Raw genomic sequence first — 57,252 nt, forward strand, 5'->3', positions numbered from 1 at the left:
TCAACGCACGGCATGGTTTACCCCGACGCGGGACTTCAACGCGGATGATGTGATTTTTACCTTTGGCCGTATTTTTAACCGCGACCATCCGTGGCACAACGTCAACGGCAGCAGCTTCCCTTACTTCGACAGTCTGCAGTTTGCTGACAGCGTGGAGAGTGTGCGTAAGCTGGATAATCAGACCGTGGAGTTTCGCCTCAAGCGGCCGGACGCCTCGTTCCTCTGGCATCTGGCCACTCACTATGCGTCAATTACCTCTGCCGAATATGCCGCCCGCTTAACGCAAGACGACCGCCAGGAGCAGCTGGATCGCCAGCCGGTCGGTACCGGTCCGTTCCAGTTGTCCGAGTACCGCTCCGGGCAATATATCCGTCTGCAGCGTCACCCCGACTACTGGCGCGGCAAACCGTTGATGCCGCAGGTGGTGGTGGACCTCGGCTCCGGTGGTACCGGCCGACTGTCGAAACTGCTCACCGGGGAATGCGACGTGCTGGCCTGGCCCGCCGCCAGCCAGCTGACGATCCTGCGCGACGATCCGCGCCTGCGCCTGACGCTGCGCCCGGGAATGAACATTGCCTGGCTGGCCTTCAACACCGCCAAGCCGCCGCTGGACAACCCTGAGGTGCGGCATGCGCTGGCGCTGGCTATTAACAACCAGCGCCTGATGCAGTCCATCTACTACGGCACCGCAGAGACGGCGGCATCCATGCTACCGCGCGCCTCGTGGGCCTACGATAACGACGCTAAAATTACTGAGTACAATCCCCAGGAAGCCCGCGCCCGCCTGAAGGCCCTGGGGCTGGAAAATCTGACCCTCAAGCTGTGGGTGCCCACCAGCTCTCAGGCATGGAACCCCAGCCCGCTGAAAACGGCGGAGCTGATCCAGGCGGATATGGCGCAGATTGGCGTCAAGGTGATCATCATGCCGGTGGAGGGGCGCTTCCAGGAGGCGCGGCTGATGGACATGAACCATGACCTGACGCTCTCCGGCTGGGCGACGGACAGTAACGATCCGGACAGTTTTTTCCGGCCGCTGCTGAGCTGCGCGGCGATCGCCTCACAAACCAACTTTGCCCACTGGTGTAACCGGGAATTTGATGACGTGCTGCAAAAAGCGCTGCTTTCGCAACAGCTCTCCTCGCGGATGGACGCTTACAAAGAGGCACAGCGGATCCTCGCCCGCGAACTGCCGGTCCTGCCGCTGGCCTCCTCGCTGCGTTTGCAGGCCTATCGCTATGATATGAAAGGCCTCGTGCTGAGCCCCTTCGGTAATGCTTCGTTCGCTGGCGTATCGCGGGAGAAAACCGAAGAGGTGAAAAAACCATGATTATTTTTACCCTGCGTCGTCTGCTGTTGCTGCTGGTCACCCTCTTTTTTCTGACCTTTATCGGCTTCAGCCTGAGTTATTTCACCCCTCATGCGCCGCTACAGGGCGCCTCCCTGTGGAATGCGTGGCTGTTCTGGTTTCAAGGGGTGCTGCACTGGGATTTTGGCGTCTCCAGCATTAACGGCCAGTTGATTTCTGAGCAGCTGCGCGAGGTGTTCCCGGCGACCATGGAGCTGTGCATCCTCGCCTTCGGCTTTGCCCTGCTGATTGGCATTCCGGTGGGCATGATCGCTGGCGTAATGCGCAACAAATGGCCTGATACCCTGATCAGCGCCGTCGCGCTGGTCGGTTTCTCGATCCCGGTGTTCTGGCTGGCGCTGCTCCTGACCCTCTTCTTCTCGCTGACTCTTGGCTGGTTTCCGGTCTCTGGCCGCTTCGATCTGCTGTATGAGGTGAAAACCGTCACCGGTTTTGCGCTGATTGACGCCTGGATCTCGGACTCGCCATGGCGCCATGAGATGATCGTCAGCGCCGCACGGCATATGGTGCTGCCGGTGCTGACCCTGGCGGTGGCGCCCACCACCGAGGTGATCCGCCTGATGCGCATCAGCACCAGCGAGGTGTATGACACCAACTATGTCAAAGCGGCTGCCACCCGCGGCGTGTCGCGACGCAAAATTTTACTGCGCCATGTACTGCACAACGCCCTGCCGCCGGTGATCCCGCGCCTCGGCCTGCAGTTTTCCACCATGCTCACCCTGGCGATGATCACCGAGATGGTGTTCAGCTGGCCCGGACTGGGACGCTGGCTGATCAACGCGATCCGCCAGCAGGACTATGCGGCGATTTCCGCCGGCGTCATGGTGATTGGCGCACTGGTCATTATCGTCAACGTGATTTCCGATATCCTCGGTGCCATGGCTAACCCGCTGAAACATAAGGAATGGTATGCCCTACGATAGCGTTTATCTGGAAAAGCGTCCGCCCGGCGCGCTGCGCACCGTATGGCGTAAATTCTATGGTGACACCACGGCGATGATCGGCCTGTACGGCTGCGCGGGCCTGCTGCTGCTCTGCGTCTTCGGCGGCTGGTTCGCCCCCTATGGCATCGATCAGCAGTTCCTTGGCTATCAATTGCTGCCGCCGTCGTGGTCGCGCTATGGCGAAGTCTCCTTCTTCCTGGGAACCGATGACCTGGGCCGCGATGTGCTGAGCCGGCTGCTGAGCGGCGCGGCGCCGACCGTCGGCGGGGCCTTCGTCGTCACCCTCGGCGCGACGCTGTTTGGCCTGGTGCTGGGCGTGATTGCCGGGTCGACTCACGGCCTGCGCTCGGCGGTGATGAACCATATCCTCGATACCCTGCTCTCTATTCCCTCGCTGCTGCTGGCGATTATCGTCGTCGCCTTTGCCGGGCCGCACCTCAGCCATGCGATGTTCGCCGTCTGGCTGGCGCTGCTCCCGCGCATGGTACGTTCCGTCTACAGCCTGGTCCACGATGAGCTGGAGAAAGAGTACATCATCGCCGCCCGCCTCGACGGAGCCTCGACGCTGAACATTCTGCTGTTCGCCATTCTGCCCAATATTGCCTCTGGCCTGGTGACCGAGATCACCCGCGCCCTGTCGATGGCTATTCTGGATATTGCCGCGCTGGGCTTTCTTGATCTCGGCGCCCAGCTGCCTTCGCCGGAATGGGGAGCCATGCTGGGCGATGCGCTGGAGCTTATCTATGTCGCACCGTGGACTGTGATGCTGCCCGGGGCCGCGATTATGCTCAGCGTACTGCTGGTCAACCTGCTGGGCGACGGTATTCGCCGGGCGATCATTGCCGGGGTACAATAATGCCTTTACTCGATATTCGTCACTTAACTATCGAATTTAGAACCAACGAAGGTTGGGTGAAAGCCGTCGATCGCGTCAGTCTGACCCTGACTGAAGGCGAGATCCGCGGCCTGGTGGGCGAATCCGGCTCCGGGAAAAGCCTTATTGCCAAAGCTATCTGCGGGGTGACCAAAGACAACTGGCGGGTCACCGCCGACCGCATGCGTTTCGATGACATCGACCTGCTGCGACTGTCGAACCGCGAGCGGCGGAAACTGATCGGCCATAACGTGTCGATGATTTTTCAGGAGCCGCAGTCCTGTCTTGATCCCTCTGAGCGCATCGGCCAGCAGCTGATTCAGAGTATCCCCGGCTGGACCTATAAGGGCCGCTGGTGGCAACGGCTGGGCTGGCGTAAGCGCCGGGCCATCGAGCTGTTGCACCGCGTCGGCATTAAAGATCACAAAGATGCCATGCGCAGCTTCCCCTATCAGTTGACCGAAGGCGAGTGCCAGAAGGTGATGATTGCCATCGCCCTGGCCAACCAGCCGCGCCTACTGATCGCCGATGAACCGACCAACGCCATGGAGCCAACGACTCAGGCGCAGATTATCCGCCTGCTGACGCGGCTCAATCAGAACAACAACACCACCATTTTGCTGATCAGCCACGATCTGCAGATGCTCAGCAAATGGGCGGATAAAATCAACGTCATGTACTGCGGGCAGACGGTGGAGAGCGGGCCCAGCGAAGAGCTGGTCACCCTGCCGCATCACCCCTATACCCAGGCGTTAATCCGCGCGATCCCGGATTTTGGCAGCGCCATGCCGCATAAAAGCCGCCTCAACACCCTGCCAGGGGCGATCCCTCTGCTGGAGCAGCTGCCCATCGGCTGCCGTCTGGGGCCGCGCTGCCCTTACGCCCAGCGCGAGTGTATCGAAACGCCGCGTCTTACCGGGGCGCGCAACCATCTGTACGCCTGTCATTTCCCGCTGAACATGGAGAAAGAGTGAAATGGTCGAAACATTGCTGGAAGTTCGCCAACTCAGTAAGACCTTTCGCTACCGCACCGGCTGGTTTCACCGCCAGACGGTGGAGGCCGTCAAGCCGCTGAGTTTTACCCTGCGTGAAAGGCAGACGCTGGCGATTATCGGCGAGAACGGCTCCGGGAAATCCACCCTCGCCAAGATGCTGGCGGGCATGGTGGAACCCACCAGCGGCGAGCTGTTGATCGACGACCATCCGCTGACTTTCGGGGACTACTCCTACCGCAGCCAGAAGATTCGTATGATCTTTCAGGATCCGTCGACCTCACTGAACCCGCGCCAGCGCATCTCGCAGATCCTCGATTTTCCACTGCGGCTGAATACCGACCTCGACGCCGAGGCGCGGCAAAAGCAGATTATCGACACGCTGCGCATGGTCGGTCTGCTGCCGGACCACGTCAGCTATTACCCCCATATGTTGGCGCCCGGTCAGAAGCAGCGTCTCGGCCTCGCCAGGGCGCTGATCCTGCGCCCGAAGGTCATCGTCTGCGATGAGGCGTTGGCCTCGCTGGATATGTCGATGCGCTCCCAGCTCATCAATCTGATGCTGGAGCTGCAGGAGAAACAGGGCATCTCCTATATCTATGTCACTCAGCACCTGGGAATGATGAAGCACATCAGCGATCAAGTGCTGGTGATGCATAACGGCGAAGTGGTCGAGCGCGGCAGCACTGCCGATGTGCTGGCCTCACCGCTGCACGACCTGACCCGACGCCTGATCGCCGGCCACTTCGGTGAAGCTCTCACCGCCGACGCCTGGCGCAAAGACGGGAAATAGCCCCGTCTCACTTACCTCGCTGGTGACGTCATGCCGGCGCGTGGCCAGCGTTCCGCTTGAGGATAGCCACTGCGCTGGCGATGTCTGGCGCCAGCCAGCGATCCTCCTCCCAGCCAGGCACGCTTTGGCGCAGCAGATCGCGCGCCCGACGCGTACCCGCCGCCAGCGTCTGCGGCTCGTGAAAATCGAGCCCCTGGGCCGCGAGTAAATATTCGATACCCAGGATCTGATAGAGGTTGCCGAGCAGGCGCTGCAATTTCAGCGCAGCACTGGTACCCAGGCTTAAATGATCCTCCTGCAAAGCGGAGGTAACAAAATTATCCAGCACCGCCGGCTGCGCCAGCTGCTTATTTTCCGCGCACAACGATGCGGCGACGTACTGGGCAATCATCATGCCTGAATTCACCCCGGGTCGGGCGACCAGAAACGCTGGCAAGCCGCTCACCAGAGGATTCACCAGCCGGTCAAGACGTCGTTCGGCGATAGCGCCCAGCTCAGCCATGGCAATGGCCAGTAAATCGCAGGCCATTGCCACCGATTCGCCGTGGGGATGCGCCTGGGACACCACCCGCCACTGCTCAAGGGTGCCCAGGATTAGGGGATTATCGGTACAGGCGTTGAGTTCGATATTTATCTGCGTCTGCGCATGGCTAAACTGATCGCGGCAGGCGCCATGCACCTGAGGCATCGAGCGGAGACTCAGCGCATCCTGGGTGCGAAGACCTTCGCTTTCGGCCAGCAGACGGCTGCCCGCCAGCAGCTCACGCAGCCGCTGGCCGCTGGTCTGGATCCCGGGACTGGCTTTCAGCGCCAGGATCTCGGCATCAAACGCCACAAGCTGGCCGCGCAGCGCTTCAAAGCTCATCGCCCCGGTTACATCAGCCCAGTTCATTAAGCGCTCGGCGTCGTCTAAGGCCAGGCAGGCCAGGCCGGTCATGCACGGCGTACCGTTGACCAGACTGAGCCCCTCTTTCGCTCCCGGCGCGATGGGCTGCAGATTCAACTGCGACAGGACCTCTGCCGCAGACCACGTTCGCCCTTGCCATAGCACATCGCCGACTCCCATCAGGGCCAGGCCAATGTGCGCCATATGCGTTAAATAGCCAACCGACCCCTGAGAGGGCACCTGGGGGGTGACGCCATGTTGCAAAAACATCAGCAGTTGCTGCACTATCCCGGCGGAAATTCCGGATTTACCGTGGCTAAAATTGGCCACCGCGGCGCACATAATGGCCCGGGTTGGGGCGACCTCCAGCAGCGGTCCCACCCCGCAGGCGTGGCTGAGCAGCGTATTGCGCGACAGCTGATGCAACTGCGCTTCCGGCAGCGTAATGTTGCACAGCGCCCCCAGCCCGGTGTTGATCCCATAGGCCACCTGGCCAGCGTTAACGATATGCTGGACAATCGCCCGCCCCTGTTCGATGCGCGCCCAGGCGCTTTCGCTGAGGCTCAAGGTCGCCTCGCCCCGGGCGACGCATGCCACCTCCTGCCAGCGTATCGGCGCATCGCCCCACTGGATCATGTTCATACGACCTGTCCTGGCTGTTGATGGCTGGAGATAAATTGCTTAAAGCGCGCGGAACCCTGAGTGCCAAATAGCGCCTCAGGCGCACCGTCGCAGTCAATCGTCCCCTGGTGCATAAATACCACCCGGTTGGAGACATGGCGGGCGAATCCCAGCTCGTGGGTGACCACCAGCATCGTCCGCCCCTCTTCCGCCAGGCTGCGCATGACCTTTAACACCTCGCCGACCAGTTCGGGATCCAGCGCTGAGGTTGGTTCATCAAAGAGCATGACGTCTGGCTCCATCGCCAGCGCGCGGGCTATCGCCACGCGCTGCTGTTGGCCGCCGGAGAGCTGTGCCGGATAGAAATCCTTTCGGTTCAACATCCCCACCCGCTCCAGCAGCTGCTCCGCCTGTTCAATGCAGGTCCGTTTATCCCGTTTGAGCACATAATGCGGCCCCTCAATGACATTCTGCAGGACCGTCATATGCGACCACAGGTTAAAACTTTGAAAGACCATCCCCAGCCGCGAACGCAGGCGCTCTATCTGCCGGGGATTCGCCGCCAGCCGATGCCCGCGGGCGTGGTGCTTCATTTCAATCGTCTCGCCACCGACGCTGACCACCCCGGCATCGGGCGTTTCCAGCAGATTAATGCAGCGCAGCAGCGTACTTTTACCGGAGCCGCTGGCGCCGAGGATCGAAATGACATCGCCCTGCCGGGCCTGGATGGTGATCCCCTTCAGGACATCCAGGGAGCCAAAGGACTTATGAATATCGCTGACCGATAAGGTCACCGGACGTGAATCGAGCATCTTACTCTCCTTTGGTTATCGGCTTGAGCGATACGGTCGCCGGGTTTTGCCGGGTATGCGGCGTTAAGCGCCGTTCTAGCAGGGCGTACAGCTGCACAATAATGAAATTAAGCAGCAAATAGATGGCCGCCGCGCAGAGGAATACCTCCATCGTCCGGTAGGTACGCTGAATAATCTGTTGCGCCACCCCGGTGACGTCCCAGACGGTCACCAGGCTTGCCAGCGCCGTCGACTTGACCAGCAGAATGGCCTCCGTGGAGTAGGCTGGCAGTGCATAACGTAGCATCACCGGGGCAATGATCCGCCGCAGCAGCAGCCAGCGCGACATGCCGCAAGCCTGACCGGCTTCAATCTGACCCGGCGGTATCGCCAGCAACCCGCCGCGAAGAATTTCCGCGGTGTAGGCCGCTGTACAGAGCGCCAGCGCCAGAACGGCGCAGATAAAGGGTTCGCGCAGCAGCGGCCACAGGAAACTGTGACGGATCACCCCAAACTGACCCAGCCCGTAATAAATGAGAAACAGCTGGATCAGCAATGGCGAACCGCGAAAGATCAGGATATAGCCTTTGGCGAAACCGCTAGCCAGCGGCCAGTGGCTCATTCGCAGCGCTAAAACGCCGAGGGCCAGTACGCCGCCGAGGATAAAAGAGCAAATAAAGAGCCCCAGCGTCACCGGCAGCGCCGCGCCGAGCTTCAATAACGTCTCACCGAGGAAGGCAAAATCGATAAACATACGGGCTCCTTACGCCTGCGCGGCGCTGCGACGCAGCCAGGCGCGGTTGAGATGGCTCTCCGCCCGGGTAAACGCGCGGTTAGAGAGCAGCGTCAGGATCAGATAACAGCCGCCGCCGATCAGATAGAACAGGAAATAATCGCGGGTCGAGCCAGCGGCAATCTGGCTGGCGCGCATCAGCTCAACGATGCCGGTCACCGATACCAGCGCCGAATCTTTGAGGCTCATTTGCCACACGTTGGATAACCCAGGCAGCGAATAACGGATAATCTGCGGCAACAGAATGCGCTGCAGGATCCGCCAGCGCGGCATGCCGATAGCGGTAGCCGCCTCCACTTCACCGGGCATCAGCGCCAGGCGAGCAGCACGGTAGACTTCCGCCTGATACGAGGAGGAGATCAAACCAATCGCCAGGGCGCCAATCAGAAAGGGCGGAACCTCAATAAAACCGTCAGCGCCAAACAGTCGCCCCACCCATGAAATCATCCCTGAGCCGCCAAAATAGAACAGGTAGATCACCAGTAACTCAGGGATACCGCGGAATACTACCGACCAGGCGGCGCCAAACCAGCGCGCTGGCGCATGCCGGGACAGCTTTGCGGCGGCAATGACGCCGCCTACCCCGGCACCGACGGCCAGCGCGGCGAGCGACAGCAGCAACGTGGTCAGCGTGGCACTGAGGATCAGCGTCCCCCACCCGTTTTCACCAAAACTCAGAAGATTCAACATGAGAGCCTCACTCAGGGGGTAACGTCGCTTTTAAACCATTTCTCGCTCAGTTTTTTTACCGTCCCATCGGCCAGCGCCGCCTGAATGGCGCTATCCAGTTTCGCTTTGAGATCGGGATCGGTGAGGCGCACGCCCATCGCCTCACCGCCTCCCCAGATCGGCCCGCTCATCAGCGGACCGCTCAATGCCAGATTGTTATTCTCCGGTCGCGACAGGGTGGTGTTGGCAAAGGTAATATCATCAAACACCGCATCGATGCGCTCAGCCTGCAGGTCGAGGATCGCATCCGCTGAGTTGTTATATTCCCTGATGTCAGCGATATCCTTGAAATACTTATCAATAAACGGGGTGTACACGGTGCCGGAAGCGATGCCGATAGTTTTCCCTTTCAACGCCGCGCGCAGAGGCGCAATCGCCGCCTGAATCTCTTTCTCATCATCATGAAGCTTGACCGTCGGAGACGGAGGGAGCAGCGACCCTTTTACCGCAATGAAAGAGGCCGGCGTGGCAGCGTAGGCCTGGGTAAACGCCACGACCTTCGATCGCTCCGGGGTGACGACAATAGCGTCCATGATCACGTCATATTTTCCGGCGTTAAGTCCGGCAATCATGCCATCCCAGTTCTGTACCACCAGCTTGCATTCGATCTGCATCCGCTGGCATAAATTCGCCATGAGCTCAGGTTCGAAGCCGCTCAACTTCCCTCCGGGAAGCGTCAGGTTCCAGGGTTCATAGCCGCCTTCCGTAGCGATGGTGATTGATTTCCACTCTTTAGCGTATGTTGAGCCACCAGACAGCAGTAGCCCCGAAAACAGGGTGACCAGGCAGGCCTGGCGGAAAGTAATACGCTGTTGCATTTTCATTCTCCCGATCGCGTTTTGTCATGATGGCTCTGGTCACTGCGATAAGATAATTCGTAGATGACTGCTCATGTATATACAAGCATTGACAAACCCACACACGCGCTCGATGATGGATTTGTGAGCCCTGTTGTAAATAATTTGTAAGCATGTTGCGACACGCTTGTAACAAAAACCATCCACCCTCTGAATTCCGCCGAGCAGACCATGATCTTTTTTTTTGATATCGCCACCTTACCCATCACGCCGTGGAAGAACGGTGCCGGTGCCACCCGGGAAATTATCGCCGTTCCTTCCACAGACGCCCCCTTTCTCTGGCGAGCCAGCATCGCCACTTTGCAGGCGGATGGTCCTTTTTCCCCCTTCCCCGGCGTCGACCGGGTGATCACCCTGCTGGCGGGACAACCACTACGACTGTGCGGCGGGGACATCGACCATCCGCTGACGCTCTGGCAGCCGTGGGCGTTCCCCGGCGAATGGGCGCTGTCCAGCGTCGGGATCGTTGAGCCAGGGCTGGACTTCAATATCATGACCCAGCGCGGACGTGCCTCGGCGAGAGTAAAGGTGATAAACGACCAGCAACGCCCTGCCACTGAGGGAGTCGCTTATGTTCTTCAGGGCGAGTGGGATCTGGCCGGGCAGCGAAGTGTGGCCGGCAGCGGTCTCTGCTGGCGCGGTGAATCCCCTGGCGAGCTGCACCCCCTCAGTGCCAACGGGTGTCTGCTGCTGGCGGAGATCGCGCTCAAATAATCATCAGAAGAGAGAGTATACTGGAGCTATCGCGATACGCTTTTGCTCCGCACGCCGCGGGCGCGGCTGAAAAATATCGTGACACAAGGGGTCGTCAGTGGGATATAATTCCCGGCTAAATTTGAGTTATTTTGAAATAACAATGTTAACGTTATGATTGTTAAAGTAAAAATAAGCAATAACGATAAGGATTAAAGCTATGGGTTTTCTTTCCGGTAAGCGCATTTTGATCACTGGCGTCGCCAGCAAACTGTCCATCGCCTACGGTATTGCGCAAGCAATGCACCGCGAAGGCGCGGAACTGGCATTCACCTATCAGAATGAAAAACTGAAAGGTCGCGTAGAAGAATTTGCTGCCGCGCTGGGTTCTGACATTGTGCTGCCGTGCGACGTTGCTGAAGATGAGAGCATCACCGCGCTGTTCACCGAGCTGGAAAAAGTCTGGCCGAAATTCGATGGTTTCGTCCACTCTATCGGTTTTGCCCCGGCTGACCAGTTAGACGGCGACTACGTTGACGTTGTCACCCGCGACGGCTTTAAAATCGCGCACGACATCAGCGCCTACAGCTTCGTGGCGATGGCCAAAGCCTGCCGCAGCATGCTGAACCCGGGCTCTGCTCTGCTGACGCTCTCCTACCTGGGCGCAGAGCGCGCGATCCCGAACTACAACGTAATGGGTCTGGCCAAAGCCTCTCTGGAAGCTAACGTCCGCTATATGGCTAACGCCATGGGTCCGGAAGGCGTTCGCGTCAACGCCATCTCTGCCGGTCCGATCCGTACGCTGGCTGCTTCTGGCATTAAAGATTTCCGTAAAATGCTGGCGCACTGCGAAGCGGTCACCCCGATCCGTCGCACCGTCACCATTGAAGATGTGGGCAACAGCGCAGCCTTCCTGTGCTCTAACCTGTCCGCGGGTATCTCCGGTGAAGTCGTTCACGTTGACGGCGGGTTCAATATCGCCGCCATGAACGAGCTGGAACTGAAGTAAGTTCTTTCCCTCCTCACCCCGGTGAGGAGGGTTCTTCCTTCCCCCCATCCCTTACGCTCCCCCTGTTATTCCAATCGGCTATTTGTTAGCACGTATCAATATTTTCTCCTGCTTCCGGGTTACGCCAGGATAGTTCTGCATAAACGATCCGCGGAACGGCGGTTCGCCACATACCGAACAAGGAAAGCCCATGGAGCCACGCCGCGTGAATGGCAAAAACCACTGGTATCACGAAACCCAGTCAACAATCTGCCCGGTGGATGTTCTACCGCTTGTCCCTGAAGCCGCCCATGTTGAAGACCGCTTTTTGCTGGACCTGACGCTGCCGGAAGCCTGGCTACACATCCACGCAGGCTGGCTGCACCCCGCTCGCCAGCTGGCAGAGCGGTTGTTTCCCGACCAGGTGGCGGTGAGTCGCCTGCAGACCTTTACCGCCTACGATCGCCTGAGCACCGCGCTGACTGTCGCCCAGGTTTATGGTGTCCAGCGGTTGTGTAACCACTATGCCGCCCGCCTGGCTCCCCTCCCTGGCCCTGACTCTTCGCGCGAGAGCAACCGTCGCCTGGCGCAGATCACTCAGTATGCTCGTCAGCTCGCCAGTTCGCCCTCCGTCATTAACGCCCTCTCGCGCAGCCAGCTGGACGAAGTGGGTTTAACCAGCCGGGATATTATCCTGATCAACCAGATTATCGGTTTCGTGGGCTTCCAGGCCCGGGCGATTGCCGTCCTGCAGGCGGCGCTGGGCTATCCGGTGCGCTGGATCCCCGGCATGCCTCAGCAAGAGGAGGCCCCTGCCGAACTGTTCACCGCGCCACCAGGAGAGTGGCAGAGCGACCTTGAGGATCCCGATCTGCAGTATGCCGATGATGAGCGCCAGCGGCGCATCGCCGGCTGGCAGTCGCTGCCCGGTCTGGGTGAGCTGGCCCCACTGCTGGCCTGCGACCCACCGTTGTTCACGCCTCTGGAGACCTTGATCCGCCAGCTCAGCACGGATGATACCTTTGGCCCGCAGGTCGCCTTACTCGTGGCGCGCACCAATGGCAGCCCCACCTGTTTTGACGCCTGGCTCCCCCACTGGCAGGGTGAAGAGGAGTTCGCCAGCCATCTGCGGGAGGGCGACCAGGCCCTCCATCACTGGCTCCAGCAGCATCCTCAGTCCCGGTCTCTCGTGACCGCGGTGCAGCTGTTAACCCGCTCGCCGGACCGGTTTAGCGCCGCCCAGTTAACGCCCCTCGCGGAATATGGACTCTCTGCGGAACAAGCGATCGATCTGTTGACCTGGAGCGGGCTGTGCGGATGGATGAATCGTCTGAAAATCGCCCTCGGCAATGTGCGTCAGCAGACGTAAATTGCTGAAACAGCGCTTGCTGCGGCAGGCATATTCGCGTAAAAATGTCAGCCGCTCTTTTAGCCACGAAAATACCTAATTATGTTTCAGGATAACCCGCTGCTAGCGCAGCTTAAACAGCAACTGCATTCCCAGACGCCGCGCGCGGAAGGGGTCGTTAAGGGCACGGAAAAGGGCTTTGGCTTCCTCGAAGTGGACGCTCAGAAGAGCTACTTCATTCCGCCGCCGCAGATGAAAAAAGTGATGCATGGCGACCGTATCGTCGCGGTGATCCATTCTGAAAAAGATCGCGAAAGCGCCGAACCAGAAACCCTGGTTGAGCCGTTCCTGACCCGTTTCGTCGGTAAAGTCCAGAAGAAAGACGATCGCCTCGCTATCGTTCCTGACCATCCGCTGCTGAAAGATGCCATTCCCTGCCGCGCCGCCCGTGGCGTTGAGCATGATTTCAAACAGGGTGACTGGGCCGTCGCCGAGATGCGCCGTCATCCGTTAAAAGGCGACCGCGGGTTTTACGCGGAGCTGACCCAGTTCATCACCTTCAGCGACGATCACTTCGTCCCCTGGTGGGTAACCCTGGCGCGCCATAATCTCGAAAAAGAAGCGCCGGACGGCGTGGCCACGGAAATGCTCGATGAAGGGCTGACGCGCCGCGATTTAACCGCTCTCGACTTCGTCACTATCGACAGCGCCAGCACCGAAGATATGGACGATGCGTTGTATGCCGAATCCACTGCTGATGGCAAACTGCTGCTGACGGTCGCCATTGCTGACCCGACCGCCTGGATTGCCGAAGGTAGCAAGCTGGATAAGGCCGCAAAAGTGCGCGCCTTTACCAACTATCTGCCGGGCTTCAATATTCCGATGCTGCCCCGCGAGCTGTCAGACGACCTGTGCTCCCTGCGCGCTAACGAAGTGCGCCCGGTGCTGGCCTGCCAGATGACTCTGGCGGCCGATGGCACCATCGAAGACAACATCGAATTTTTTGCCGCCACCATCGAGTCGAAAGCCAAGCTGGCCTATGACGATGTCTCTGACTGGCTGGAAGGCCGCGGCAGCTGGCAGCCGGGCAGCGACGCGATCGCGCAGCAAATTACACTGTTGAAGGACGTGTGCCAGCGTCGTAGCGAATGGCGTCAGACCCATGCGCTGGTGTTCAAAGACCGTCCGGACTACCGTTTCGTTCTTGGCGAAAAAGGCGAAGTGCTGGATATCGTCGCGGAACCACGTCGCATTGCCAACCGTATTGTCGAAGAGTCGATGATCGCCGCCAACATCTGTGCCGCCCGCGTTCTGCGCGACAAGCTCGGCTTCGGCGTTTATAACGTCCATACCGGCTTCGACCCGGCGAATACCGAACAGCTGGCGGCGCTGCTGAAAACCCACGACGTGCACGTCGACCCGACGGAGGTGCTGACGCTGGAAGGGTTCTGCAAGCTGCGCCGGGAACTGGACGCCCAGCCGACCGGATTCCTCGACAGCCGCATCCGCCGCTTCCAGTCGTTTGCGGAAATCAGCACCGAGCCAGGCCCGCACTTTGGCCTCGGCCTTGAGGCCTATGCCACCTGGACCTCGCCGATCCGTAAATATGGCGACATGATCAACCACCGTCTGCTGAAGGCCATCATCAAAGGCGAGACCATTGCGCGCCCACAGGATGATGCCACCGTACAGATGGCGGAGCGCCGTCGTCTTAACCGGATGGCAGAGCGCGACGTCGCCGACTGGCTGTATGCCCGTTTCCTCAACGATAAAGCCGGGACCGATACTCGTTTTGCGGCGGAGATCATCGACATCAGCCGCGGCGGGATGCGCGTGCGCCTGGTGGACAATGGCGCGGTCGCCTTTATTCCGGCCCCCTTCCTCCACGCCGTTCGCGACGAACTGGTGTGCAGCCAGGAGAACGGCACCGTGCAGATCAAGGGCGAGGTGGTCTACAAAGTGACTGACGTTATCGATGTCACCATCGCCGAAGTCCGCATGGAAACCCGCAGCATTATTGCGCGTCCGGCAGTCTGACGCCTCTTCACAGCGGTTCCTCCGGGAACCGCTGCTTCTTTCCTCTCCATCCTGCTATTTCCGTCGCACCGATTAAGGTTGTGCGTTTTTTTCGCTTCTCTTTTTCATCCATTTTTAGCATCATTGATTTCATTCGTTTTTGTTACCAGGATAATGCCATGTCAGATGTGAATGCCCACCTGCTCGCCCAACGTATCGATACCGTGCTGGATATTCTGGTTGCCGGTGATTACCACTCTGCGATCCATAATCTGGAAATCCTCAAAGCGGAGCTGCTGGCACTGGCGGCGGACGACGCTGAGCAAAAAAACCAGCCCAAGGCTCCCTGGGAAATCTGATTATCGCCCATGCCGCAACCGGTGACTCATACCGGTTGCTCGCCATATAGCCCCCTAACAGTGATGTTGCTATGAACGCCCGACAACAAAGTATTTTGCAAGTGGTCATTGATAAAGGCCGGATGAGCGTCGCCGATCTGGCGAAGATGACCGGTGTCTCAGAGGTCACCATTCGCCAGGATCTGAATCTGCTGGAAAAGCAGAGCTATTTGCGCCGCACCCATGGCTATGCAGTCCCACTGGACAGTGAAGATGTTGAAACCCGCATGATGACCCATTTCGCCATTAAACGTGAACTGGCCAGCCGGGCGGCGGCGCTGGTGAGCGCCGGCGAAACGGTATTCATCGAAAACGGCAGCAGCAACGCCCTGCTGGCGCGCACCCTCGCCGAACGCGGCGATATCACCATCATAACCGTCAGCAGCTATATCGCCCATCTACTGAAAGAGACGCCGGGAGAGGTGATCCTGCTGGGCGGGATTTACCAGAAACGCAGTGAAAGCATGGTGGGCCCGCTGACCCGCCAGTTCATCCAGCAGGTGCATTTCAGCAAAGCCTTCATCGGGATCGATGGCTGGCAGGCAGAAACCGGCTTTACCGGTCGCGATATGATGCGTGCGGATGTGGTTAACGCCGTGCTGGAAAAGCACTGTGAAGCGATTATTCTCAGCGACAGCTCGAAATTCAGCGCGGTTCATCCCTATCCCCTCGGTCCCGCCGGGCGCTTTAACCGCGTTATTACCGACGATCGCCTGCCGGCCGCCTGCCGCGACCAGTTACTGCACAGCGGCCTGACCATCGATATCGTGCCATACGTCTGATCTTTACCCGCCCCGAGCCATGCCAATGCGCCATTCGGGGCGATATTACGCTCTGAGAGTATTCCGAGCCGCTAATTAAGATTTTTTACCTGACGATACATTTAAAAAAAAGTAAAATTATTATTAGCGATATAACAGGAAGTGACTATCACCTGCGTGATTTTCGTGACACCTGCGCACCCTAACTTCATGGAATTGCCCTAAAGCTGCTATTTCAGGCTATGCTTAAAGGAGCGTAGTATCCATGAATAGATTATTCAGGAGAAAAAAATGATGACTTCAACGAGCAAAAAAATGGCTGCCGTCGTTCTGGCTGTCACTGTAGCAATGTCTCTGAGCGCTTGTTCTAACATGTCTAAACGCGACCGTAACACCGCTATCGGTGCTGGCGCCGGCGCCATCGGTGGTGCGGTGTTAACTGACGGTAGCGCACTCGGAACCCTGGGTGGCGCGGCGGTCGGTGGTATTATTGGTCACCAGGTTGGCAAATAATATAATTACCTGACGAAATAAAAGAATAATTCACACGAATTGACTTACGCACGTTAAATCATTCAAGGCCGCGGCATTCACCGCGGCCTTGTTATTTCAGCATTACTTTAATTATTGCCGAAATAGCACTCAGCCACCGGCTAACTTAACCTTCATTCCTTTCGCCTCGAGCAGCGATTTGAGCAAATCCCGTTTGTCACCCTGGATCTCGATCACGCCATCTTTCACCGCACCGCCGCAGCCACATTTCTTTTTCAGCTCTGCAGCCAGGGCGTTCAGCGCGGCATCGTCAGCATCGATGCCGCTAATCAGGCACACGCCTTTGCCCTTGCGACCGCTGGTCTGGCGCTGAATACGAACAATACCATCGCCTTTAGGCCGCACCGGCGCCGGTTTCGCTTCGTCGATACGCCCGGTTTCCGTGGAGTAGACCAGGCGGCTATTGGAATCGCTCATTATGCCTCCTTTGACAACGAGACGTTGATTGCCCGCAGCGTTGCGGCAGGATCGGCCGACTGAGTGACCGGGCGACCAATAACCATATAATCCACCCCCGCCGCCTGGGCCTGCTCGGGGGTCATAATCCGCCGCTGATCCCCAGCCTCGCTCCCCTGCGGACGGATCCCCGGGGTCACCAGCTTAAACGCCTGCCCCAGCTCCTGTTTGAAGCGCACCGCCTCCTGAGCTGAGCACACGACCCCGTCAAGACCACAGCGTTGGGTCAGCGCTGCCAGCTTCGCCGCGTAATCAGCCGGGGATAAGGTAATGCCCAGATCCTGCAGGTCGCTGGCCTCCATGCTGGTGAGTACGGTGACAGCGATCAGCAGCGGAGCCTCTTTACCAAACGGCAGCAGCGCTTCACGCGCGGCGGTCATCATCCGCGCGCCGCCGGAGGCATGGACATTCACCATCCATACGCCGAGTTCGGCCGCCGCCGCCACCGCGCGGGCCGTGGTATTGGGGATATCGTGAAACTTAAGGTCAAGGAACACCTCAAACCCGCGCTGCTGCAGATCGCGAACAAACTGCGGGCCCAACAGGGTGAACATCTCTTTGCCCACCTTCAGGCGGCAGTCTCGCGGGTCGATGCGGTCGACAAATGCCAGCGCTTTATCGCGATTATCATAGTCGAGCGCAACCACAACGGGAGAGGATGTGACAGCGCGGGAAGATGTGATAGCTGTAGACGTCATGACCAGACCTTAGTGTTGATGGGCGCCAGGGCGGCGCAAAAAAGGTAAACGGGCAGCATTCTACCTGTGATGCTAACAAAATAACAGACTGCTGTAGTAGCGCTGGCCGGACGATGGCGCTGCCGGGGCCGCGCCTGGAGAGGAGAAAAACGATGAGTATGTTGTAACTAATGGAGGGATTTTTTTTGACTTTATTGGCCGTCGAGACCGCGAATGGGTTTGATGGTGGCCCACGAGCGGCAGGATGGGCAGTGCCAGTAGAGCGTATGAGCAGTAAAGCCGCATTTCTGGCAGCGATAGCGCGGTTTGCTGCGCACCTGCTCGCCGACCATGTTTCTTAGCACCCCGAGGCTTTCTTTCGCGCGCCCTTCTTCCGCTTCGTTGAGATGGTAGTCCATCAGCTTATGGAAGACGCGCATGGTCGGGTGACGTTCCAGCTGCCGGGTAACGTAGTTTTGCGCGGCTTCGACCCCTTCCCGTTGCTCGAGGATCTGCGCCAGCATCAGTTCAGCGGTGGCCCCGGTGTTCTCATCCACACAACGGCGCAGGAAAACCTCCCACTCTTCGGCTTTACCCAGTTGCTGGTAGCAGGTCTGCAGCATCTCCAGCGTCTCACCGACCAGCTCTTTATCCTGATCAATAACCCGCTCAAGGCTCTCTACCGCTTTGGCGTAATCACCCTTTTCCATCCACACCCGGCCCATCATTATTGAGACCCGGGCGCTGTTGCGGTCTGCTGCGGCGCCTTTCTTCAGCAGCGCCATCGCTTTATCCAGATCGTTGGCCGCCATCTGCTGCAGGGCCAGCTCACACCAGAAATTGGCGATTTCGCCACGATGTTTCTCTTTACCCAGCTTCACCAGCCGTTCAGCGACTTCGATCGCTGACTGCCAGTCGCTGGTCGCCTGGTAGATCTGCAGCAGCTGCTGCAGAGCGCTCAGGCGGAAATCGGTCTCATCCACCAGCTGTTTGAACATATCTTCCGCACGATCGTACAACCCGGCGGCCATATAGTCGCGCCCCAGCTGCTGGACGGCCAGCAGGCGCTGATCGTAGGTTAACGATGCGCTTTCCATCAGGCTCTGATGAATACGGATCGCGCGGTCAACCTCGCCGCGCGAGCGGAACAGGTTACCGAGCGTCAGGTGGGCCTCAACGGTGCCGGTATCCTCTTTCAACATATCAAGGAACAGATCGACGGCTTTATCCTGCTGGTTGCTAAGCAGGAAGTTAACCCCCGCCACGTAATCCCGTGACAGGCGGTTGGCATCGTCCTGTTTGGACTGTTGTGCACTTCTGCGCCCCATGTACCAGCCGTAGGCGGCGGCAACGGGTAAAAGCAGAAACAACAACTCCAGCATAAGAGGTTATTCCTTCACGGCAGGCACGCCTGCGTCGACAGCGACCGGGCTGACGGGGGCAATCTGGTGCTCAAGGCGCTTAATTTTTCGCTCCGCGCGCGCCAGCGAGACACGCACCCGCAGCCAGAACAAGCCGCAGATCAGCCAGCCAATGGCAAAGCCTGCGGCGAACAGCACCGCCAGCAGTGTCGAAATGCGGAATTCACCCTGCGCGAGTAAATAGTTGAACGTGACCTGTTGGTCATTCTGCGCCCCCAGCGTCACTGAAATGACGAAGATTGCTAGCACCAGTAAGAAAATGAGTAAATATTTCACATGACTTCCCGTTATGTGGGTTGCGCGAAAAAAAGCCCGCTTTCAGCCCTATAAAGTATCATTTTCGCCGCAGCGGTGGAATGAAAAAGCATGGCAACTGTACAGGATATGCGGTCGGATGCCGCTAAAATCAACATTATTCTGCTTCGGGCATCCGTTTTTTAATATCCTGCGCCTCTTCTCCCGGCGGCGAGAGCGGCCCGCACAGGCGCTGCGTCAACCAGCAGGCCACCGTGACCAACAGCCAGGAGATCAGCGTGGCGACAATGAGATCCAGCGGCCAGTGCATGCCCAGCGCCAGGCGACTGCCCATCACCGCCGTCGCCCATACCAGCAGCACGGCGACCGTGCCCCAACGCCGACGCGGCCACAGCAGCCCGGCGGCCAGCAGCGCCCAGCTGGCGGCGAACATCGTGTGACCCGACGGGAAAGCAAAGCCTGTCTCTTTCTGCCAGTGCTTGCGTAAAAACGGCGGAATGTCCTGCGCCTGCGCCAGCTGGGCATGCACCAGTTTAGCGCGTTCTTTACGCTTCAACGCATAGAATTGCGTCACCGGCACCTGTCTTGAGTTTTCCAGCCAGATGACAAAGGGTCTCGGCTCCTGAACCCGCGCTTTGACCCAGGATTTAACCCCCTGTCCCACCAGGATGGCGGCGGCAAGAATCAGGAACAGGATCAGTGCCGCGCGCAGCCGGTAGCGAAGACACCAGAGAAACCAGCCGCACAGTGCAACATGCGTGATAATTCCCCACGGCTGCGTCACCGTTTCCGTCACCCACCAGAGGGTTTTCAACATAGCAACCGGCAGTCCTGGCTGCCACAGCCAACCAGACAGCCAGACCGTAACAGGCATAACAAGCAGCAGCGCTGCCGCGAGAGCGGTTCGTTGGGCAATCAACAGCATTTTCTCTCCTTCTCCTTGTAGATGAACATCATAGCGGAAAGTAGTTCGTTTGTGCGCTTTCCACGCGGCTAACCGTTCGCGATTAGGAGAACGTCCCGGCCTTGTGGCAAAATAGCGGCAAACAGAAAGCACATTCAGGTGCTGACAGAATCTGGAGAATCACATGCAGCTTAAACGTGTGGCAGAAGCCAAACTGCCAACCCCATGGGGCGATTTCCTGATGGTGGGTTTTGAAGAACTGGCAACCGGACAAGATCATGTCGCGCTGGTGTATGGCGATATCTCGGGGCAGTCGCCGGTCCTGGCCCGCGTCCATTCAGAGTGTTTGACGGGCGATGCCCTGTTTAGCCTGCGCTGTGATTGCGGCTTTCAGCTGGAAGCGGCCCTGTCGCATATCGCCGAAGAAGGTCGGGGGATCCTGCTCTATCACCGCCAGGAAGGACGCAACATTGGTTTATTGAATAAAATCCGCGCCTACGCGCTGCAGGATCAGGGCTACGACACCGTTGAGGCGAACCATCAGCTGGGCTTCGCCGCCGATGAGCGCGACTTCACCCTGTGCGCCGATATGTTCAAACTGCTCAACGTTGAGCAGGTTCGGTTATTAACCAATAACCCGAAAAAAGTGGAAATTCTTACCGAAGCCGGGATCAACATTGTGGAGCGGGTACCGCTGATCGTCGGGCGTAACCCGAAAAATGCTCACTACCTGGATACTAAAGCCGCCAAAATGGGCCATTTGCTGAACAGCAAGCCGGCGGAATAAACCGATTGAATAAAAGAGAAAGGGCCAGCGATGCTGGCCCTTTGTTTTACAGCATATTGCGGATAACGTAGTGCAGGATGCCGTCGTTGCGGTAGTAGGTGAGCTCGGTCGCGGTGTCGATACGGCACCGACAAGGGATCACTTCCTGCGAGCCGTCAGGGCGAGTCAGGGTCACCGGCACCGTAGCGCCAGGCTGAAGCGACTGCAGATTGCTGATATCAATCCGCTCTTCCCCGGTCAACTGCAGCGTTTTACGGGTGACGCCCTGCGGGAACTCCAGCGGCAAAATCCCCATCCCGATCAGGTTGGAACGGTGGATACGTTCGAAGGACTCGGCGATCACCACCCGGATCCCCAGCAGGCGCGGCCCCTTCGCCGCCCAGTCGCGGCTGGAACCTGAGCCATACTCCTTACCGGCAATCACCGCCAGCGGTATGCCTTCCGCTTTATACTGCATCGCCGCATCGTAGATCGCCACCGGTTCGCGGTCCGGCAGATGTCGGGTCATACCGCCTTCCACTCCCGGTACCATTTCGTTACGAATACGGATATTGGCGAAGGTGCCGCGCATCATCACCTCATGGTTACCGCGACGGGAACCATAGGAGTTAAAGTCGCGCCGGGCAACCCCATGCTCCTGCAGATAGCGGCCTGCCGGGCTATCGGCTTTGATGCTCCCCGCCGGCGAAATGTGGTCAGTGGTCACTGAATCGCCCAGCATGGCGAGGATCCGCGCGCCATGAATATCCTCTACCGGCAGCGGTTCGACGCCCATCTCGTCAAAGAACGGCGACAGGCGAATATAAGTCGAGTCCTCCTGCCAGTCATAGGTATCTGACGCCTCCACCTTGATTGCTTTCCACTCCTCGGTACCGGAAAACACTTCCGCGTACTCTTTGCGGAACATCTCAGTGGAGACCTGTTCCACCGCACGGGCAATCTCCTCCCCACTCGGCCAGATATCTTTCAGATAAACCGGTTCGCCATCGCTGCCCTGCCCCAACGGCTCGCGGGTGAGATCGATATTCATGTTCCCCGCCAGGGCGTAAGCGACGACCAGCGGCGGCGAGGCCAGCCAGTTGGTTTTCACCAGCGGATGGATACGCCCTTCGAAGTTACGGTTACCGGAAAGCACCGCCCCGACGGTCAGATCGCCCTTTTTGATCGCCTCTTCGATAGGTTCCGGCAACGGACCGGAGTTACCGATACAGGTGGTACAGCCATATCCCACCAGATTGAAGCCGAGCTGGTCGAGGTAAGGCGTCAGGCCGGCATGAGCCAGATAATCCGACACCACTTTCGAGCCTGGCGCCAGGGAAGCTTTTACCCACGGCTGCGGCTGCAGGCCACGCTCGACGGCTTTTTTCGCCAGCAGACCGGCGGCCATCAGCACGCTGGGGTTGGAGGTATTGGTACAGGAAGTAATGGCCGCAATGGCCACGGCGCCGTCCGGTAGCGAATAGTGATGCCCGTTCAGCGTATAATCCACCGGCTGGCGCTGACGCTGAGGATGGTTAACTTCCAGCTCGCCGCTGGCAGCAAAGGCTTTCGGCACATCGCCGAGCGCCACGCGATCCTGCGGCCGTTTCGGCCCGGCAAGGCTTGCCTCAACGCTGCCCATGTCCAGCGCCAGGGTGCTGGTAAAGACCGGCTCATCGCCCGGCTGGCGCCACATGCCCTGCGCTTTGGCATAGGCTTCCACCAGGGCGACCTGTTCTTCGCTACGGCCGCTCAGACGCATATAGCTAAGCGTCACATCATCGATCGGGAAGAAACCACAGGTGGCGCCATATTCCGGGGCCATATTGGCGATAGTGGCGCGATCGGCCAGGGGTAAGGTATCCAGGCCATCGCCGTAGAATTCAACAAACTTGCCGACGACACCGTGCTGGCGCAGCATCTGGGTGACCGTCAGCACCAGATCGGTGGCGGTGATGCCTTCGCGCAGTTTGCCGCTGAGCTTAAAGCCCACGACATCCGGGATCAGCATCGACACCGGCTGACCCAACATGGCGGCTTCCGCTTCAATCCCGCCCACGCCCCAGCCCAGTACGCCGAGACCGTTAATCATGGTGGTATGAGAGTCGGTGCCCACCAGGGTATCCGGCCACGCCATCCACTTCCCATTCACCTCTTCGCTCCAGACGGCCCGACCGAGGTATTCCAGGTTGACCTGGTGACAAATACCGGTGCCCGGCGGCACTACGCTGAAGCGGCTGAAGGCCTGTTGTCCCCAGCGCAGAAAAGCGTAACGTTCGTGGTTACGCTCCATTTCCAGACGGACGTTATCTTCGAAGGCCTCGTCATCGCCGAAACGGTCGACAGTGACCGAGTGGTCGATCACCAGATCGACGGGCGACAGCGGATTCACTTTCGCGGTGTCGCCGCCCAGGCGCTTCACCGCCTCGCGCATGGCGGCCAGATCCACGACTGCCGGCACGCCGGTAAAGTCCTGCATCAGGACGCGCGCGGGACGGTAAGCGATCTCCCGGTCGGCATGGGCCTGTTGCAGCCAGCCGGCCAGGGCACGAATATCTTCTTCTGTCACCGAGTCACCGTCCTGCCAGCGCAGCAGGTTCTCCATCAGCACCTTCAGCGACTTAGGCAGTCGACTGAGATCGCCCAGCTGTTTCTCTGCCAGCGGCAGACTGTAGTAATGCCAGGTTTTCTCGTTGACCAGCAGCGTGTCCTTACTGGCTTCTCGTAGGGTTGACGACATAGCTCCTCCTTTATCTCAGGGATGGCATACCCTGATTCTCCTCAGGGTCTCCATTAAAGATAACACATACCGAGCATAACACTTTGATAACAACCCAAATTGCTAAATGCGCCGAGGTCGACAGTGATTAATCGGGAATTATCCTGGAATCGGAGAAATAGCACCAAAATAGTGCAGAAGCGATGATTAAGACGATATTGTATTAGTACACGAGGACAAAAAAAGAGCTAATCGGCCAGCTGGCTATGATTAGCTCTTGTGAGTGATTTCAGATTGGATGAATCCAGCGGCAAAATATATTCTCCCTGTATTGCCGGTCACTGATTTTATATTACAGTTTCCTTTCACTGTCATAAAAATGACATGTATCTACAACGATGACCTACAGCTTTAGCTGACAATCCAGATGTTGCAGATGGTAAGCGCGATGATGCTCCAGAACATCGCCAGCCCTACCAACACTACGCCCCATACGCGACTACGCAGAACGGGATCGATTTCGGTTTTGTCATTCTCGTATGACATCGCCAGTTTCATGTAATCGATATTACTTATCATATTGTCACCACCAATTGCTCAAATCATCAGGTACAGATAAATCTTAATTATGGATAAAAGATTAATCCAGTGAATTTAGGCCTGATGGAATATATTTAACCGGTTATTTGATCGCGGCGGGCATAATGACAAACGTGTTGCCAGAAATTATTAATTTTGTGATTGGTTCGAGGTTTAAGATGTTAAATTAGGACCATGATAGTCAATGGCACTCCCCACAGGGAATGCCATTATTTTTTTAAGGGTTATTTTTCCGGAAGTTTTATATCTTTAAACATCGCTTCAATATCTTCATTCGACCGCAAAGCCACCGCGGTATCCACGACATCCCGGGTCAGATGGGGTGCAAAACGTTGAATAAAATCATACATGTAGCTTCGTAAGAAGGTGCTACGGCGGAAACCAATTTTGGTGGTGCTGTGGCTGAATATGCCGTTCGCATCCAGCTTCACCAGGTCCGGGTCAGAGACCGGATCGACTGCCATGCTGGCTATCACCCCGACCCCAAGCCCCAGGCGAACATAGGTTTTGATCACGTCGGCGTCAGTGGCGGTGAAGACAATGCGCGGCGTCAGACCCGCACGGTTAAACGCGGTATCCAGTTCCGAACGGCCGGTAAAGCCAAAGGTATAAGTCACCAGCGGGTACTGCGCCAGCTCTTCAATGGAAACCGAGCCCTTCGCGGCCAGAGGATGCTCAGGCGTCACCACAATCGACCGGTTCCAGTGATAGCATGGCAACATCACCAGATCGTCATACAGATGCAGCGCCTCGGTGGCGATGGCGAAGTCGGCGTTGCCTTTCGATACGGCTTCTGCAATTTGGGTTGGCGAGCCCTGATGCATATGCAGCGACACGCGCGGGTAGCGTTCAATAAAGCCCTTGATCACCCCCGGTAACGCATAGCGGGCCTGAGTATGGGTCGTCGCCACATATAACGACCCTTTATCAGGCCAGGTATGCTCCCCGGCGACAGATTTAATCGCATCGACTTTCGATAATACCTCGCGGGCGATACGGATGATCTCCTGCCCGGCAGGTGTCACCTGAGTTAAATGTTTGCCGCTGCGGGCGAAAATCTGGATGCCCAGCTCATCTTCCAGCATGCGGACCTGCTTACTGATGCCCGGCTGGGAGGTATAAAGCCCTTCGGCGGTGGATGAAACATTCAGGTTATGGTTCACCACCTCTACGATGTAGCGAAGCTGTTGTAGTTTCATGCTGATATCCGTTTGCGCGTAAAATGAAGCCGCTTAATACACTTTACGTTCAGGCAACTTGTCGACCGTGAGGCCAGCCTCCCGGCAGTTGGCCGTAGTGGCGCCGCAACGCATCCTGAAAGCGATGATGTATAAGACGTTTTAATAATAAAAAAGGGATTAGCTATAACCACTATATCATTTATATCAACAGTGTATAGATACTAACGAAAAATAATATAGGTGGTTATAAGGGGAAGAAAAGACCATCCAGAAGGGGAAACAACGCGGCAGAGGCATCCACTGCCTCTGCCGGCCGTTAGTGCAGGAAAAGCGCGCTTTTCCTGCCTGATACTGCACGATTACTTTTTGGCTTCAGTCCATTTACCGTCAATAAAGAAGGCTGACCAGCCGGTCGCTTTGCCCTCTTTTTCGGAAGCCACATACTGCTGTTTCGTTTTACGGCTAAAGCGCACCAGCGTTTTATTACCTTCCGGATCCTGCTGCGGCGCATCGGCGAGATAGCGCAGTTTTTCCGGCAGACGATCGCGGAAGCGGTACAGCTCTTCCACCAGCGGCGCACGCGTTTCCCGTGATTTCGGGAAGGTGTTGGCCGCCAGGAAGACACCCGCCGCCCCGTCGCGCAACACAAAGTACGCGTCAGACTTCTCGCACGGCAGCTCCGGCAGCGGCACCGGATCTTCCTTCGGCGGAGCCACTTCGCCGTTGCGCAGGATCTTACGCGTGTTCTTACACTCGTCGTTGGTACAGGCCATGTACTTGCCGAAACGCCCCATTTTCAGGTGCATTTCAGAACCGCACTTCTCGCACTCCACTACCGGACCATCATAGCCCTTGATGCGGAACTCGCCTTCTTCAATCTCATAGCCGTCGCAGGTCGGGTTATTACCACACACGTGCAGTTTACGCTTAGGATCGATAAGGTAGCTGTCCATTGCGGTCCCGCACTTCTGACAGCGACGTTTGGCACGCAGCGCGTTGGTTTCCGCGTCATCGCCTTCCAGCACGTTGAGGACTTCGTTTTCCGGCACCAGGTTGATGGTGGTTTTGCAACGCTCTTTCGGCGGCAGAGCATAGCCCGAACAGCCGAGGAAAACACCGGTGCTGGCGGTACGGATGCCCATTTTACGTCCACAGGTCGGGCAGTCGATGCTGGTAAGCACCATCGGGTTCGGTTGCATGCCGCCCTCTTCCGGATCTTTCTCTGCGGTCTCCAGCTGAGTGGTAAAATCGCCGAAGAAGTGGTTCAGCACCTCTTTCCACTCGGCCTGGTGGTTGGCCACCTGGTCGAGACGATCTTCCATCTGCGCGGTGAAGTCGTAGTTCATCAGATCGCGGAAGTTTTCTTCCAGCCGATCGGTGACGATTTCGCCCATTTTCTCCGCATAGAAACGACGGTTTTCCACCCGCACGTAGCCGCGATCCTGAATGGTCGAGATGATCGAAGCGTAGGTGGAAGGACGGCCGATACCGCGTTTTTCCAGCTCTTTGACCAGCGAAGCTTCGCTGAAGCGCGCCGGCGGCTTGGTAAAGTGCTGCGCAGGCGTCAGCTCCACCAGGCTCAGGCGGTCGCCCTGTTTAACCACCGGCAGCGTCCGGTCTTCATCGCCCTTGCGCAGCGCCGGCATCACTTTGGTCCAGCCGTCGAAACGTAAGGTACGACCGCGCGCTTTCAGTTTGAAATCGCCCGCCGCCACGGTCAGCGTGGTGGAATCGTATTGCGCCGGCGTCATCTGACAGGCGACAAACTGGCGCCAGATCAGCTGATAGAGCTTCTGCGCATCGGCTTCCATATCTTTCAGCGTTTCCGCCAGCACGCTCACATCAGAAGGACGAATCGCTTCGTGCGCTTCCTGCGAGTTTTCTTTGCTGGCGTACTGGTTAGCGCTCTCCGGCAGATATTTTTTGCCAAAGTTGTCGCTGATATAACCGCGAACCATGTTCAGCGCGTCCTGACTCAGGTTGGTGGAGTCGGTACGCATATAGGTGATGTGCCCCGCCTCATAGAGACGTTGAGCCATCATCATGGTCTTTTTCACGCCGAAGCCGAGACGGGTGCTGGCCGCCTGCTGCAGCGTGGAGGTGATGAACGGCGCGCCCGGCTTGCTGCTGGTCGGCTTGTCTTCTCGCTCCAGCACGCTGTAGCTGGCTTTTTCCAGCAGCGATACCGCCGCCATGGTCTCATCACGGCTGACCGGACGGAACGGCTTATCGTCTTTATGAGTTACCTGCAGAGGCAGCGCGTCGCCGCCCGGCGTGGTGGTGCTGGCATCAACTTCCCAGTACTCTTCCGGGACGAAGGCTTTGATTTCACGCTCACGTTCCACCACCAGGCGGACCGCAACGGACTGCACGCGCCCGGCAGAAAGACCACGGGCAATTTTCTTCCACAGCAGCGGCGAGACCATATAGCCCACCACGCGGTCCATAAAGCGGCGCGCCTGCTGGGCGTTAACCCGATCGATATTCAGTTCGCCCGGCTTTTCGAAGGCCTGACGAATAGCGTTTTTGGTGATCTCATTGAACACCACGCGGCTGTAACGCTGTTCATCGCCGCCGATCACTTCCCGCAGGTGCCAGGCAATGGCTTCCCCTTCGCGGTCAAGGTCGGTTGCGAGATAGATGTGGTCAGCTTTTTCCGCCAACTGTTTGAGTTCTGAAACTACCTTTTCTTTACCCGGAAGTACTTCATAGTGCGCATTCCAGTCATGCCATGGGTCCACGCCCATGCGGTTAACCAGAGCACCACGTTCGTCCTTTTTAGGCTTTTTAGCCCCTTTGGTGGCGGTAGAGTCGGTGCTCTTTTTGGAAGCTGATCCACTGGTCGGCAAATCGCGGATATGACCGACGCTGGATTTCACCACGTAGTCATTACCCAGATACTTATTGATCGTTTTGGCTTTTGCCGGGGACTCAACGATAACGAGAGCTTTACCCATATTCACCTTTACCTAATTTGATTCATCCAGGAATACATCGCACATTCATACACCCTCCACTGGCGACTGCCTCATATGTTGCGGCACCGTCGGTGAATATCAACCCTGAACACCCGTTTCATCTCCGTAAAACCAGGCGTTTGAGTTTGCTGACTTTTTTGCGTCAGGTGACATAGCACGAAGAATTTTTGGCCGAATGTCAAGCAAATCTGTTGCCAGATCGCCGAAAGCGTCACACTGTACCTGATAAAATTCGTTACGCAACTTTATTAGCATGCAAAAGCGAAACCCGCCAGTAAACGGCTGTTTCTCCACTGGTTACGATTACCCCTGTTTTGTCCATGGAAAATTTGCCCCACGCCGCCGCGCGGCGTAAACTACGCGCGGAGAAAAAGAGGAGTCCGTTATGCAAGGTACAACCCAACCTATCGATCGCCAGACGCTGCTCGAAAAAGCCAACAAACTTATTCGCGAACATGAGGATACGTTAGCCGGTATCGAAGCCACCGACGTCGTTCAGCGCAACAATGTCCTGGTGTTTAGCGGTGAGTTTTATCTTGACGAGCAGGGTTTACCGACGCCGAAGAGTACGGCGGTATTTAACATGTTTAAGTACCTCGCCCACGAGCTGTCGGACAAGTATCACCTGGTCGATTAAGGCCAGTGGAAACGATAACGCGAGGCCCTGGCCTCGCGTTATGTTGTTTACATCAGCGGTTTCTGACCGCGCTGCCACCAGCGCAGCAGAAGTCGATCGGCGCTCTCCGCGGCGCTACCAGTGAAGCGGTCGAGCATTTTCTTACGCTGTTGATAACGCACCCCGATCACCTCGTGGCTCTCCATGAGCCCCAGCAACAGCTCATCGCTGGTTTCAACCGCATCCACCAGCCCTTTTTCCAGCGCCTGCACCCCGTACCAGTGCTCGCCGGTAGCTACCTGCTCAATATCAAGTCCAGGACGCATCCGATGGACGAAATCCTTGAACAGATGGTGCGTCTCATTGAGATCCTCACGGAACTTGCGCCGCCCTTCTTCGGTATTTTCGCCCAGCATAGTGAGCGTCCGTTTGTACTGCCCGGCGGTATGCAGTTCGATATCAATATCTTTGTTCTTCAGGAAGCGATGGAGGTTAGGGATCTGCGCCACCACGCCAATGGAGCCAAGGATCGCAAACGGCGCCGACACAATTTTGTTGGCCACGCAAGCCATCATATAGCCGCCGCTGGCCGCCACTTTGTCAACCGCCACCGTCAGCGGGATCTGTTTGTCGCGCAACCGCTGCAGCTGAGAGGCTGCCAGTCCGTAACCGTGAACCACCCCGCCGGGGCTTTCCAGACGAATCACCACCTGGTCACGCGCTTTCGCCGCCGCCAGCACCGCCGTGATCTCTTCCCGCAGGCTGTTGACCTCATGGGCATCCATGCTGCCTTTGAAATCCAGCACCCAGGCGCGCGGCTTGCCTTCCGGCTCCACGTTACCCAGCTTCGCCCGCGCTTTCGCGGCCTTCGCCTCTTGTTTTTGCTTTTTCTTCTGCGCTTTATGCCACTGTTTCTGCTGCGGGCCGTCAAGCAGCGCCACCGCCAGCGATTCCTTCATCTCTTTGTAATGCTCGCTAAGATTGGTCACCCGCAGTTCGCCGCGCTGCTTCTTACGCTGGGCCAGGTTGACGATAATAGCGGCAATCACCGCGATAGCGACGACAACCGTCGCGATCTTGGCTAAAAATAAGCCGTACTGAGCAAGTAATTCCACGTTTTCACCTTGTGTAAAGCACTGACGTTGCTGCACAGTGTACATCAGCCCCTGGCGAGAAGTCTTTGTGCTTTGTGTCTTGTGCGCAGCGGATTCCGTTTTTTTTCAGCGAGGCTGAAATCGTTGCAAGATATTAATTTTCTGAATACTTTCCGCTTCGCCGATTGCAATGGCGAGCACTTTCAGGCATAACAGCGCAAAAGTGAGATACCAAAGATGAAGCGCGATCGGGAACCGATCGCCCAAGGAGTCGCCGTGCATTATCAACCGCAACGCCACTTGCTGAAAGATCGCATCATCCTGGTCACCGGCGCCAGCGACGGGATTGGTCGTGAAGCGGCCCTGACCTACGCGCGCTATAGCGCCAGCGTGATTCTGCTTGGCCGCAACGACGAAAAACTGCGCGCCGTCGCCCAGGAGATTGAACGCGAGGGCGGCATTCCCGCCCGCTGGTTTACCCTCGACCTGCTAACCTGCACGCCGCAGGCGTGCCAGCAGCTGGCGCAGCAGATAAGTATGCACTATCCCCGTCTTGACGGCGTGCTGCACAACGCCGGCCTGCTCGGCGACATCTGCCCCATGGACGAGCAGAAGCCGGAGGTCTGGCAGCAGGTGATGCAGGTGAACGTCAATGGCACTTTTATGCTGACCCAGGCGCTTCTTCCTTTATTACTCCGTTCGGATGCGGGCTCGCTGGTCTTCACCTCGTCCAGCGTTGGCCGTCAGGGCCGCGCCAACTGGGGCGCCTATGCGGTCTCCAAATTCGCCACCGAAGGGATGATGCAGGTGCTGGCCGACGAGTACCAAAGCCGTCATCTGCGGGTGAACTGCATCAACCCCGGCGGCACCCGCACCGGGATGCGCGCCAGCGCCTTCCCGACGGAAGATCCGCTAAAACTGAAGACCCCCGCTGACATTATGCCCGTCTATCTATGGCTGATGGGTGACGACAGTCGCCGCAAGACGGGAATGACCTTTGACGCCCAACCGGGCCGTAAGCCAGGAATTGCCCAATGAGTGATGAACGCTACCGCGAACGCCAGCAGCGGCTGAAAGATAAAGTTGACGCCCGGGTGGCGGCAGCCCAGGACGAACGCGGCATTGTGATGGTCTTTACCGGCAACGGCAAAGGCAAAACCACCGCCGCCTTTGGCACCGCGACCCGCGCCGTCGGCCACGGCAAAAAAGTCGGCGTGATCCAGTTTATTAAGGGGACCTGGCCTAACGGTGAGCGTAACCTGCTGGAACCCCACGGCGTCGAATTTCAGGTGATGGCGACAGGCTTCACCTGGAACACCCAGGATCGCGACAGCGACACCGCCGCCTGTCTGGCGGTCTGGGAGCATGCCCGCCGTATGCTGGCTGACGACCAGCTCGATCTGGTGCTGCTGGATGAGCTGACTTACATGGTGGCGTACGATTACCTGCCGCTGGAGTCGGTGCTAAGCGCCCTGCGTGAGCGTCCTGCCCATCAGTCGGTGATCATTACCGGCCGCGGCTGCCATCGCGATATTATTGAACTGGCGGATACCGTCAGCGAACTGCGTCCGGTCAAGCATGCGTTTGATGCCGGGATTAAAGCGCAGATGGGAATTGACTACTGAGGGCCTGATACGGCGAAAGGCAGTACGCGTTCCGGCGGCAATCCACCGGAACGCACAACATTAACCGTTGGTCTTATTGCGAGTACTGGAACGACGGTTGCTGTTGTTACCCTGGCGCGGGTTAGCGCTGGTCTGGCTGTGACGCTTCACCGCCCGACGGATCTGATTGGCTTTCATCCGGCGACGGTCTTTCTCGACAGCAACTTTAGAACTGGTTTCCGGCGTCAGCTCCACCAGCTCGCGCAGGTAGTTGGTCTGCGCCAGGTCCAGTTCGGTATAGCCGCCGCGCGGCAGGCCTTTCGGCAGCAGAATATCGCCATAGCGCACGCGGATCAGACGGCTGACCTGCACGCCGACCGCTTCCCACAGGCGACGCACTTCGCGGTTACGCCCTTCGGTCAGGGTGACGTTGTACCACTGGTTAATCCCTTCACCGCCGGTGAATTTGATGGTTTTAAATGCTGCCGGACCATCTTCTAACTGCACGCCACGAGACAGCTGACGCAGCTTATCATCATCCACCTGGCCGAAAACGCGAACGGCGTACTCACGCTCGACTTCACGGCTCGGATGCATCAGGCGGTTTGCCAGTTCGCCATCGGTGGTGAACAGCAGCAGGCCACAGGTGTTCACGTCCAGACGGCCAACGGCAATCCAGCGCGCGCCGCGCAGTTTTGGCAGGCGATCAAACACCGTCGGGCGCCCTTCCGGATCGTTACGGGTGCACAGCTCGCCTTCCGGCTTATAGTAAGCCAGCACGCGACAGATCTGCTCAGCAGACTCTTTCACCGAGATCAGATGACCATCGATACGAATTTTTAAACCGGGGACGATTTCCACACGATCGCCGAGGGTGGCGATTTTTCCGTCGACGCTGACGCGGCCAGCTTCGATTTTCGCTTCAATTTCACGGCGGGAGCCGTGGCCGGCGCGGGCCAGCACTTTTTGCAGTTTCTCGCTCATTGAGCTTCCTTAAGGTGTCGCCTTCCCAGGCGTCTGGTATGCTTTCAAAAACAACGAGTTAGCCTAAAACTCAACTTAACTCACTGATCTGTAAATATTTCATGGCACACAGCATGGCAAACAACGTATCACACAAGCTGTCACACAATGATTCGTGGGCGCACATACTACACGAATTTTAGACTAAATGATTCAACAAGTTTTGTGCGCCTGAGTCTTTCTGAACTTGGACGTATAACGATGAGCAATCCGGAACAGTCAAGCACAGCGAACGGGAAAACGCTGTGTGTCTACTCCAACAGTATCTACACATTTACCTTCGTCACGGAGTCGCAGCATTGCCCGTACAGCAAAAGCTTCGACATAGTCGATAGTAAATGAATCGCGCCATAACATTCACAAAATAAATATTTTAAAACGCAGTTTCATTTTTATGAAAAACAACTTCCGGCACATGGGTGTTATTTGTACAATGAATTACGTATGAAGATTAATTCACAACAAGCAGAGGGACTTATGCAGCAATATACCAACGAAATCACACCCGAAATTAATGAGGCCCAATCACAACCGCCTTACGACGAAGAGCTTTTGTCACTCTGCGATGACAAAACCCGGAAAGAACTTGAGGAAATTAAAAAACAGCATCTAAGCCGCCCGTTAGCTCACATTTTCCGGTTTGCAGTCGTTGGAAGTCTGACCCGTCGCGGTGGAGTCATTCGCCATGCTTCAGGCGGTGCGACTACCGGAGGATTACAAGTTGCTCGGGTAGGTGACAAGGTTGTATATGCTGATGGCAGCGAGTCCACTATTATTTCCGGTGCTGGCAAGGCCCGAATCATGCAGGGCGCATCCGCTGCACTCGTTGGCAGTATGCTTGATAATGGTGATGAAATAATCTCTACCCCACAATCGTGCAGCAAACTGGTTTTTCGTGAAGGCCGCGAACTCCCGGAAGGATTCTTGACCGTGTCAGGGAGTAAGCACTGATGGGCGTTAAGGGATACTATTTATTCAGAGGTGATAAGACACGATGTGGTGGCGTTATCACTGAAGGATGGAGCGACCACCAGCATTTTGACAGAGATATGTCCTGTGAAGGGCATAAAGTAACTTGTGGTAAACATCCAGGGCTTTACCGTATTTGTGGTGGGCTTGATGATGACATACACGGCAAAAGGATTGCCGGAACACTACACAGTTATAGCTCCTGCCCCTGTAAATCCAAATTCATCAATTCAAACTGGGATGATGATTACGAACTTGGTGGAGAAGCAACGGTAACGCACACTGATCTACCTCACCTCGTCAAGATGCCTGAACTTCCAGGGCCGATTGAGTCAGAACCGGAACAGAACGCCCAAACAGCAAAAAAGAAAACAGGTATAGATGCAGGTTTTGCCGTTATCACTTATGGCGGTACTACGGAAGCGTGGCAACGTCTGTTATTCACTGAAAACCCACCAGCAGGGGCAAAAGAGCTATTCTCTATTCTGAACGGCCCGGATGAAAGATACAAAGCTGGTTCGATTATGCTTCTGGTTGATCCAGAGAAACAGGACGACGAGCAGATTGCCCACATGAAAGCCGCGAAAGCGCGAGTTGATGCGGCGTTAGAACCGCTGACAATCCAGGAAGCTAACTTGCTGCACAAACACTACGCAACCATAGCTAATTTCACCAGCTACGCTGATACAGGAATTGGCCTTGCTGCTGATCCTGTTGGAAAATACTTTGAGAGTATCGAAAAAATACTCAGAGAGATTCAAGAAACGTATAAGAATACCTACATAACGAGAGGCTCGTTGATAGGAGAACAATTTTACATTCAACGTAGCCTGTTGTTTAAAGAGCTTGAATCAATACTTAAAGTCAGATTCCTGAATAAGGCTATGAAATTCGGAGAGTATACAAAAATAAAAAAAGCACTTGGCCTATCCAGCAGTTCTATTACCCACAAATGGAATGAAACGGGGATCAGTGACATTGAAGGCTATGCTACCCACATCGAACGGGCAGCTAAATGCGTAAAAGCAATGCGTTACACTGGTTATTTAGGCATTGGTTTTAGCGGACTGCATTCACTAAATGAAATAAATGAGGCTTGTTCTGTTGGTCGCGAAGCTGAATGTACCAAGAAAAAGTATACTGAGATTGGTAGCTTTGCTGTAGGTACGGGGGTTGGTGTTGCTGGTGGCTATTTAGCAATACCTCTTTGTATCGCTATCGGTGTTGGTACTGCTGGTGTCGGAGGGCTTGCTTGCTCTGTGATTGCTGGGGCTGGTTTAGGCTATGTCGGTAGTAGTGCAGGTGGCGCATTCGGTGAATGGGGTGGAGAGCAGCTGTATGAAACTTTCGGTAATTAATTTTATAATTATGCATCGTAACTCGATTGGATTGGTATTGTGTCTATGCCTAATACTTACGGGGGTTATTTCAATTATTTACGATCGCATTTCGAAAAATAAATTCATTACTCTCTGTTCGCTATTTGTTGAAAAATTTGACGCAAGACCAGTAGAGGCTTTAATTTATCAGGATGGGGGGTTCTTTTTCTCGTTTATGCGTGATGCATTTTTTATTAAAGCATTATATTTTAAAGAAAACTCATTTCATACGCGAGGAATGGATAATGAACAAATTCGATTCATTAAAGAACTTCCTAATCAGTATACCGATTGGTTACGTGTAAAAGTACGATTTTGCGTGGTCGGTATTATTTTTCTATTCATGATGTTATCAGTTTTCTATTTACCATTATTCATTTAATTGAAATAAATAGCCAAGAGCAAAACTTGGCTATTTTATTCACTCCCAATCAGTATCATCAATTACATAAGAAACTGAGGATAAGGGAAACGTATGCAATTAGCGCATAGCGATCCCTCATATTGATCTTTGGCAAAAAGTCTATTCAGAGAAAAAATGATGATGTCGATTATATACGGGAGCTACCTGCAAACATCAAATACTGGTTTATCGCCGAATTGTTGTGTTCATTGGTAGGTTTTATTGCCCTACTAATTGGTGGTATCTGTCTTTGGGTCGATAAATGATTAATTTAGCAGAACTGATCATCTGCGGGTTAGGAAGATTAAGCCTCATCTGCGGTATAGCTGTTACGGTGCTCTCATTTATCAACAAAAAGCGCTTCTCCGCGACCTGTACGCTGTAAAAAGAAAAACTTCGTCGGGAAAGCTTCTGTTCGCCGCGCCCCGTCTTTAGTATGGAACAGATTTTCCTCATTCTCCTGTGCCCATTCACGCATACGGATCTTTATCGGACAGCGCCCCCCTCACTGCGCGCCCTCCTCAACAACAGCCGGGCGCTGGCCGAGCAGCCAGTCGCGAAAACAGCGGTTGGCAGGCGCCAGCAGCGCGGTCTCGTGGTAAACCAGATGATAGGCCAGCGGACAGGCGATGGGCTGCGCCAGAGGATTAACCAGCCGCCCCTGCGTCAGCGCAGACGCTATGAATGAACGTCGCAGTAATGCCATCCCCATACCAGCGAACGCCGCCTCCGTCACGCCGTTGGAATCAGTGAACACCGGACCGCGGCGCGCGCGGTCCGGCTCCAGCCCCACGGCCTCACACCACAGCGCCCAGTCTTCACGATGCTCATCGTGCAGCAGCGGATACTGCAGCAGATCGCCCGCACCGGCGAGGGACCGGCGCGGAGCAATCAGTTGCGGACTGCAGACCGGGATAAGGTCGTCATCCAGCAGGCGGTAAGCCTGCAGTTCCGGCCAGCCGCCGACACCATGACGCACGGCAAAATCGATCCCTTCACTCAGCAAATCTACTCGCCGGTTGGTGGTGCCGATCTGGATCTCAATCTTTGGATAACGTCGTTCAAAATCAGCCAGCCGCGGCAGCAGCCACTGAATGGCGAAGCCGCTGGTACAGCTGAGCGTCACCTTTTCTGGCCCCGCGGGCACCTGCAGGCGCTGGGTGGCGGCGGCTATCTGGAGAAAGGCGGGCTGAACGGCCCGCAGGTAGATCTCCCCCACCTCCGTTAACTGTAACTGTCGGGGAGTACGAATAAAAAGCGGGGTATTCAGCGCTTCCTCGAGGCGGGCAATTTGCTGGCTGACGGCGCTTGCCGTAACGCAAAGCTCACTGGCGGCCTGCTTCAGACTAAGCAGCCGTGCCGCCGCTTCAAAGCAGCGCAGCGCATTCAGCGGTGGAAGTTTCATCGACATGGCATCTCAGTTAAGAATAACTTAATCATGTAAGCATAACGCGTTTGTCGGACGCTGCACGTGAGTTCTACAGTTGACTTCCTTCGTGAATACAAGGAGTCAATCATGCGTGTTATCGACTATGGCCGCCTGCTGCTGCTCGCCGCTCTCTGGGGCGCCAGTTTTTTGTTTATGCGCATCACCACCCCGGCCTTCGGGGCGATGATCAGCGCTTTTCTTCGCGTACTGTTCGCCGCTATCGCGCTCGGGCTGTTACTCGGCGTGCAGGGTAAATGGAGCGGGTATCAGGGAAAATTCATATCCACTCTGAAGCTGGGGGTCATTAATTCAGGCCTTCCTTTTCTGATGTACTGCCTTGCCGCACAGTGGCTGCCGGCAGGGTACTCCGCCACGCTCAACGCCACGGCGCCGATGATGGGAATGCTTATCGGCGCGTTATGCTTTGCGGAACCGTTAACCCTGCGCAAAGGCGGCGGCGCGTTACTGGGCGCCATTGGCGTGGCAGTCATTGCGAGCCCAACCTCCAGCCTCAGCGCCGCCCTCCTGCTGCCGGGGATCGGGGCCTGCCTGATCGCGACCGCCTGTTACGGTCTGGCCGGCTTCCTGACCCGCAGTTGGATCCAGCAGCGGGGCGGCCTTGAGGCTGAGCGCGTCGCGTTGGGCAGCCAGGTCGGCGCCACGCTGTTTCTGTTGCCTTTCTTTCTCTGGTCAGGCTGGTATGGTCCGGTCATAGACTGGCGACAGAGCCTGCCGTGGATAGCGATAGTCATGCTGGGCGTGGTCTGTACAGCAGCAGGGTATATTCTCTATTTTCGCCTGATTGCTGATATAGGACCGCTGCGTTCGCTGTCCGTGACCTTTTTGATCCCACCTTTTGCGGCGCTGTGGGGCTATTTGTGCCTCGGAGAAACCATACAAAAAGGGCTGATTCTCGGCGCACTGCTGATCGGTCTGGCGCTGTGGTTGATTGTCGTGCCGTCAGGAAGGAAACGCGGGGTGCCGGGCGGAGCATGAACCACCGCCCGACGATGACGATCAGAGGAAAGGCTTCACGTCGCCGACGCCTTCGCGCAGCACCACCGGGGTATCTTCCGTCAGGTCAATAACCGTGGTCGGCTGCTGCCCAAGGAAGCCGCCGTGAATGATGAGGTCCACCACTTTCTCCAGACGATCTTTGATCTCTTCCGGGTCGGACTCGGTAAAGTCGCTGCCAGGCAGCATCAGCGACGTGGACAGCATCGGTTCGCCTAAAGTTTCGAGCAACGCCTGAGCAATAGGGTTAGACGGGACGCGCATGCCGATGGTTTTACGTTTCTCCTGCAGCAGCCGGCGCGGCACTTCTTTGGTCCCCTTGAGGATAAAGGTGTAGTTGCCCGGCGTGTTGTTTTTCATCAGACGAAACGCCACGTTGTCGACAAAAGCGTAGGTTGACAGCTCGGACAAATCGCGGCACATCAGGGTAAAGTTGTGGCCGTCCGGCAACTGACGGATACGGCAGATCCGCTCCATCGCGCCCTTGTCTTCAATTTTGCAGCCCAGGGCGTAGCCGGAGTCGGTAGGATAAACGATCACCCCGCCCTTACGCACAATCTCCACCGCCTGGTTAATCAACCGCGCCTGCGGGTTATCCGGATGGATATAAAAAAACTGGCTCATACTTCCCTCTCAATTTTTATTTGGCGGCCGCTTCCCAGCTGTGCCAGACGCCTTCCACGCCGGCAGGAAGCCAGAGCTTACGGCCAAGCTCGATCCACGCACAGGGCTGATGAAAATCGGAGCCCTGTGACGCCAGCAGACCAAACTGCACGGCCAGGGTGGCCAGCTGGGCGCGTTCATGGGGCGCCTGCTGACACTGGGCCACTTCCATGGCATCACCGCCCTGCTCGCTAAAGTGGGCCAACAGCCGCTTCAACCACTTGGCGGAGAGATCGTAGCGCCCGGGATGGGCTATCACCGCCTTGCCGCCAGAATGATGAATGACATCAATCGCTTGTTTTATTGTACACCACTGCGGCGGCACGTAACCGGTTTTCCCGCGGGCAAGGTATTTTTTGAAGACCTCCGCCATGTTTTTCGCATGGCCGGCCTCCACCAGAAAACGGGCAAAATGGCCGCGGGTGACGGCGCCACCGTCCGCCAGCCGCAGCGCCCCTTCCCAGGCGCCAGGGATCCGCGCCTTCTCCAGACGCTCGGCAATCATCTGGCCCCGCAGCTGGCGTCGCGCTTTCTGCTCCTCCAGCAGCGCGGTCATCGTCGGGTGCGCAATATCAATATTCAGACCCACGATATGTATTTCGTGATTCTCCCAGAGCGTCGAAATCTCGACGCCGTTTACCAGCGTTAAGGGTAATCCGGCACGGGCGATCTCTTCCCGGGCGGCCGGGATCGCCGCCACGCTGTCATGGTCGGTGATCGCCAGGGTGCCTACGCGCATCTCATGGGCACGATGGACCAGTTCCTGCGGAGTCAGCCGCCCGTCAGAGGCGGTGGTATGGCTGTGCAGATCGTAAATCACTGCGTATTGGCTGTCGCTCAAAAGGACTCCTGCTGGACATCAACGTAAATAAGCGCATTATCATACCGACAGGCAGAGAAAATCTGCAAACAAGGGTTGACTTTATTCCATTGAACTAGTTAACTAGTACGCAAGTTCACATGAAGGGGTATCACGATGAAAATGCACTTTATCACTCTGCACAGCTGGTGGCGCACCTCCTGATAACGGGCGGCGTGATCGCGTTTTGCATTCAGCATACAGATACCCGGCCCGCCAATGAGCGGGCTTTTTATTGGACAAAAAATAATACGAACAGGCGAGAACAATAATGCAAACATCCAAACCGGCACTCGAGCTTCTCACCAGCGACGCCATCTACCGGGAGAACCCGACGGCGTTATTCCACCAACTGTGTGGCGCCCGTCCGGCCACGCTGCTGCTGGAATCCGCTGATATCGACAGCAAAGATGACTTAAAAAGCCTGCTGCTGGTCGACAGCGCGCTGCGCATCACCGCTCTTGGTGACACTGTCACTATTCAGGCACTTTCCGCTAACGGCGCCGCGCTGCTGGAACTGCTGGACGGCGCGCTGCCCTCCGGGATCGCCAATCAGCGCCAGCCCAACGGCCGCATCCTGACCTTCCCCGCGGTCAGCACCCTGCTCGATGAAGACGCCCGCCTCTGCTCACTGTCGGTGTTTGACGCCTTCCGTCTCCTGCAGGAGCTGGTGACCGTCCCGGCCAACGAGCGTGAAGCGATGTTCTTCGGCGGCCTGTTCGCCTATGACCTGGTCGCCGGCTTTGAAGATCTTCCACCGCTGCAGAGCGACACCGCCTGCCCGGACTACTGCTTCTATCTGGCTGAAACTCTGCTGGTCATCGACCATCAGACCAAGCATACCCGCATTCAGGCCAGCCTGTTCACCCCGCTGGAGAGTGAAAAACAGCGCCTGGAGCAGCGCCTGAGCCAGCTGCGTCAGCAACTGAACGAGCCGCCGGCGCCGCTGCCGGTTACCACTGTGGCCGAAATGCAGTGCGACGTTGACCAGAGCGATGAAGAGTACGGTGCGGTGGTGCGCAAAATGCAGCGCGCGATCCGCGCCGGGGAAATCTTCCAGGTGGTTCCTTCCCGTCGCTTCTCGCTGCCCTGCCCGTCGCCGCTGGCCGCTTATGATGTGCTGAAGAAGAGCAACCCCAGCCCGTACATGTTCTTTATGCAGGACAACGATTTCACCCTGTTCGGCGCCTCGCCGGAGAGTTCGCTGAAATATGACGCCGTCAGCCGTCAGATTGAGATCTACCCTATCGCCGGCACCCGGCCACGCGGCCGCCGCGCCGACGGTTCGCTGGATCGCGATCTTGACAGCCGCATCGAACTGGAAATGCGCACCGACCATAAAGAGCTTTCCGAACACCTGATGCTGGTGGATCTGGCGCGTAATGACCTGGCCCGCATCTGTACCCCGGGCAGCCGCTATGTCGCCGATTTAACGAAGGTTGACCGTTACTCCTTCGTGATGCATCTGGTCTCCCGCGTGGTCGGCGAACTGCGTCAGGACCTCGATGTGCTGCATGCCTACCGCGCCTGCATGAACATGGGCACCCTCAGCGGCGCACCGAAGGTCCGCGCCATGCAGCTGATTGCCGCCGCCGAAGGTAAACGCCGCGGCAGCTACGGCGGCGCGGTGGGCTATTTCACCGCCCACGGCGACCTCGACACCTGCATCGTCATCCGTTCCGCCTACGTGCAGGAGGGTATCGCTACCGTCCAGGCCGGAGCCGGCATTGTGCTCGACTCGGTTCCCCAGTCGGAAGCGGATGAGACCCGAAATAAAGCCCGCGCGGTGCTGCGCGCCATTGCCCAGGCCCATCACGCGAAGGAGATTTTCTGATGGCTGACATTCTGCTGCTCGATAATATCGATTCTTTCACCTATAACCTGGCAGACCAGCTGCGGGCCAATGGTCATAACGTGGTGATTTACCGTAACTCCGTCCCGGCGCAGGCGCTGATTGAGCGTCTGGGCACCATGGACAACCCGGTGCTGATGCTTTCCCCGGGCCCGGGTACGCCGAGCGAAGCTGGCTGCATGCCGGAACTGCTGACCCGTATGCGTGGCAAGCTGCCGATCATCGGCATCTGCCTCGGTCATCAGGCTATTGTCGAAGCCTACGGCGGCTATGTCGGCCAGGCGGGCGAGATCCTCCATGGCAAAGCATCCAGCATTGAGCACGACGGCCAGGCCATGTTTGCCGGTCTGGCTAACCCACTGCCGGTGGCGCGTTACCACTCGCTGGTTGGCAGCAATATTCCCGCCGGGCTGACGATTAACGCCAATTTCAACGGTATGGTGATGGCGGTGCGTCACGATGCGGACCGGGTGTGCGGCTTCCAGTTCCATCCGGAATCGATCCTTACCACTCAGGGCGCACGGCTGCTGGAGCAGACCCTGGCCTGGGCGCTGCAGAAGCTGGAGCACACTAACACCCTCCAGCCGATCCTTGAGAAGCTCTATCAGGCGGAAACCCTGAGCCAGCAGGAGAGCCACCAGCTGTTCTCCGCCGTCGTGCGCGGTGAAGTGAAGCCTGAGCAACTGGCCGCCGCGCTGGTCAGTATGAAAGTGCGCGGCGAGCAGCCGCAGGAAATTGCCGGCGCCGCCACCGCGCTGCTGGAAAACGCCGCGCCGTTCCCGCGCCCGGACTACCTGTTTGCCGACATCGTCGGCACCGGTGGCGACGGCAGCAACAGCATCAATATCTCCACCGCCAGCGCCTTTGTCGCTGCGGCCTGTGGATTGAAAGTGGCGAAACACGGTAACCGCAGCGTCTCCAGTAAATCAGGCTCTTCTGACCTGCTGGCGGCCTTCGGCATCAATCTCGATATGAACGCCGATAAATCCCGCGCGGCGCTCGATGAGCTGGGGGTTTGTTTCCTGTTCGCGCCGAAATACCACACCGGTTTCCGCCACGCGATGCCGGTCCGTCAGCAGCTGAAGACCCGCACCCTGTTTAACGTGCTGGGGCCGCTGATCAACCCGGCGCATCCGCCGCTGGCGCTGATTGGCGTCTACAGCCCGGAACTGGTGTTGCCGATCGCCGAGACCCTGCGCGTGCTGGGCTATCAGCGCGCGGCGGTGGTGCACAGCGGCGGGATGGATGAAGTCTCGCTGCATGCGCCCACGGTGGTGGCCGAACTGCATAACGGGGAAATCAAAAGCTATCAGCTGACCGCTGACGACTTCGGCCTGACGCCTTACCATCAGGCGCAGCTGGCGGGCGGCACGCCGGAAGAAAATCGTGACATTCTGACGCGCTTGCTACAAGGTAAAGGTGAAGCCGCTCACGAAGCCGCCGTCGCCGCCAACGTCGCCATGTTGATGCGTTTACACGGGCATGAAGATCTGAAAGCTAACGCTCAGCAGGTACTGGATGTGCTGCACAGCGGCGCGGCCTATGACAGAGTGACCGCCTTAGCGGCAAGAGGGTAAAGAATGCAGACCGTTTTAGCAAAAATCGTTGCCGACAAAGCGATTTGGGTAGAAGCCCGCAAACAACAACAACCGTTAGCCAGTTTTCAGAATGAAGTGGTCCCGACGCAGCGCAATTTCTATGACGCGCTGGCCGGCACCCGCACCGCGTTTATTCTCGAGTGCAAAAAGGCCTCGCCGTCGAAGGGGTTGATTCGCGAAGATTTCGATCCGGCGGCGATCGCCAGCATCTACAAACACTACGCCTCGGCGATCTCAGTGCTGTGTGATGAGAAATATTTCCAGGGCAGTTTCGATTTTCTGCCGATCGTCAGCAAGGTCGCGCCGCAGCCGATCCTGTGTAAGGACTTCACCATCGACCCTTACCAGATCTACCTGGCGCGCTACTATCAGGCCGATGCCTGCCTGCTGATGCTCTCGGTGCTCGACGATGAGCAGTACCGCCAGCTCTCCGCGGTGGCGCACAGCCTGAATATGGGTGTGCTGACCGAAGTCAGCAATGAAGAGGAGCTGGAGCGCGCCATCGCCCTGAAGGCGAAGGTGGTGGGCATTAACAACCGCGACCTGCGCGATATGTCGATTGACCTTAACCGCACCCGTCAGCTGGCGGCGCGTCTCGGCCCGGATGTCACGGTGATCAGCGAATCCGGCATCCATACCTATGCTGAAGTGCGCGAGCTGAGCCACTTCGCCAACGGCTTCCTGATCGGCTCCGCCCTGATGGAGCAGGCGGATCTGGAAGCGGCGGTTAAACGCGTGCTGCTCGGCGAGAATAAAGTGTGCGGCCTGACGCGCCCGCAGGATGCCCAGGTGGCCTGGGAGTCCGGCGCCATCTACGGTGGCCTGATTTTCGTCCCGACTTCGCCGCGGGCGGTGAATGACGCCCAGACCAAAGCGGTGATCGCCGCAGCGCCGCTGCAGTACGTCGGCGTGTTTCGCAATGCGCCGCTGGACGAGGTGGTCGCCCGCGCGCAGGCTCTGGGGCTGGCCGCCGTGCAGCTGCACGGTGATGAGGACCAGGCCTATATCGACGCGCTGCGCGACGCCCTCGCGGACAACGTCCGTATCTGGAAAGCGCTGAGCGTTGGTGAAACCCTCCCGGCCCGTACGCTCCGCCATGTCGACAAGTACCTGTTCGACAACGGCCAGGGCGGTAGCGGCCAGCGCTTTGACTGGAGCCTGCTGCAGGGCCAGGATCTGCGCAACGTCATGCTGGCGGGTGGCCTGGGTGCCGATAACTGTGTGGAAGCGGCCAAAAGCGGCTGTGCCGGACTCGATTTCAATTCAGGCGTAGAGTCGCAACCCGGGATTAAAGACGCCAGCAAACTGGCCTCCGTATTCCAGACGCTGCGCGCATATTAAGGAGCAATAATGAGCACTTTACTGAACCCCTACTTCGGCGAATTCGGCGGCATGTATGTGCCGCAGATCCTGATGCCCGCCCTGCGCCAGCTGGAAGAAGCCTTTGTCAGCGCGCAGAAGGACCCGGCCTTTCAGGCGGAATTCACTGACCTGCTGAAAAACTACGCCGGACGTCCGACGGCCCTGACCAAATGCCGGAATCTGACCGAAGGTACTCGCACCACCCTGTACCTGAAACGCGAAGATCTGCTGCACGGCGGCGCGCACAAAACCAACCAGGTGCTGGGCCAGGCCCTGCTGGCCAAACGGATGGGTAAAACCGAAATTATCGCCGAGACCGGCGCCGGTCAGCACGGGGTCGCCTCAGCGCTGGCCAGCGCCCTGCTCGGCCTGAAATGCCGTATCTACATGGGGGCCAAGGACGTCGAGCGCCAGTCGCCGAACGTCTTCCGTATGCGCCTGATGGGTGCCGAGGTGATCCCGGTGCACAGCGGCTCCGCCACGCTGAAAGATGCCTGTAATGAGGCGCTGCGCGACTGGTCTGGTAGCTACGAGAAGGCGCACTATATGCTGGGCACCGCCGCCGGTCCGCATCCGTTCCCGACCATTGTACGTGAATTCCAGCGCATGATTGGCGAAGAGACCAAAGCGCAGATCCTCGAAAAAGAAGGACGTCTGCCGGACGCGGTGATCGCCTGCGTTGGCGGTGGGTCAAACGCCATCGGCATGTTTGCCGACTTTATTGATGAAACCAACGTCGGCCTGATCGGCGTGGAACCGGCCGGGCATGGTATCGAAAGCGGCGAGCACGGCGCGCCGCTGAAGCATGGCCGCGTGGGGATCTACTTCGGTATGAAGTCGCCGATGATGCAGACCGCCGACGGCCAGATCGAAGAGTCTTACTCCATTTCCGCCGGGCTGGACTTCCCGTCCGTTGGGCCGCAGCACGCGTTTCTGAACAGCACCGGTCGCGCTGACTATGTGTCGATCACCGACGACGAAGCGCTGGACGCGTTTAAAGCGCTCTCCCGCCACGAAGGGATTATCCCGGCGCTGGAGTCCTCTCACGCTCTGGCCCACGCGCTGAAGATGATGCGCGAGAACCCGGAAAAAGAGCAGCTGCTGGTGGTTAACCTCTCCGGTCGCGGCGACAAAGACATTTTCACCGTACATGACATCCTGAAAGCGCGAGGGGAAATCTGATGGAACGCTATGAGACGCTGTTTGCCCAACTGAAAAATCGCCAGGAAGGCGCCTTCGTTCCCTTTGTCACCCTTGGCGATCCGGGACCGGAGCAGTCGCTCAAAATTATCGATGCGCTGATCGAAGGCGGCGCCGATGCCCTTGAGCTGGGGATCCCTTTCTCCGACCCGCTGGCGGACGGCCCGACCATTCAGGGCGCGGCCCTGCGCGCCTTCGCCGCGGGAGTGACCCCGGCGCAGTGCTTTGAGATGCTGGCGGCGATCCGCCAGAAGCATCCGACCATCCCAATCGGCCTGCTGATGTACGCCAACCTCGTCTTCAGCCCGGGCATCGATGCGTTCTATGCCCAGTGCGCCCGCGTCGGCGTCGACTCGGTGCTGGTGGCCGACGTGCCGGTGGAAGAGTCCGCCCCGTTCCGCCAGGCGGCGATGCGCCATAACATCGCGCCGATTTTCATCTGCCCGCCCAATGCGGATGACGATTTACTGCGCCAGATTGCTTCTTATGGCCGCGGCTACACCTATCTGCTGTCGCGCGCCGGAGTGACGGGTGCGGAAAATCGCGCCGCACTGCCGCTGCACCACCTGGTGGAGAAGCTGGCGGAATATCACGCCGCGCCGCCGCTGCAGGGCTTTGGTATCTCCGCGCCGGAGCAGGTGAGCGCCGCCATTGACGCCGGGGCCGCCGGGGCTATCTCCGGTTCCGCCATCGTCAAAATCATCGAACGCCACCTCGATGAGCCGCAGACCATGCTCGACGAACTGAAAGCCTTCGTCCAGAGCCTGAAGGCGGCGACCAAAACCGCCTGACCGTTAGCCGCCTGGTATTGCGCCAGGCGGCGATTTCCTCGCGTTACCTTCCCCTCCATGTCATCTTGCACGCCAACACATCAGACGGAACGATGATCGACACCTTGGCGCCAGGCGATGCGCTTTAACGTGGAAATGGATGGCGGGCGGATGCCGAAGATTTGAACTATGTTGAAAGGGAAAAATATCGCTCTCCCTGGCACAGGAGAGCGATACAGTCAGGCAATCAATATTGCCCGAATATCATTGACGTTGGTTAACGTCGGGCCGGTGATCAGCAAATCATTAAGCGCGTGAAAATAGCAGTAACTATCATGGCCATCCAGATATTGCACTGCATTAAGACCGCTCAGCTTGCCGCGCGCAAGCGTATCCGGGAAGACGATCGCACCTGCGGCATCTTCTGTGCCATCAATACCATCGCTATCTCCCGCCATGGCCCAGATACCGTGTTCCCCCTGGAGCGCACAGGCCAGACTGAGTAAAAACTCGGTATTGCGGCCCCCTTTTCCAGGCGGAGTGTGGTTTACTGTCACCGTGGTTTCGCCACCTGACAACAGTACAGCAGGCCCTGAAATCGGGTGACCATACTGCTTCGCCGATTTCGCCATACCGGCCATGACCACCGCCACTTCCCTGCTTTCACCTTCTATCGCATCCCCCAAAATAAGGGGGGTGAGCCCATGTTGTCGTGCGGCCAGCCCCGCCGCCGCTAACGCCATCGCCGGCGTGGCGATAAGCCTGACCTCGCCTGTCGCGGCGTTTTCCACCGGGCCGGCCGGCTGGTTTAGCCGTTCGCTAACGGGCTTCGGGATCGCAATGCCATACCGCTGCAGTACCCGGAGCGCATCACGTGGTGCGCTGTTATCGGCAACGGTGGGGCCAGACGCTACGTCCGTCGGATCATCGCCAGGCACATCGCTGATAATCAGTGATACGATGCGCGCCGGTTGCGCCATGGTCGCCAGCTTTCCGCCTTTCACCGCTGAGAGATGACGACGTACCAGATTCATCTCTTTGATGCTGGCCCCGCTATGGAGCAGGGCCCGGGTGATGGTCTGCTTATCTGCCAGCGTTAACCCCGGGGCGGGCAGCGCCATCAGCGCCGACCCTCCTCCTGAAATCAATGCCAGCACCAGATCATCGGCAGTTAAACCGCGCAGCGTCTCCACAATCAGCATTGCGGCAACCTCGCTCATGGCATCTGATACGGGATGAGCCGCCTCAATAATGCGGATGCGGCCCGCAGGAACCGCGTAACCGTAACGCGTCACCACCACGCCCGACACCGCCACATCCGGCCAGGCTGCATCTACGGCAGCCGCCATTGCCGCGGACGCTTTACCCGCACCGATCACCACACAACGGCCGCGAGGTTTTTCCGGCAGGTTAGCCAGGGTCACCGGCCCGGCGCGGGCACTGTTGACCGCATGTTGGAAGATATCCTGCAGGATCTCTGCAGCCTGTTCGTTATTCATGGTTATGCGGTCTCGGCAATGTCAGCTTTAGCGTCAATGTAGTGCACCACGGCGCGTGTCACCTCCGCGGTATTGGCTGAGCCACCGACATCTGGCGTCAGAATGCCTTTTTCACACACATACTCAATGCTTTCCATAATCAGCGCAGCGGCATGGCGTTCGCCCAGATGTTCAAGCATCTGTACCGCGGTCCAGAAAGTGGCAATGGGGTTCGCAATCCCTTTGCCGGTGATATCGAATGCGGAACCATGGATCGGTTCGAACATGGAAGGGAAGCGGCGTTCAGGATCAATATTCGCGGTCGGCGCTACGCCCAGGCTACCCGCCAGCGCGCCAGCCAGATCGGAAAGGATATCGGCGTGCAGATTGGTGGCAACGATGGTATCCAGGGTCTGGGGATGCAACGTCATACGGTGCGTCATGGCATCGACCAACATTTTGTCCCACTGCACATCCGGGAATTCCTGCGCCACTTCAGCGGCAATCTCATCCCACATCACCATACCATGGCGCTGGGCGTTGGATTTGGTCACCACGGTCAGCAGTTTACGTGGACGAGACTGTGCCAGTCTGAAGGCATAGCGCATAATGCGTGTCACCCCAACACGGGTAAAGATTGCCACTTCGGTACCGACTTCTTCAGGTAAACCACGGTGCGCACGGCCGCCGTTACCAGAATATTCACCTTCAGAGTTTTCACGCACGATGACCCAGTCAAGATCGCCCGGCCCGCGGTTGCGCAGCGGTGAGGTGACGCCCGGCAGAATTTTGGTGGGTCGCACATTGGCGTACTGGTCAAAGCCCTGGCAAATAGGCAGCCGCAGGCCCCAGAGTGTGATGTGGTCAGGGACATCCGGTGCCCCCACCGCGCCGAAGTAAATGGCATCGAATGCTTTCAGCATGTTCAGTCCTTCTTCCGGCATCATCACGCCATGTTTTTTGTAATAGTCTGACCCCCAGTCAAAGGTCTCTATATCAAATTTCAGTTGCGGATCGTGGCGCGTCAGCGCGTGCAAGACTTCAATACCTGCCGAAATGACTTCCGGTCCGATACCGTCCGCAGGGATGGCAGCAATTTTGTAGTGACGCATCGTTACTTCTCCAGTTAATGAGTATGAGGATGTGGAAGCTCTGCCGTCGGCGATTTGTTCGCTCTGGCAGAAAGAATCACGACCACGAGGGCCGAGAGCGCCAGCAATCCGGCGACAAAATACAGGCCCCAGCTGTAGCTACCGGTTTGCTCGCGGATCACGCCAATCATCATCGGGCCGACGAAACCGCCGAGGTTGCCGATGGAGTTGATAGCGGCAATGCCAGCGGCCGCAGCCGGGCCGCTGAGGAACAGGGTTGGCATGCTCCACAGAGGGGGTTTTGATGCGCTAATCCCCACAGTGACCAGCGTTAAGGCAAGCATCACGGTAAACAATGTGCTGACGTTACCGGCGTATATCAGTCCGGCCGCCGCCAGCAGGCAGGCGCCAATGACGTGCCAGCTGCGCTCTTTGGTTCGATCGGAATGACGCGCCCAGAGGATCATGGCGATGACGCCGATCACCGCCGGAAAAGCGTTCAGGAAACCAATCTCCAGCGAGGAAGCACCGAAACTGCGAATAATTTGCGGGGACCAGATGCCAAGCGTATACAGCCCGGCGGAGGTACCGAAATAGACCAGCGCCAGCGCCAGGACGCGTATATCCGCCAGTCCCCGCCATGCGCTGGAATGGCTCTGTTTTGCCGCCCGTGCCCGCTCCTCGTCTTGCATGGCGTTTTCCAGCCAGGCACGCTCTTGATCAGTCAGCCATTTGGCCTTGGCCGGACGATCCGTCAGGAAGAACAGAACCACAACACCGAGCACCAGCGCCGGCAAAGCTTCCAGTACAAACATCCACTGCCAGCCGGCGTAGCCAAGGAAGCCATGCATCTCGAGCAAAGCGGCCGAAACCGGCGATCCCAGTGCTGTCGACAGGGGGGCTGCGGCCATAAAGATGGCAGTGACCTGCGCACGCCTGGCGGCAGGAAACCAGTAGCTGAGATAGAGAATGATACCCGGGAAGAAACCGGCTTCCGCCACGCCGAGCAGAAAACGCAGAATGTAGAAGCTCGTCGTGCCCTGCACAAAAGCCATGCAGCCAGAGACGAACCCCCAGGTGATCATGACGCGGGCGATCCAGATACGGGCACCCACTTTATGGAGAATTAAGTTTGACGGCACCTCAAACAGAAAGTAACCCAGGAAGAAAATGCCGGCGCCCAGCCCAAAAACGGTGGGTGAAAACCCCAGGTCCTGGTTCATGGTCAGGGCGGCAAAGCCAATATTGACGCGGTCAAGGAAGGCAATGAAGTACAGCAGCATGATGAAAGGAATAATGCGCAGGGTAACCTTACGCATCACCTTCTTTTCGAGGTCGTTTTTCATGACGGGATGCTCCATAGTGATGTAGGGTTGTTATCGTTTTGTAATAATCCCAGTATGAAGTTTTGAACCGCTTTATCATCGGCACGGCTTTATATAAATAATTTGTATAATCAGGTTTTGGTGAAAAAATGGATATAAATCAGCTACGTTGCTTTGTGGTATTAGGTGATGAGCTTCACTTTGGCCGGGCTGCCCGTAAACTCGAAATGATGCCTGCGTCACTGAGTCGCTTTATTAAGCTACTGGAAGATGATTTGGGGATCAGGCTACTGAATCGATCGACCCGCAACGTGTCGCTAACACCTGAAGGCGCCGCCTTTTTAAATGAGGCCAAAACGGTCATTGCTGATTTCGATGCGCTACGGCAGCGATTCCGGAAAAATAGCCTGTTGCAGAAAAGAACGTTGCGGATCGGGGCTATCGACAGCGCAGCCAAAGGATTACTTCCTGAATTGCTTAATCTTTTCGTCAGGCGTTTTCCTGAAGCAGATATTCATCTTACAGAAGATAAATCTCACAAACTTATCCCCCGACTCATTTCAGGGTGGCTGGATGTGGTTTTTGTGCGCCCGCCGGAACACATTGATGCCATGCTGACAACGCGATTTATCGCCAATGAAACTTGCGTGCTCGCCGTGCCCACTAACCACCGGCTGGTCAGTTATGATGAAGTCAGTATCGATGACTTTCGGCACGAGCCTGTTATCTTGCCGGAAAGACGCACCCGGCGTCACAGCCATGACCTGACAATGAATATTTTCAAGGAAGGTGGCAGCATGCCTGTTATCGCGCAGTATGCTGAAGAGAAGCAGACTATCCTGAGTTTTGTTGCCGCAGGACTCGGCATTGCTCTGGTGCCTGCGTCCTATAAAGACATGAATGCGGACGGCGTGAAATACCTTGCGCTCACGCCCAAAAAACATATCGAAGGCCTTCCCCTCAGCGCGATGTGGCATCAGGGAAATAACAATATCTATGTACGATCCCTGCTGGAGATACTTTCCGACAACATCGACGAGCTGACCCGTGATTTGTGACGAACAAGATGATTGTTGCGCCAGGGCGGCAGCACGCGAGAATTTAGCTCGGTTGCTGCAAACTGTCGGCGTATTTGCGCGTTAAGCGAAACAGCGCCTGCACTTCATCTTCCGGCCACTGCGCCAGCACCTGATTCATTAACCGCCGCCGCGCTACCGCAATACTGTCGATCATCTGTTGTCCGCTGGCGCTAAGCGTCACTTCACTGATCCGTCGGTCATGACGGTTAGGTTGCTTACAGGCGAGTCCCTGGGCTTCCAGTTTTTTCACCTGGCGGCTGACGGTGGTGTAATCGCGCCCTAAATGATCCGCCAGCTCAACCACCCCTACCGGGCCATGGCGCCCTACCGCCACCAGCAGCGGAAACAGCATCTGTTCCAGCTGGACGCCGGCCGCCTGGAGGATCTGCTCGTCGCGCAGCGGCTGGTTCATCACGCTGATGATATCCAGTAGCGCGCCGTGAAAGTCGGTAATGTCGTAGTCATTATGTGCATCTTGCATATATTAATTTTCCGCGTATAGTGCTGTAAAACAATATGTGTATTTTACACATAATTCCCGACAGGAGATAATTTATGAAAGCAGCCGTGGTTTTTGACCTCGCAGAAGGCCCGGTTTGGGCCGATTTTATCGACCCGCAGCCCGCGCCCGGCCAGACGATCATTGACGTCCGCGCCGCCGCGCTGAGCCATGTGGTTAAGGCCCGCGCATCCGGACGCCATTACAGCTTCGACGGCAATCTGCCCTTTGTGCCCGGTATCGATGGCGTCGGCACCACACCTCAGGGCCAGCGCGTCTATTTCGCCTTCCCCACCGCCCCCTTCGGCAGTATGGCGCAGCAGGCGCCGGTTGCCCTGCAGAGTTGCCTGCCGGTGCCGGATGCGCTCGATGATGTTAGCGCCGCGGCGATGGCCAATCCCGGCATGTCCGCGTGGGCGTCTCTGGTGACTCGCGCCAAGATCCAGGCCGGTGAAACGGTGCTGATTAACGGCGCCACCGGCAGCGCCGGTCAGCTGGCGGTGCAGATTGCCCGCTATCTGGGGGCGAAAAAAATCATTGCAACCGGACGGAATGCGCAGACGCTGGCGGCGCTGGACGCCGATGAGTGTATTCACTTAACCGCTGATGATAAAACCTTGAGCGGGCAATTTTCAGCGACCAGCGCTGCGCAGATTGACGTGGTCATCGATTACCTGTGGGGACACAGCGCGGAAGTGTTATTGCCGGCCCTGGCGAAATATACCCCAGCCGGCAGACCGGTGCGCTATGTGCAGGTGGGGTCCCTGGCTGGCGCCGATATCGCGTTAAATGGCGCAGTTCTGCGTTCCGCACCGCTCGTGCTGATGGGCAGCGGTATCGGTAGCCTGTCGATGCCGCAGCTGCTGGCGGCGACAGGTGAAATGCTGCAGGCGGCGGTGCCGGGTAAATTCACCATCGCCACCACCCCGCGGCCGCTGCAGGAGATCGCGGCGGCCTGGCCGCGGGACGACAGTCAGAAGCGTACGGTTTTCACCCTCGGATAAAAAATCGCTTCCGCACAAAAGATGGGGTTGATATCTTAAATGAGAAATATTATCTTTCTCATTACTGAATAGTTGAGTAAATAACTCAGGTATTCAGTACGACATTGCTCACATTGCTTCCAGTATTTTTGCCCGCACTTGTGCGGGCTTTTTTTTACTGGCGACACACCTCACGCACCTGTTGCCGCAGCCAGCAGTGGCCCGGCGCTTGCTCCAGACGACATACGGCGCGGCATTGTTCTCCGTCACGCGGCGGGAGAACGCTCGCTGGTCGTCCCCCCAATAACGCGGTCGCGGAACAGTGCCTGCAGAGGGATCGGTGGGCCGCTATTTTTCATTACACCAATTTCCAGAACGGCGTTCTCCTCGCGCAGAAGGAGGGCATCTTTTATGCCAAAAACCACGAAGCGCCGGGTTAGCCCTGGCGCCTGTCACCTCGCGGCGCGGCCTGTCACCGGCCTCTTCCAGCCGCTCTTTTGCTTCATCCCCGCCCTTTTCGTTCAAAATTTATGAACTATGTAAATCGCGATGAAGAAATATGTTTAAACGTCAACATTTCTATGTAAATATTAAGGCGAATGATAACTATTCTTTTTATCATTTATAGAATCACACCGGGTCAGCGCAAGCCAGACGACGAAAAACGTCGCTTTTGCGCGGTGTGGTATGTGCTCATAACAAAAAATAAGCCTGCATTTATCATGGAAAAAAACGCTTCTCTGCCGTTTGGCAGTTTCAACTCATTGGCATTGTTTACGGGTCTGTGTCTGGGGGCCTCACCGGCAACGGGCATCGCAGCGGAAAAATCAGTCAAAAATAGTGAAGAGACGCTGGTGGTGGAAGCCACTCCGCCCTCACTCTACTCTCCCGGCGCCTCCGGCGATCCCAAGTTCAATAAACCGCTGGTCGATACCACCCGCACCATCACCGTGATCCCGGAACAGGTGATTAAAGATCAGGGCGTCACCAACCTGACTGACGCCCTCAAAAACGTCCCCGGCGTCGGGGCGTTTTATGCCGGCGAGAATGGCAGTTCAACCACCGGGGATGCCATCTACATGCGCGGCGTGGATACCTCTAACAGCATCTATGTGGACGGCATCCGCGACATCGGCAGCGTGACGCGCGATACCTTCAACACCCAGCAGGTGGAAGTCATCAAAGGACCCGCCGGCACGGACTATGGCCGCAGCGCGCCCTCAGGATCGATCAATATGATCAGCAAGCAGCCGCGCCTTGACTCCGGGATCGACGGTTCGGCCAGCATCGGCAGCGCCTGGTCGCGTCGGGGAACGCTCGACCTGAACCAGGCGTTTAGCGACAGCGCCGCGTTCCGTCTGAACCTGATGGGGGAAAAAACCCATGACGCCGGTCGGGATAGCATTGAAAACGAACGCTATGGCATCGCGCCGTCGCTGGCCTTCGGCCTCGATACCCCAACTCGTCTGTATCTGAACTATCTGCACGTCCGGCAGAACAACACCCCGGATGGCGGGATCCCCACCGTCGGCCTGCCGGGCTATTCGGCGCCTTCGCCGAAGTATGCCGCGCTCAACTCCGCCGGTAAGGTCGATACCAGCAATTTCTATGGCACCGACTCCGATTATGATAAATCCACCACCGACAGCGGCACTCTGCGCTTCGAGCACGATCTGACGGACAATACCACCGTGCGCAATACCACCCGCTGGTCGCGGGTGAAACAGGAGTATCTTTTGACCGCGGTGATGGGCGGCGCGAGCAATATCACCGCCCCCGATATCAATGACGTCAACACCTGGAGCTGGTCGCGTCTGGTTAATACCAAAGATGTCAGCAACCGCATTCTGACCAACCAGACCAATATCACCTCGACCTTCAATACCGGCTCGATAGGCCATGACGTCAGCGCCGGCGTGGAGTTTACCCGGGAAAACCAGACCAACTATGGCGTGAACGCCATGACCGCGCCGGCGGTGAATCTCTACCATCCGGTGAGCAACCTGTCGATTGGCGGGCTGGACAGAAACGGGGCGAATGCCAACGGCCAGACTGATACCTTCGGGATTTATGCCTTCGATACGCTGACGCTGACCGAACGGATTGAGGTCAACGGCGGGCTACGTCTCGACAATTATCATACTAAATATGACAGCGCCACCGCCTGCGGCGGCAGCGGACGCGGGGCTATCGCCTGCCCGCCCGGCCAGTCGACGGGCAGCCCGGTCACCACCGTGGATACCGCCAAATCCGGCAATCTGGTTAACTGGAAAGCCGGGGCACTGTACCGCTTAACCGAGCAGGGCAATGTCTACGTCAACTACGCCATCTCACAGCAGCCGCCGGGGGGCAGCAGTTTCGCCCTGGCCGCCAGCGGTAGCGGCAACAGCGCCAACCGAACCGACTTTAAGCCACAGAAGGCGAAATCCAGCGAGCTGGGCACCAAGTGGCAAATCTTCGACAACCGTCTGCTGCTCAGCGCGGCGTTATTCCGTACCGATATTGAAAACGAAGTGGCCGCCAACGATGACGGAACCTGGTCGCAGTACGGCAAAAAGCGCGTGGAGGGGTATGAACTCTCCGCAACCGGAAACCTGACCCCGGACTGGACGATCATCGCCGGCTACACTCAGCAGCATGCGACAGTGACGGAGGGACAGAACGTAGCGCAGGATGGATCTTCCGCCCTGGCGTACACTCCGAAACATGCCTTTACGCTGTGGACGCAGTATCAGGCCACCAGCGATTTGTCCGTCGGCGGCGGTGTGCGCTATGTCGGAAGCCTGCGCCGGGGCAGCGATGGCGCGGTCGGTACCCCGGATCACACCGAGGGCTACTGGGTCGCCGACGCCAAACTGGGCTATCGGGTCAACAGCAACCTCGATCTGCAGCTCAATATGTACAACCTGTTTGATACCGATTACGTGGCCTCCATCAACAAGAGCGGCTATCGCTATCATCCGGGCGAACCCCGTACCTTTATGCTGACGGCGAACGTCCACTTCTGAGTCTGTGCGTGGGGCCGTTGCGCCCCACCTTTTAGAGAGAACACCGCGATGATGTATCACATTCCTGACGTGCTATCGGCAGACCAGGTGGCGGAATTTACCCGGCAGCTGGCGCAGGCCGAGTGGGTCGACGGACGGGTTACGGTGGGCAGCCAGGGGGCGGCCGTCAAACAGAACCAGCAGATCGATACCCGTACGCCGCTGTATGCCCGCCTGCAAGCCGCCGTGCTCGACGCGCTGCGCGGCCACCCGCAGTTTTTTTCCGCCGCGCTGCCGCGGACGATTTCCGCACCGTTGTTTAACCGCTATGGGCCAGGGGAGACCTACGGTTTTCATGTCGATGGCGCCGTTCGCCAGAACGGCGAGGCGGGCTGGATGCGCACTGACCTGTCAGCGACGCTGTTTCTTTGCGAGCCGGAGAGCTATGAGGGCGGTGAACTGGTGATTGAAGACACCTATGGCCAGCACCGGGTGAAGCTCCCGGCCGGGCATCTGGTGCTCTATCCCGCCAGCAGCCTGCACTGCGTCACCCCGGTCACCCGCGGCGTACGTCAGGCCTCTTTCCTGTGGATCCAGTCGATGGTCCGCGACGATAAGCAGCGCGCAATGCTTTACGACCTGGACCGTACCATCCAGTCTCTGAAGGCCCGCTTTGGCGACGGAGAAGAGGTCCTCTCCCTGCTCAACATGTATCACAACCTGCTGCGCCAGTGGACGGAAGTGTGATCCGCTATCGATGGCGAAGGCTTGCGGCAGACAGGTGTGACGTGACAATGAACTGGCCATCCGTTGGCCAGTTTTCAGCAGGATTTAAAATCGATAACCCGCGGAGAACATAAACACCCACGGATCCAGACGGGTGCTGACTTTCTGGTCCACGCCGCCGGCTTTGAATTTCACATCGGTATCGATATCCATGTACCACACCGACATATTCAGCAGCCAGTCACGGTTAATCAGATAATCGAGGCCGACCTGCCCCGCCGCGCCCCAGGAGTCCTTCAGGCTCAGATCGGAAAGCCCGGCCGCCTTGCCGGTATCGTTAAAGTCTTCATTAAAGAAGGTGGTGTAGTTAATACCCGCCCCCACGTACGGGCGCACCTTGCTTTGCGCATCGCCAAAGTACCACTGCGCCATCAGGGTGGGTGGCAACTGATGGACGGTGGCGATAGTCCCGGTTGGCCCGGTGCCGACCTTATGGCGGAACGGCGTTGCCGCCAGCAGCTCCACGCCGATGTTATCGGTGGCCATATAGGTAAAGGTTAAACCCAGTTGGGTGTTGTTACTGACGTTGAAACTGCCAAGGCTGCCTAACACATTGTCAGAGCCCTCCGTCGGTCGGACGGTGGCGGTCCCGGCACGAATGAAAAATTCACCCGCTTCATGCGCCCAGACGCTGCCGGTGGATAGCGTGCTAAGAATTAATGCCGCCGCTGCTAACTTCTTCATATCCACTTCCTCATTATGGTTTTTCAGCGCGGCCAAATATACCTATAACGAGTTACGTTTGATCTGTTTTAGATCACACTAAAACCTTAGATTTAACATTTATTGATCCAGATTAATTTTTGCTACCGATCGAAACACCCTGAATC

53 protein-coding genes and 1 other annotated feature (1 of these 54 running past the window's edge) are annotated in these 57,252 nt (G+C 57.4%); of the genes, 29 read left to right on the forward strand and 24 right to left on the reverse strand.

Annotated features, from left to right (window positions below; genetic code table 11):
* The 5 genes in view from sapA to sapF are tightly spaced (at most 1 nt apart) and all read left to right on the forward strand, a layout consistent with a single transcriptional unit that may run on beyond the window.
* Positions 1-1,327: the 3' portion of an ABC transporter substrate-binding protein SapA gene (gene sapA / locus HMPREF3096_RS08480; RefSeq protein WP_008805240.1), read on the forward strand. The gene continues 317 nt to the left of window position 1, outside the view; only the last 1,327 of its 1,644 coding nucleotides appear in the window; the start codon falls outside the window, past its left edge; the stop codon is at positions 1,325-1,327.
* Complete coding sequence (gene sapB / locus HMPREF3096_RS08485; protein ID WP_008805241.1) at positions 1,324-2,289, forward strand: putrescine export ABC transporter permease SapB; 966 nt, start codon at positions 1,324-1,326, stop codon at positions 2,287-2,289. Before sapA ends, sapB begins: the two co-directional genes overlap by 4 nt.
* Positions 2,276-3,166, forward strand: coding sequence for a putrescine export ABC transporter permease SapC (gene sapC / locus HMPREF3096_RS08490; RefSeq protein ID WP_008807805.1), 891 nt, complete (start codon positions 2,276-2,278; stop codon positions 3,164-3,166). The genes sapB and sapC overlap by 14 nt, the downstream gene beginning before the upstream one ends.
* Positions 3,166-4,158, forward strand: coding sequence for a putrescine export ABC transporter ATP-binding protein SapD (sapD, locus tag HMPREF3096_RS08495; RefSeq protein WP_008807804.1), 993 nt, complete (start codon positions 3,166-3,168; stop codon positions 4,156-4,158). Before sapC ends, sapD begins: the two co-directional genes overlap by 1 nt.
* A 1-nt stretch (position 4,159) precedes the next feature.
* Positions 4,160-4,969, forward strand: coding sequence for a putrescine export ABC transporter ATP-binding protein SapF (sapF, locus tag HMPREF3096_RS08500; RefSeq protein WP_004140269.1), 810 nt, complete (start codon positions 4,160-4,162; stop codon positions 4,967-4,969).
* Positions 4,970-4,997: 28 nt separating this feature from the next.
* On the opposite strand, the gene HMPREF3096_RS08505 is transcribed toward sapF, so the two are convergent.
* Genes HMPREF3096_RS08505 through HMPREF3096_RS08525 form a run of 5 tightly spaced genes read right to left on the reverse strand, consistent with a single transcriptional unit; the run spans position 4,998 to position 9,607 of the window.
* Complete coding sequence (locus HMPREF3096_RS08505; RefSeq protein WP_032730150.1) at positions 4,998-6,497, reverse strand: HAL/PAL/TAL family ammonia-lyase; 1,500 nt, start codon at positions 6,495-6,497, stop codon at positions 4,998-5,000.
* A complete protein-coding gene (locus HMPREF3096_RS08510; protein ID WP_008807802.1) occupies positions 6,494-7,288 on the reverse strand; it encodes an ABC transporter ATP-binding protein in 795 nt (264 codons plus the stop codon). The genes HMPREF3096_RS08505 and HMPREF3096_RS08510 overlap by 4 nt, the downstream gene beginning before the upstream one ends.
* 1 nt (position 7,289) lies before the next feature.
* Positions 7,290-8,021 carry an ABC transporter permease gene (locus HMPREF3096_RS08515; RefSeq protein WP_012968438.1) on the reverse strand — a complete coding sequence of 244 codons (732 nt, stop codon included), beginning with the start codon at positions 8,019-8,021 and terminating at the stop codon, positions 7,290-7,292.
* A gap of 9 nt (positions 8,022-8,030) precedes the next feature.
* Positions 8,031-8,750, reverse strand: coding sequence for an ABC transporter permease (locus tag HMPREF3096_RS08520; RefSeq protein ID WP_008807800.1), 720 nt, complete (start codon positions 8,748-8,750; stop codon positions 8,031-8,033).
* Between the two features lie 11 nt (positions 8,751-8,761).
* The gene (locus tag HMPREF3096_RS08525; RefSeq protein ID WP_012542041.1) at positions 8,762-9,607 is read right to left on the reverse strand and encodes a transporter substrate-binding domain-containing protein; all 846 of its coding nucleotides are present in this window, start codon (positions 9,605-9,607) and stop codon (positions 8,762-8,764) included.
* A gap of 210 nt (positions 9,608-9,817) precedes the next feature.
* Here HMPREF3096_RS08525 and HMPREF3096_RS08530 point away from each other — a divergent pair, with 210 nt between their 5' ends.
* The 7 genes from HMPREF3096_RS08530 to osmB all read left to right on the forward strand — a co-directional run bounded on the left by HMPREF3096_RS08530 (position 9,818) and on the right by osmB (position 16,363).
* Positions 9,818-10,360: a HutD/Ves family protein gene (locus HMPREF3096_RS08530; RefSeq protein ID WP_012968439.1), complete on the forward strand. Its 543-nt coding sequence runs from the start codon at positions 9,818-9,820 to the stop codon at positions 10,358-10,360.
* A gap of 199 nt (positions 10,361-10,559) precedes the next feature.
* The gene (gene fabI / locus HMPREF3096_RS08535; RefSeq protein WP_008807797.1) at positions 10,560-11,348 is read left to right on the forward strand and encodes an enoyl-ACP reductase FabI; all 789 of its coding nucleotides are present in this window, start codon (positions 10,560-10,562) and stop codon (positions 11,346-11,348) included.
* Positions 11,349-11,538: 190 nt separating this feature from the next.
* Positions 11,539-12,696, forward strand: coding sequence for a CMD domain-containing protein (locus tag HMPREF3096_RS08540; protein WP_070544391.1), 1,158 nt, complete (start codon positions 11,539-11,541; stop codon positions 12,694-12,696).
* Between the two features lie 81 nt (positions 12,697-12,777).
* Positions 12,778-14,712 (forward strand): exoribonuclease II, encoded by a 1,935-nt coding sequence (locus HMPREF3096_RS08545; protein WP_008807795.1) that lies wholly within the window; start codon positions 12,778-12,780, stop codon positions 14,710-14,712.
* Between the two features lie 158 nt (positions 14,713-14,870).
* The gene (locus HMPREF3096_RS08550; RefSeq protein ID WP_012542045.1) at positions 14,871-15,050 is read left to right on the forward strand and encodes a protein YciZ/DeoL; all 180 of its coding nucleotides are present in this window, start codon (positions 14,871-14,873) and stop codon (positions 15,048-15,050) included.
* Positions 15,051-15,121: 71 nt separating this feature from the next.
* On the forward strand, positions 15,122-15,871 hold the full coding sequence (locus HMPREF3096_RS08555; protein ID WP_032730149.1) for a DNA-binding transcriptional regulator YciT: 750 nt from the start codon (positions 15,122-15,124) through the stop codon (positions 15,869-15,871).
* A 273-nt stretch (positions 15,872-16,144) separates the two neighbouring features.
* Positions 16,145-16,363, forward strand: coding sequence for an osmotically-inducible lipoprotein OsmB (gene osmB / locus HMPREF3096_RS08560; protein ID WP_002901783.1), 219 nt, complete (start codon positions 16,145-16,147; stop codon positions 16,361-16,363).
* A gap of 129 nt (positions 16,364-16,492) precedes the next feature.
* Here osmB and yciH read toward each other — a convergent pair whose 3' ends face one another.
* From yciH to pgpB, 5 genes are all read right to left on the reverse strand, one after another.
* Entirely contained in the window at positions 16,493-16,819 is a 327-nt protein-coding gene (yciH, locus tag HMPREF3096_RS08565) for a stress response translation initiation inhibitor YciH (RefSeq protein ID WP_008807792.1), read from the reverse strand.
* On the reverse strand, positions 16,819-17,556 hold the full coding sequence (gene pyrF / locus HMPREF3096_RS08570) for an orotidine-5'-phosphate decarboxylase (protein WP_032730148.1): 738 nt from the start codon (positions 17,554-17,556) through the stop codon (positions 16,819-16,821). The genes yciH and pyrF overlap by 1 nt, the downstream gene beginning before the upstream one ends.
* Positions 17,557-17,747: 191 nt before the next feature.
* Positions 17,748-18,917, reverse strand: coding sequence for a lipopolysaccharide assembly protein LapB (gene lapB, locus HMPREF3096_RS08575; RefSeq protein WP_008807790.1), 1,170 nt, complete (start codon positions 18,915-18,917; stop codon positions 17,748-17,750).
* A 6-nt stretch (positions 18,918-18,923) separates the two neighbouring features.
* Positions 18,924-19,232, reverse strand: coding sequence for a LapA family protein (locus HMPREF3096_RS08580; protein WP_012542047.1), 309 nt, complete (start codon positions 19,230-19,232; stop codon positions 18,924-18,926).
* 136 nt (positions 19,233-19,368) lie between these two features.
* Positions 19,369-20,136, reverse strand: a complete 768-nt coding sequence (gene pgpB / locus HMPREF3096_RS08585) for a phosphatidylglycerophosphatase B (RefSeq protein ID WP_032730147.1) — start codon at positions 20,134-20,136, stop codon at positions 19,369-19,371.
* Positions 20,137-20,299: 163 nt separating this feature from the next.
* Between pgpB and ribA the strand changes: the two genes are divergently transcribed.
* Positions 20,300-20,902: a GTP cyclohydrolase II gene (ribA, locus tag HMPREF3096_RS08590; RefSeq protein ID WP_008807788.1), complete on the forward strand. Its 603-nt coding sequence runs from the start codon at positions 20,300-20,302 to the stop codon at positions 20,900-20,902.
* Positions 20,903-20,948: 46 nt separating this feature from the next.
* On the opposite strand, the gene acnA is transcribed toward ribA, so the two are convergent.
* From acnA to topA, 4 genes are all read right to left on the reverse strand, one after another.
* Complete coding sequence (gene acnA / locus HMPREF3096_RS08595) at positions 20,949-23,621, reverse strand: aconitate hydratase AcnA (protein WP_022065863.1); 2,673 nt, start codon at positions 23,619-23,621, stop codon at positions 20,949-20,951.
* Positions 23,622-24,011: 390 nt separating this feature from the next.
* The gene (locus HMPREF3096_RS28955) at positions 24,012-24,179 is read right to left on the reverse strand and encodes a YmiA family putative membrane protein (RefSeq protein ID WP_002901776.1); all 168 of its coding nucleotides are present in this window, start codon (positions 24,177-24,179) and stop codon (positions 24,012-24,014) included.
* A 245-nt stretch (positions 24,180-24,424) separates the two neighbouring features.
* Positions 24,425-25,399 (reverse strand): HTH-type transcriptional regulator CysB, encoded by a 975-nt coding sequence (gene cysB, locus HMPREF3096_RS08600; RefSeq protein ID WP_008807786.1) that lies wholly within the window; start codon positions 25,397-25,399, stop codon positions 24,425-24,427.
* Positions 25,400-25,740: 341 nt separating this feature from the next.
* Entirely contained in the window at positions 25,741-28,338 is a 2,598-nt protein-coding gene (topA, locus tag HMPREF3096_RS08605) for a type I DNA topoisomerase (protein WP_008807785.1), read from the reverse strand.
* A 406-nt stretch (positions 28,339-28,744) separates the two neighbouring features.
* Here topA and HMPREF3096_RS08610 point away from each other — a divergent pair, with 406 nt between their 5' ends.
* The gene (locus HMPREF3096_RS08610; RefSeq protein WP_002901761.1) at positions 28,745-28,996 is read left to right on the forward strand and encodes a YciN family protein; all 252 of its coding nucleotides are present in this window, start codon (positions 28,745-28,747) and stop codon (positions 28,994-28,996) included.
* Between the two features lie 47 nt (positions 28,997-29,043).
* On the opposite strand, the gene sohB is transcribed toward HMPREF3096_RS08610, so the two are convergent.
* Complete coding sequence (sohB, locus tag HMPREF3096_RS08615; protein ID WP_008807783.1) at positions 29,044-30,090, reverse strand: protease SohB; 1,047 nt, start codon at positions 30,088-30,090, stop codon at positions 29,044-29,046.
* A 255-nt stretch (positions 30,091-30,345) separates the two neighbouring features.
* On the opposite strand from sohB, the gene HMPREF3096_RS08625 reads away from it, so the two are divergent.
* Together HMPREF3096_RS08625 and cobO are read left to right on the forward strand one after the other, a co-directional pair.
* Positions 30,346-31,107 carry a YciK family oxidoreductase gene (locus HMPREF3096_RS08625; RefSeq protein WP_012542052.1) on the forward strand — a complete coding sequence of 254 codons (762 nt, stop codon included), beginning with the start codon at positions 30,346-30,348 and terminating at the stop codon, positions 31,105-31,107.
* Entirely contained in the window at positions 31,104-31,694 is a 591-nt protein-coding gene (cobO, locus tag HMPREF3096_RS08630) for a cob(I)yrinic acid a,c-diamide adenosyltransferase (RefSeq protein WP_002901749.1), read from the forward strand. Before HMPREF3096_RS08625 ends, cobO begins: the two co-directional genes overlap by 4 nt.
* A gap of 60 nt (positions 31,695-31,754) precedes the next feature.
* Here cobO and rluB read toward each other — a convergent pair whose 3' ends face one another.
* Positions 31,755-32,657, reverse strand: coding sequence for a 23S rRNA pseudouridine(2605) synthase RluB (gene rluB / locus HMPREF3096_RS08635; protein ID WP_008807781.1), 903 nt, complete (start codon positions 32,655-32,657; stop codon positions 31,755-31,757).
* Positions 32,658-32,804: 147 nt separating this feature from the next.
* Here rluB and HMPREF3096_RS31385 point away from each other — a divergent pair, with 147 nt between their 5' ends.
* From HMPREF3096_RS31385 to HMPREF3096_RS08645, 3 genes are all read left to right on the forward strand, one after another.
* Complete coding sequence (locus tag HMPREF3096_RS31385; protein ID WP_071527864.1) at positions 32,805-33,038, forward strand: hypothetical protein; 234 nt, start codon at positions 32,805-32,807, stop codon at positions 33,036-33,038.
* Between the two features lie 102 nt (positions 33,039-33,140).
* Positions 33,141-33,647, forward strand: a complete 507-nt coding sequence (locus HMPREF3096_RS08640) for a PAAR domain-containing protein (protein WP_004190748.1) — start codon at positions 33,141-33,143, stop codon at positions 33,645-33,647.
* Positions 33,647-35,023, forward strand: a complete 1,377-nt coding sequence (locus tag HMPREF3096_RS08645) for a PAAR domain-containing protein (protein ID WP_032730146.1) — start codon at positions 33,647-33,649, stop codon at positions 35,021-35,023. Before HMPREF3096_RS08640 ends, HMPREF3096_RS08645 begins: the two co-directional genes overlap by 1 nt.
* Positions 35,024-35,952: 929 nt before the next feature.
* Here HMPREF3096_RS08645 and gcvA read toward each other — a convergent pair.
* On the reverse strand, positions 35,953-36,852 hold the full coding sequence (gene gcvA, locus HMPREF3096_RS08655) for a transcriptional regulator GcvA (RefSeq protein ID WP_032691360.1): 900 nt from the start codon (positions 36,850-36,852) through the stop codon (positions 35,953-35,955).
* 111 nt (positions 36,853-36,963) lie between these two features.
* On the opposite strand from gcvA, the gene HMPREF3096_RS08660 reads away from it, so the two are divergent.
* Positions 36,964-37,872, forward strand: coding sequence for a DMT family transporter (locus tag HMPREF3096_RS08660; protein ID WP_032730144.1), 909 nt, complete (start codon positions 36,964-36,966; stop codon positions 37,870-37,872).
* 21 nt (positions 37,873-37,893) lie between these two features.
* Here the strand turns inward: HMPREF3096_RS08660 and HMPREF3096_RS08665 are convergent, their stop codons facing one another.
* Entirely contained in the window at positions 37,894-38,514 is a 621-nt protein-coding gene (locus HMPREF3096_RS08665) for an L-threonylcarbamoyladenylate synthase (protein WP_008807778.1), read from the reverse strand.
* Between the two features lie 16 nt (positions 38,515-38,530).
* The gene (gene rnm / locus HMPREF3096_RS08670; protein WP_012542055.1) at positions 38,531-39,394 is read right to left on the reverse strand and encodes an RNase RNM; all 864 of its coding nucleotides are present in this window, start codon (positions 39,392-39,394) and stop codon (positions 38,531-38,533) included.
* Positions 39,395-39,553: 159 nt separating this feature from the next.
* Positions 39,554-39,649 (forward strand) — a sequence feature (Trp leader region).
* A 34-nt stretch (positions 39,650-39,683) separates the two neighbouring features.
* On the opposite strand from rnm, the gene HMPREF3096_RS08675 reads away from it, so the two are divergent.
* Genes HMPREF3096_RS08675 through trpA form a run of 5 tightly spaced genes read left to right on the forward strand, consistent with a single transcriptional unit; the run spans position 39,684 to position 46,215 of the window.
* On the forward strand, positions 39,684-41,246 hold the full coding sequence (locus HMPREF3096_RS08675) for an anthranilate synthase component 1 (RefSeq protein WP_012542057.1): 1,563 nt from the start codon (positions 39,684-39,686) through the stop codon (positions 41,244-41,246).
* Positions 41,246-42,841, forward strand: coding sequence for a bifunctional anthranilate synthase glutamate amidotransferase component TrpG/anthranilate phosphoribosyltransferase TrpD (gene trpD / locus HMPREF3096_RS08680; RefSeq protein WP_004148109.1), 1,596 nt, complete (start codon positions 41,246-41,248; stop codon positions 42,839-42,841). The genes HMPREF3096_RS08675 and trpD overlap by 1 nt, the downstream gene beginning before the upstream one ends.
* 3 nt (positions 42,842-42,844) lie before the next feature.
* Entirely contained in the window at positions 42,845-44,203 is a 1,359-nt protein-coding gene (gene trpCF / locus HMPREF3096_RS08685; RefSeq protein ID WP_032730142.1) for a bifunctional indole-3-glycerol-phosphate synthase TrpC/phosphoribosylanthranilate isomerase TrpF, read from the forward strand.
* Positions 44,204-44,212: 9 nt separating this feature from the next.
* Positions 44,213-45,406, forward strand: coding sequence for a tryptophan synthase subunit beta (gene trpB / locus HMPREF3096_RS08690; protein WP_012542059.1), 1,194 nt, complete (start codon positions 44,213-44,215; stop codon positions 45,404-45,406).
* Positions 45,406-46,215 carry a tryptophan synthase subunit alpha gene (gene trpA / locus HMPREF3096_RS08695; RefSeq protein ID WP_002901728.1) on the forward strand — a complete coding sequence of 270 codons (810 nt, stop codon included), beginning with the start codon at positions 45,406-45,408 and terminating at the stop codon, positions 46,213-46,215. Before trpB ends, trpA begins: the two co-directional genes overlap by 1 nt.
* A 218-nt stretch (positions 46,216-46,433) precedes the next feature.
* On the opposite strand, the gene HMPREF3096_RS08700 is transcribed toward trpA, so the two are convergent.
* Genes HMPREF3096_RS08700 through HMPREF3096_RS08710 form a run of 3 tightly spaced genes read right to left on the reverse strand, consistent with a single transcriptional unit; the run spans position 46,434 to position 50,109 of the window.
* Positions 46,434-47,693 (reverse strand): glycerate kinase type-2 family protein, encoded by a 1,260-nt coding sequence (locus HMPREF3096_RS08700; RefSeq protein WP_008807773.1) that lies wholly within the window; start codon positions 47,691-47,693, stop codon positions 46,434-46,436.
* 2 nt (positions 47,694-47,695) lie between these two features.
* Positions 47,696-48,784 carry a tartrate dehydrogenase gene (locus tag HMPREF3096_RS08705; protein WP_008807772.1) on the reverse strand — a complete coding sequence of 363 codons (1,089 nt, stop codon included), beginning with the start codon at positions 48,782-48,784 and terminating at the stop codon, positions 47,696-47,698.
* Positions 48,785-48,798: 14 nt separating this feature from the next.
* Positions 48,799-50,109: an MFS transporter gene (locus HMPREF3096_RS08710; protein WP_048965030.1), complete on the reverse strand. Its 1,311-nt coding sequence runs from the start codon at positions 50,107-50,109 to the stop codon at positions 48,799-48,801.
* Between the two features lie 128 nt (positions 50,110-50,237).
* On the opposite strand from HMPREF3096_RS08710, the gene HMPREF3096_RS08715 reads away from it, so the two are divergent.
* Positions 50,238-51,146 carry a LysR family transcriptional regulator gene (locus tag HMPREF3096_RS08715; RefSeq protein WP_012542062.1) on the forward strand — a complete coding sequence of 303 codons (909 nt, stop codon included), beginning with the start codon at positions 50,238-50,240 and terminating at the stop codon, positions 51,144-51,146.
* Positions 51,147-51,189: 43 nt separating this feature from the next.
* Here the strand turns inward: HMPREF3096_RS08715 and HMPREF3096_RS08720 are convergent, their stop codons facing one another.
* Positions 51,190-51,648 (reverse strand): MarR family winged helix-turn-helix transcriptional regulator, encoded by a 459-nt coding sequence (locus HMPREF3096_RS08720; RefSeq protein WP_008807769.1) that lies wholly within the window; start codon positions 51,646-51,648, stop codon positions 51,190-51,192.
* Between the two features lie 74 nt (positions 51,649-51,722).
* On the opposite strand from HMPREF3096_RS08720, the gene HMPREF3096_RS08725 reads away from it, so the two are divergent.
* The 3 genes from HMPREF3096_RS08725 (at position 51,723) to ybiX (ending at position 56,383) form a co-directional block, all read left to right on the forward strand.
* The gene (locus tag HMPREF3096_RS08725; protein ID WP_032730139.1) at positions 51,723-52,670 is read left to right on the forward strand and encodes a quinone oxidoreductase family protein; all 948 of its coding nucleotides are present in this window, start codon (positions 51,723-51,725) and stop codon (positions 52,668-52,670) included.
* A gap of 668 nt (positions 52,671-53,338) precedes the next feature.
* Positions 53,339-55,657, forward strand: a complete 2,319-nt coding sequence (locus tag HMPREF3096_RS08730; RefSeq protein ID WP_162822772.1) for a catecholate siderophore receptor Fiu — start codon at positions 53,339-53,341, stop codon at positions 55,655-55,657.
* A gap of 48 nt (positions 55,658-55,705) precedes the next feature.
* Complete coding sequence (gene ybiX / locus HMPREF3096_RS08735; RefSeq protein WP_008807765.1) at positions 55,706-56,383, forward strand: PKHD-type hydroxylase YbiX; 678 nt, start codon at positions 55,706-55,708, stop codon at positions 56,381-56,383.
* A gap of 84 nt (positions 56,384-56,467) precedes the next feature.
* On the opposite strand, the gene ompW is transcribed toward ybiX, so the two are convergent.
* The gene (gene ompW / locus HMPREF3096_RS08740) at positions 56,468-57,106 is read right to left on the reverse strand and encodes an outer membrane protein OmpW (RefSeq protein ID WP_012542066.1); all 639 of its coding nucleotides are present in this window, start codon (positions 57,104-57,106) and stop codon (positions 56,468-56,470) included.
* Positions 57,107-57,252: the final 146 nt, after the last annotated feature.

This window comes from Klebsiella sp. HMSC25G12, assembly GCF_001807705.1.
Taxonomy (GTDB): domain Bacteria; phylum Pseudomonadota; class Gammaproteobacteria; order Enterobacterales; family Enterobacteriaceae; genus Klebsiella; species Klebsiella variicola.

Bases quoted from the DNA above. Each gene is read 5' to 3' on its own strand.
- cobO (WP_002901749.1), top strand. From the start codon at position 31,104: ATGAGTGATGAACGCTACCGCGAACGCCAGCAGCGGCTGAAAGATAAA.
- ompW (WP_012542066.1), bottom strand. From the start codon at position 57,106: ATGAAGAAGTTAGCAGCGGCGGCATTAATTCTTAGCACGCTATCCACC.
- sapF (WP_004140269.1), top strand. From the start codon at position 4,160: ATGGTCGAAACATTGCTGGAAGTTCGCCAACTCAGTAAGACCTTTCGC.
- HMPREF3096_RS08545 (WP_008807795.1), top strand. From the start codon at position 12,778: ATGTTTCAGGATAACCCGCTGCTAGCGCAGCTTAAACAGCAACTGCAT.
- HMPREF3096_RS08555 (WP_032730149.1), top strand. From the start codon at position 15,122: ATGAACGCCCGACAACAAAGTATTTTGCAAGTGGTCATTGATAAAGGC.
- HMPREF3096_RS08705 (WP_008807772.1), bottom strand. From the start codon at position 48,784: ATGCGTCACTACAAAATTGCTGCCATCCCTGCGGACGGTATCGGACCG.
- acnA (WP_022065863.1), bottom strand. From the start codon at position 23,621: ATGTCGTCAACCCTACGAGAAGCCAGTAAGGACACGCTGCTGGTCAAC.
- lapB (WP_008807790.1), bottom strand. From the start codon at position 18,917: ATGCTGGAGTTGTTGTTTCTGCTTTTACCCGTTGCCGCCGCCTACGGC.
- HMPREF3096_RS08645 (WP_032730146.1), top strand. From the start codon at position 33,647: ATGGGCGTTAAGGGATACTATTTATTCAGAGGTGATAAGACACGATGT.
- HMPREF3096_RS08540 (WP_070544391.1), top strand. From the start codon at position 11,539: ATGGAGCCACGCCGCGTGAATGGCAAAAACCACTGGTATCACGAAACC.
- ribA (WP_008807788.1), top strand. From the start codon at position 20,300: ATGCAGCTTAAACGTGTGGCAGAAGCCAAACTGCCAACCCCATGGGGC.
- gcvA (WP_032691360.1), bottom strand. From the start codon at position 36,852: ATGAAACTTCCACCGCTGAATGCGCTGCGCTGCTTTGAAGCGGCGGCA.
- osmB (WP_002901783.1), top strand. From the start codon at position 16,145: ATGACTTCAACGAGCAAAAAAATGGCTGCCGTCGTTCTGGCTGTCACT.
- HMPREF3096_RS08675 (WP_012542057.1), top strand. From the start codon at position 39,684: ATGCAAACATCCAAACCGGCACTCGAGCTTCTCACCAGCGACGCCATC.
- HMPREF3096_RS08660 (WP_032730144.1), top strand. From the start codon at position 36,964: ATGCGTGTTATCGACTATGGCCGCCTGCTGCTGCTCGCCGCTCTCTGG.
- HMPREF3096_RS08510 (WP_008807802.1), bottom strand. From the start codon at position 7,288: ATGCTCGATTCACGTCCGGTGACCTTATCGGTCAGCGATATTCATAAG.
- trpCF (WP_032730142.1), top strand. From the start codon at position 42,845: ATGCAGACCGTTTTAGCAAAAATCGTTGCCGACAAAGCGATTTGGGTA.
- HMPREF3096_RS08720 (WP_008807769.1), bottom strand. From the start codon at position 51,648: ATGCAAGATGCACATAATGACTACGACATTACCGACTTTCACGGCGCG.
- HMPREF3096_RS08525 (WP_012542041.1), bottom strand. From the start codon at position 9,607: ATGCAACAGCGTATTACTTTCCGCCAGGCCTGCCTGGTCACCCTGTTT.
- fabI (WP_008807797.1), top strand. From the start codon at position 10,560: ATGGGTTTTCTTTCCGGTAAGCGCATTTTGATCACTGGCGTCGCCAGC.
- HMPREF3096_RS08520 (WP_008807800.1), bottom strand. From the start codon at position 8,750: ATGTTGAATCTTCTGAGTTTTGGTGAAAACGGGTGGGGGACGCTGATC.
- topA (WP_008807785.1), bottom strand. From the start codon at position 28,338: ATGGGTAAAGCTCTCGTTATCGTTGAGTCCCCGGCAAAAGCCAAAACG.
- HMPREF3096_RS08515 (WP_012968438.1), bottom strand. From the start codon at position 8,021: ATGTTTATCGATTTTGCCTTCCTCGGTGAGACGTTATTGAAGCTCGGC.
- HMPREF3096_RS08715 (WP_012542062.1), top strand. From the start codon at position 50,238: ATGGATATAAATCAGCTACGTTGCTTTGTGGTATTAGGTGATGAGCTT.
- HMPREF3096_RS08610 (WP_002901761.1), top strand. From the start codon at position 28,745: ATGCAAGGTACAACCCAACCTATCGATCGCCAGACGCTGCTCGAAAAA.
- HMPREF3096_RS08725 (WP_032730139.1), top strand. From the start codon at position 51,723: ATGAAAGCAGCCGTGGTTTTTGACCTCGCAGAAGGCCCGGTTTGGGCC.
- HMPREF3096_RS08710 (WP_048965030.1), bottom strand. From the start codon at position 50,109: ATGAAAAACGACCTCGAAAAGAAGGTGATGCGTAAGGTTACCCTGCGC.
- pgpB (WP_032730147.1), bottom strand. From the start codon at position 20,136: ATGCTGTTGATTGCCCAACGAACCGCTCTCGCGGCAGCGCTGCTGCTT.
- pyrF (WP_032730148.1), bottom strand. From the start codon at position 17,556: ATGACGTCTACAGCTATCACATCTTCCCGCGCTGTCACATCCTCTCCC.
- sapB (WP_008805241.1), top strand. From the start codon at position 1,324: ATGATTATTTTTACCCTGCGTCGTCTGCTGTTGCTGCTGGTCACCCTC.
- ybiX (WP_008807765.1), top strand. From the start codon at position 55,706: ATGATGTATCACATTCCTGACGTGCTATCGGCAGACCAGGTGGCGGAA.
- rluB (WP_008807781.1), bottom strand. From the start codon at position 32,657: ATGAGCGAGAAACTGCAAAAAGTGCTGGCCCGCGCCGGCCACGGCTCC.
- HMPREF3096_RS08550 (WP_012542045.1), top strand. From the start codon at position 14,871: ATGTCAGATGTGAATGCCCACCTGCTCGCCCAACGTATCGATACCGTG.
- cysB (WP_008807786.1), bottom strand. From the start codon at position 25,399: ATGAAACTACAACAGCTTCGCTACATCGTAGAGGTGGTGAACCATAAC.
- HMPREF3096_RS08505 (WP_032730150.1), bottom strand. From the start codon at position 6,497: ATGAACATGATCCAGTGGGGCGATGCGCCGATACGCTGGCAGGAGGTG.
- sapC (WP_008807805.1), top strand. From the start codon at position 2,276: ATGCCCTACGATAGCGTTTATCTGGAAAAGCGTCCGCCCGGCGCGCTG.
- HMPREF3096_RS08665 (WP_008807778.1), bottom strand. From the start codon at position 38,514: ATGAGCCAGTTTTTTTATATCCATCCGGATAACCCGCAGGCGCGGTTG.
- trpB (WP_012542059.1), top strand. From the start codon at position 44,213: ATGAGCACTTTACTGAACCCCTACTTCGGCGAATTCGGCGGCATGTAT.
- HMPREF3096_RS28955 (WP_002901776.1), bottom strand. From the start codon at position 24,179: ATGATAAGTAATATCGATTACATGAAACTGGCGATGTCATACGAGAAT.
- trpA (WP_002901728.1), top strand. From the start codon at position 45,406: ATGGAACGCTATGAGACGCTGTTTGCCCAACTGAAAAATCGCCAGGAA.
- HMPREF3096_RS08640 (WP_004190748.1), top strand. From the start codon at position 33,141: ATGAAGATTAATTCACAACAAGCAGAGGGACTTATGCAGCAATATACC.
- HMPREF3096_RS31385 (WP_071527864.1), top strand. From the start codon at position 32,805: ATGATTCGTGGGCGCACATACTACACGAATTTTAGACTAAATGATTCA.
- trpD (WP_004148109.1), top strand. From the start codon at position 41,246: ATGGCTGACATTCTGCTGCTCGATAATATCGATTCTTTCACCTATAAC.
- yciH (WP_008807792.1), bottom strand. From the start codon at position 16,819: ATGAGCGATTCCAATAGCCGCCTGGTCTACTCCACGGAAACCGGGCGT.
- sapD (WP_008807804.1), top strand. From the start codon at position 3,166: ATGCCTTTACTCGATATTCGTCACTTAACTATCGAATTTAGAACCAAC.
- HMPREF3096_RS08700 (WP_008807773.1), bottom strand. From the start codon at position 47,693: ATGAATAACGAACAGGCTGCAGAGATCCTGCAGGATATCTTCCAACAT.
- HMPREF3096_RS08530 (WP_012968439.1), top strand. From the start codon at position 9,818: ATGATCTTTTTTTTTGATATCGCCACCTTACCCATCACGCCGTGGAAG.